Source organism: Halorubrum hochsteinianum (assembly GCF_023702125.1).
GTDB classification, from domain to species: domain Archaea; phylum Halobacteriota; class Halobacteria; order Halobacteriales; family Haloferacaceae; genus Halorubrum; species Halorubrum hochsteinianum.
Map to the genome: position 1 here is coordinate 1,719,116 of NZ_CP098415.1, position 55,585 is coordinate 1,774,700.

Genomic DNA, 55,585 nt, shown 5'->3' on the forward strand with positions numbered 1-55,585 from the left:
CGACGCGGCCGACGCGGTCGACCCCGACGCGACGAGCGCCCGGAACCGCCTCGCCGGACGGGTCCGAGCGATCGAGCCGGGCGAGACGGTGTCAGCGGTCCGGATCGCGGTGGACGGGGACGGCGACGAGGCGGACGTGGCGACTGGCGGTGACGAGGCGACTGGCGGTGACGAGGCGGACGAGGCGACTGGCGGTGACGAGGCGGACGAGGCGACTGGTGGCGACGACGCGGACGACGGTGCCGTGATGGCCGCGCTGATCACCGCCGAGAGCGTCGAGCGGCTCGGTCTCGCCGCCGGCGCTCCGGTCTCGATCCGATGGAAGGCGACGGCGACCCGACTGGTGCCGCAGACCGAGTGATTCCGGCTCCGCGGGGTCGCGTCGCCCCTCCGCCCGTGGCAACTCCTCCCGCGCAAGCGAACGGTTTTTGCGTCGACCGACGGGAGAGGTGGTATGGACGAGGACACCCCCGAGGGGGCCGCTCCGGGAGACCGGGGCGCAGCCCTCGCCGACGGCGGGACCGAGCGCGCGGACGAGCCGACCGAGGACGTCGCGCTCGACCCGTGGGGGTCGGCGTCGGTCGGCGACTACGCGGACCTCTTCGAGGAGTTCGGTATCGAGGCGTTCGACGACGTGGCCGACGGCGTGCCGGACCCGCACTACCTGATGCGTCGCGGCGTCATCTTCGGGCACCGCGAGTACGACGCGGTCGCGGAGGCGATGGCGAACGACGAGCCGTTCGCCGCGCTCTCCGGGTTCATGCCCACCGGCGACCCGCACATCGGCCACAAGCTCGTGTTCGACGAGATCATCTGGCATCAGGAGCAGGGCGGCGACGCGTTCGGGCTGATCGCCGACCTCGAAGCCCACTCGGCGCGGGGGATGTCGTGGGGCGAGATCGACGAGCACGCGCGCAACTACCTCCTGAGTCTCCTCGCGCTCGGCTTCGACGCCGACGAGGGGGAGATCTACCGCCAGTCCGACAACCGCGCGGTCCAGGACCTCGGGTTCGAACTCGGCTCGAAGGCGAACTTCTCGGAGTTCGAGGCGATCTACGGCTTCGACGGCGAGACGAACATCTCGCACATGCAGAGCGTCGTCACCCAGACGGCGGACATCCTCTACCCCCAGCTCGTCGACGAGCCGAAACCCACGGTCATTCCGGTCGGCCCCGATCAGGACCCCCACGTCCGGCTCACCCGCGATCTGGCGACCCGCGTGCGCTACTTCAAGGTGACCGAGGCGTTCGCCTCCTTCGAGCTGGACGACGACGAGCGACAGCTGGTGCGGGCAGCCTACGACGCGCTCGCGGCGGACGATGCGGCCGGCGGAACCGACGGCGACGGGGAGGGCGAGACCGACGTGCGCTGCGAGGACGCGGCCGAGTGGCTCGCGGACTACGAGCCGCCGGAGAGCGACCGCGAGAGCGTCGACCTCGCGGCCGCGAAGGCGTCCGCGCTCGACAAGCTCGAAGCCGGCGGGAAGGAGCCGCTCCGCCCCCGGGTGCGCTTCTTCGACCGCAACGCCACCGACGAGGCGTTCGAGGCGCTCATCGAGGCCGTCGAGGGCGAAAAGCGCGTGTTCGAGGGCCACGTCGACGCGTTCAACCTCACCCGCGACGAGGCCGAATCGGTCGCGCGGGAGGTCGAGATCGACCACGACGGGTTCGGCTTCCGGCAGCCCTCCTCGATCTACCACCGGTTCATGACCGGGCTCACGGGCGGGAAGATGTCCTCGTCGATCCCGGCGAGCCACATCTCGCTGCTCGACGACCCCGAGGACGGCTACGACAAGGTGAAGGCCGCCACGACGGGCGGCCGCGACACCGCCGAAGAGCAGCGCGAACTCGGCGGCGAGGCCGACGAGTGCCCGGTCTACGAGCTGTACGCCTACCTGCTGGCGGGCGACGACGACGAACTCACCAAAGAAGTCTACTCCGAGTGCGTCAACGGCGAGCGGCTCTGTGGCGGCTGTAAGGAGCAGGCCGCGGAGCTCATGCGCGAGTTCCTCGAAGATCATCAGGAGAAGCGCGCGGAGGCCGAGGAACTGCTCGCCGACCTCGACATCGACCTGGACTCGGACCGGCGCGGCACCGGCGGCGAGCACTGAGCCGACGCGAGCGAGACGCGCCGGTTACCGACTTTTTATCCCGCTGTGGCGCGCGCCTCCGAGGCCGCCCCGCGGCCGAGGAGCGTGCGCGAGGGAGTCGGTCGCCGGAGCGAAGCGACGGCGACCGACGAGGCTGGGGAGGCGTAAGGCTGTGGTTGCGGTGCTGTTGCGGGGCGGGACTCGAAGGGGCAGCCGGGAGGCGGACAGAGGCGACGTAAGCACCGCAGCGAGCAACGCGAGCGAGGAGCGCAACGAGCGTCTGTCCGCCTCCCGGCTGGGGCTTCGGTGGTCGTGTTCTCGGTAGCGACCGCATCGCACCGAGCGGTCAGAACTTCGCCGATATTCTCGTCGCCGCGGCCCCTCTCACACTACAGCTCCTCTTTCAGGTACACGCCGAGCAGACCGCCGAGCGCGCTCAACACGACGGTGTAGGCGACGCCGCCGGCCACGGCGATAGCACCGAGCACGAAGACGCCGCCGAACGCGAGGCCGAGTTCGAGCGGGATCGGAAAGAACCCCAAAAGCGGGAGGAGCACCAACCCGACCAGCAGGATGGCGGCGATCGGGATCGACGCGATGAACCCGGAGAGCGCGCCGACCCGAAGCCCGCCGTCGGTGTCGCCGCTACCGTCGTCGTTCAAGTAGCCGGCGACCGCCCCGCCGAGGAGCGGGCCGATACCGGTAACGGAGAGCAGGACCGACGCGACCGCGCCGACGACCGCGTTGAGGAGGGTGTTTTCGGTGTCCATACGGACTCGAACTCTCGGCGGCCGCATACGCTTTGCGGACGACGCCGCCCGGAAAACGACCGATAGCCGAACCCCCGTGCGTCCCGAGCCGATGGTTTATGAGGCGGGCGGTACCTGTCACGGGTATGAGCGAGGAGGAGGCCATCCACGTCGCGGACGTCAGCGAGGGGATCGGCGGCGACGCGACGGCGGACCCGGGCGCTCCGGTCGAACTCCCGGTCGTCGACGTGCTCACCGGCCGGTCGTTCATCACCGGGAAGAGCGGGTCCGGGAAGAGCAACACCGCGAGCGTCGTCATCGAGAACCTCCTCGACAACGGGTTCCCCGTGATGATCGTCGACACGGACGGGGAGTACTACGGCCTGAAAGAAGAGTACGAGATCCTCCACGCCGGTGCCGACGACGAGTGCGACATCGTCGTCTCGCCGGAACACGCCGAGAAGCTGGCGAACCTCGCCTTAGAGCAGAACGTCCCGATCATCTTAGACGTCTCCGGCTACCTCGAAGAGGACACGGCGAACGAACTCCTCTTAGAAGTGGTCAAACAGCTGTTCGCGAAGGAGAAGCGCATGAAGAAGCCGTTCCTGCTCGTCATCGAGGAGTGCCACGAGTACATCCCCGAGGGCGGCGGGATGGACGAGACGGGGAAGATGCTGATCAAGGTCGGCAAGCGCGGCCGGAAGCACGGCCTCGGCATCGTCGGGATCAGCCAGCGCCCGGCCGACGTGAAAAAGGACTTCATCACCCAGTGCGACTGGCTCTGCTGGCACCGGCTCACGTGGGACAACGACACGAAGGTGGTCGGGCGCATCCTCGGCTCGAAGTACGCCAGCGCGGTCGAGGACCTCGGCGACGGCGAGGCCTTTCTGATGACCGACTGGGACGAGTCGATCCGCCGGATCCAGTTCCACCGCAAGCAGACGTTCGACGCGGGCGCGACCCCCGGGCTCGACGACTTCGAGCGCCCGGAGCTGAAGTCGGTCTCCAGCGACCTCGTGGGCGAACTCCAGTCCATCTCCGACGAGCAGGAGCGCCGCGAGTCGGAGCTCGCCGACCTCCGGCAGGAGCTCGACAAGAAGGATCAGCGCATCCAGGAGCTGGAACGCGAACTGGAGGAGGCCCGCGACCTGAGCAACATGGCCGACCAGTTCGCACAGGCGCTGCTCGGGAAGGCCGAGGCCCCGTACCGCGGCGGCGGCGGGCGACCGCCGGCCGGCGGCGACCGCCTCGGGCCCGCTACCGCAGAAGATCAGGACTCCGAGGGCGGCGATGCCGGCGACCAGTCCGTGCTCAAGTCGTACGACGAGGCGGTCGCCGCGACCGAGGGGGGCGGAGAGACCGACGCGACCCCGACAGACGACGCCGAGACCGCGACCGAGTCGGCCGAATCGGCCGCCGACGGCGGTGCGGAAGTCGACCCGGACGCCGCTGGCTCCGCCCGCGCGGCCGCCGACTCCGCCCGCGCGACCGCCGAGTCGACGGCCTCGGGCTCGGCGGCCGTGGACGAGTCCGGCCCGCCGGACGACGTCGACCCCGTCACCCGCGACGACGTGGCCGAGAGCGCGCTCCGGTTCGACGACGCGATCGAACTCGGCACCCGCGAGGCCGTCATCGAGGAGCTCCGGTCGCGGATCGAGTCGCTCCCGGAGCTCTCCCGCGGGATGCTCCGCCACTACCGCCGCGAGGGCGCGAGCGACCCCGTGGCCGCCCACATCGACGCCGGCGGCGACGGCGACTCCGGGCACGCCTACAGCCGCCACCGGCCGATCCGGCGCGCGGGACTCATCCGCCACGCCGGCCGCGGTCACTACGCCTACGCGGTCCCGGACCTCGTCCGCGAGGCGTACGCGGACCGGCTCGACGAGGCGCAGGTCGACGAGGTCGTCCGCGCGGTCGAGACCGTCTTCGTCCCGCCCGCCGAGCTGAGCTACCCGTCGGACGCCGACCCGGACGACGTCGCCGGCCCGGAACCCGCGGACGACCTCCATCCGTCCGGCGAGCACGCCCGCGACGAGCGGACCGTCGCCGAGGACGGCGACGCGCTCGCGGCCGACGGCGACCCGACATCGGAGGACCCGCGCGCCGCGTCCGACGGGGAGGCCGGCGCGGACGGGGGCGAGTCGCCCGCCGACTCCGGGCTGAGCGACGCCGCGCGACGGTTCGCCGAGCGGTCGGAGCGCTGAGCCCCGTTTCCGGCGGCTGGTCGAGGTCGGCGGCGGCGAGCCTCTCGACGGGTCAGAACGGCAGCGAGAGGTACTCGCTCGGGACCGCGTTCCGCGCGGTCACCTGCGGGTCGACCACCTGACTGACCTCCAGTCCGCCGACGAGGCTCGAAAAGAGGTACGCGTCGGTGCGCGAGAGGCCGTGGTGGTGCGCCAGCAGGTCCAGCATGTCGCCGTTCGCCAGTTCGACGGCCTCCTCCAGCGTCTCGGCGCTGGCGAGGGTCTTCACCGCGTCGCCGGTGTCGACGACGGGTCGGTCCAGCGAGACGGTCGGGTCCTCGATCACGGAGAGCGTCGCGTCGACCTCGACCGCGATCTCCGCGCCGGTCCCGCACATCTCGCCGTCGGCCATCGCGGCCTTCGCGTCCCCCATCGCCAGCATCGCGCCCTCCTGAAACACCGGGAAGTAGACGGTCGTCCCGCCGGTCACGTCGGTCGTGTCGAGGTTGCCGCCGTGGTCGTCGGGGGTGAGCGTCGAGACCGTCTCCCCGCCCGTGGCGACGCCGATGGTCCCGATCACCGGCTCGATCGGCACGTCGATCCCCTCGAAGTCGATCCGGCCGCCGTCACCGTTCTCGGGGCCGCCGGCCTCACCGTCGACCGCGCCTCCACCCTCCACCTCGGTGACCCGCGTCGCGGGGTGGTCGATCTCCGGGTCGTCCTGAAGCAGACCGAATCCGGGTGCCGTGAGCACTCGGCCGCGGTCCTCGGCGACTCGGACGGCCTCGATGTCGACCGCGAGCACGTCGCCCGGACTCGCGCCCGCCACCGCGATCGGCCCGGTCGCGGCGTTGACCTCTTCGGGGATCGCGTCGAGAAGGTCGTCGTCGCTCTGGATCGCCCCGTTCAGGCTGTCGATCGTCTCGATCGTCACCGACTCGCCGTCGTCGGCCTCGTAGACCGGGTCCATCTCGGGGCCGAACTCGTAGACGTGTCCGTCGAGGTGTGAGACGCGTTCGCGTGGCATCGGGTCGGTATCTGCGCCGCACCCTAAAAAATCCGGGCGACTGACTCGACGCGACGAGAGCGTCGCGCTCCGAGGGTGTTACTCGTCGCTCTCGCCCGCGTCGCCGCCGTCCGCGCCGCCTTCGTCGTCCGCCTCGGTCTCGTCGTCGTCCGCCTCAGTCTCGTCGTCGTCCGCCTCGTCACCGCCCAGTCCGGCCGCCTCGAAGGCGGCCTCGACCTCGTCGACCGGGACCGTGCGGAAGCCGTCGGCCTCCGTCACGGTCGCGACTGCGAGGTCCGACGGCTCGAACTCGTCGTCGTGCGCGGCCAGCGCCGCGACGGCGAGTTCGATGCCGTCCTCCAAGGAGAGGTCGTCCGTCCACTCCTCTTCGAGGTGACCCTGGATGTCCTGCCGGCCGCCGCCGATGACGGTCGCCTTCCACTCGTTGGGCGTCCCCGAGGGGTCGGCCGCGAACAGGCGCGGCTCGCCGTCGTCGATGCCGCCGATGAGGAGGGCCGCGCCGTACGGTCGCGTGCCGCCGCGCTGGGTGTTCTCCTGGATGTGGTCCGTGACGAACTTCGTCAGCGTCTCGACGCCGACCGGCTCGCCGTAGCGGAGGCGGTTCCCCTGCGACTGGCGGCGCGCGAGGTCGATCAGCTGGCGGGCGTCGGCGACGTGGCCCGCGCTCGCGGTGCCGAGGTGGTCGTCGAGCTTGTGGAGCTTCTCGATGCTCTCGGCCTCCATCAGCGACGAGGAGGGCCGCGACATCGCGACGAAGACGACGCCGTCCGTCGTCCGGACGCCGACGCTCGGCGCGCCGCGAGAGACCGCCTCGCGGGCGTACTCGACCTGGTAGATCCGACCGTCCGGCGAGAACAGCGACGTGCCGCGGTCGTACGCCTGCTGATCGTTGTTGCCCATCATCGCCGATCACCCGCTCGCGCGGTGTCACGTTCGCTCATTACACCCACTTACGTCGCGCCGTTGAAAAAGGGTCCGTAACCGGTACGTCTCGGCCGCGTCCGGAACCGCGAGGTCGCCGCGGGGTTCGGTCGCCGACGGATATATCCACGCAGGTCGCTTAGGTCGCCTGACATTGACGCTCACACGAACCTCAGCCGCGCTGCTGGCCGCGTTGACGATCCTGTCGGCCGTCGGCGGGGCGTTCGCGGTCGGCGGCGCGGCGGCGGTACCGGACGCGCGGATCACCGTCGGCGAGGTCGGGGTCTCCCCGGGCGACCCGGCCGTCGGCGAGCGGACGGCGCTGAACGTCACCGTCTCGAACTCCGGCGGCAGCGACGCGGCGGCGAACGTGACCGAGGTCCGCGTCCGCGACGCCGACGGCGACGTGCTCGACAGCGTCTCCGGCGTCGGCGCGCTCTCGGCGGGCGACTCGCTCGACGCGACGCTGTGGACGACCTTCGAGGAGCCGGGCGAGAAGCGGCTCACCGTCGAGGCCGTCGCGAACCAGTCGACGACCGGCGAGTTCGTCACCGTCAGCCGCGACGCCGTGATCGAGGTGCGGCCGACCGAGGTGTCGCTCGACCTGCGGACCCGCGCGCTCGACCCCGAGGACCTCCAGAGCGACGACGGGAGCGAGAGCCCGGCGGCCGACCTCGGCGTCGGCGGCATTCAGGGCATCTTCGGCGGTGGCGGCGGACTCGACGCGAACGACGGCGGACAGGGCGAGGAGTCGCCCCCCGTCGCCGACTCGCCCGTCGCGGTGACCGTGGTCAACACCGGGACGACGACCGCAGACCGCGTCAGCCTCCGCGCCGTCGGGACCGCGGTCGAGGGCGGTGGCGACACCGGCGACGGAGACGACGCGGACGGCGACGCCGACGAGACGGTCGACGTCGGCCCGTTCGTCGTGGAGGACGTCGCGCCCGGCGAAGAGCGGCGGGTGATCGTCGACCTCGGGCCGCTCGACCGCCGCTCGGCGGTGACGGTCTCCGCGGCGTTCCGCGCCGACACGGACCAGCGGAACGACCGCGGGGCGGACCGGACCGCGGAGTCGACGGTGACGTACCCGGTCCGCGAGGCGACGCCGACCGTGACCGACGCGACGGTCCGCGAGGGCGCTGACGGCGCGGTCGTCGTCGACGCCAACCTCGGAAACGCCGGGTCGGGGGAGATGACGGGGGCGGTCGTCTCCGTCGGGGACGCGCCCGGCGTCGAGCCGACCCCCGCCGGCGGCGAGTACTTCGTCGGGTCGCTCTCCGGGAGCGACTTCGTCGGGGTCGAACTCGAAACGGCGGTGAACGCCTCCGTGGCGGACGAGATCCCCATCCGCGTCGCCTACACCGAGCGCGGCGTCCGGTACACGGAGACGCTGACGGTGGCGGCCCCCGAGCCGGACGACGAGAGCGACGGCGGCGGGACGCTCGGCCGGATCGGCGTCGGTGGCGTCGGGTCGGCGAGCGCGCTCGCCAGCGCGCTCGCGGTCGTCGGCCTCGCCGGTGCGGTCGGCGTCGCGGTCAGGAGCGGGCGCGTCGGCGGGTCGAGCGACCGGGGGCGCGACGGGCCGGCACCGTGAGCGGGAACGCCGCGGACGACGCCGGAGCCGACGACCCGGCCGTCGGTGACACTCCCGTCGGCGACCCACCGGTCCGCGACGACTACGGCGTCGCGCTCCGGGGCGTCGTCAAGCGCTACCCGAGCGGCGGCGGCGACCCGGTGGTCGCGCTCGACGAGGTCGACTTTGCGGTCCGACCGGGCGAGTTCGTCGCGGTGGTCGGCCCCAGCGGGTCCGGGAAGTCGACGCTACTGAACGTGCTGGGGCTGCTCGACGACCCCACCGCGGGCCGTCGCCTGCTCGACGGCACCGACGTGACGGACCTCTCGGTGGCCGAGCGCACTCGGGCGCGAAAGGAGTCGATCGGGTTCGTTTTTCAGGACTTCCACCTGCTGCCGACGCTGACCGCGGTCGAGAACGTCGCGATGCCGACCGCGTTCGACCCCGGGGAGGCGAGCGACCGCGCCGCGGACCTCCTCTCGCGGTTCGGGCTCGGCGACCGGCTCGACCACGAGCCGAGCGAGCTCTCCGGCGGCCAGAAGCAGCGCGTCGCCATCGCCCGCGCGCTGATCAACGAGCCGGCCGTGCTGCTCGCGGACGAGCCGACGGGGAACCTCGACACGGAGACCGGCGAGTCGATCCTCGCCGAGTTCGAGCGCGTGAACGCCGAGGGGGTCGCCGTCGTCGCGGTCACGCACGACCCGCTCGTCGAGCGGTACGCCGACCGCGTCGTCGACCTCACCGACGGGGTGATGACCGGCGGGCTGCCGGGAGACGGCGCGTCTTCGTCCAGCGACCCCACGGCCGCCCGAGGTGACCGATGAGCGACCGGAGCGCCGACGGACTCGCCGGCTGGCTCCGCGGGTGGGGTCCCGCGGTGTCGATGGCGTCGCGGAACCTCCGCCGGAACCGGGTGCGGACCGCGCTGGCCGTGCTGGGCGTCTGTATCGGCGTCCTCGCGGTCGCGGCGCTCGGCATCTTCGGGAACGTGCTGGCGCTCGGGGCCGACGACGCCATCGGCGACATCGGGACGCAGGTCGTCGTCTCGCCGAACGCGGACGCCGGCGTCGAGTCGCTGTCGAACGCGGACGTCGCGTCGATCCGGCGCGCGGTCGACGGGGCCGCCGGCGGCGGGGCGGCCGTCGTCCCGCTGTACTCCGACAGCGCCACCGTCGCGCGGCAGGGCGACCAGACGTTCGCGACGGTGTACGGGGTCGAGGAGCCGGCGCTCGCGTACGAGGCCGCCGAGGGGAGGTTGCCGGAGCGCCACCGTCAGGGGGCGATCCTCGGCGCGGGCATCGCCGAGGACCTCGGGGCCGGGGCGGGCGACACCGTGGAGATCGCCGGCTCGCAGGTGCGGGTGATCGCGGTGCTGGTCGAGAGCCAGACGTTCAGCCCGGTGGCCCCCGACGACGCGGTCTACCTCCCGGAGTCGGCGTTCTCGGCCGACGGCTACGCGCAAGCGCTTGTCATCTCCGACTCCGGCGAGGCGGCTCGCGTCGCGGCCGACGCGATCCGCGAGGAGGTGAACGCGCGCGAAGAGCGCGTGGAGCTGTTCGAACTGGCCGCCCTCGTCGACGAGATAAACGAGTTCTTCGGCCTGCTCTCGACGTTCCTGCTCGGGCTCGGTGCCATCTCCCTCGTCGTCGCCGGGGTCTCCATCCTCAACGTGATGTTGATGAGCACCGTCGAGCGCAGACAGGAGATCGGGGTGATGCGCGCGGTCGGCGTCGCCCGCCGCGACGTGTTGCGCGTCCTCCTCGCCGAGGCCGGCCTGATCGGCGCGGTCGGGGCCGCGGCGGGCACGCTGCTCACCGTCCTGCTCGTCGCCGGCCTCGTGGTCGCGGCCGAGGAGGTCGACGCCGCGCTCGCGCTCGACCCGACGAACGGCTACTACCTCCTCCTGGCGCTCGTCTTCGGCGTCGGCGTCGGGATCGTCAGCGGCGCGTACCCCGCGTGGAAGGCCGCCAACGAGCGGCCGGTCGAAGCGCTGCGGAGTTGAACGCGGGAGGGATCGGGGAACTCCGAGGCGTTCACCGAGGCCGAGGGGTCGGTGGCGAGCGGACCCGACGGGAGACCCCGCCGAACGCTTCTCAGGCGGACGCGAGATCGAACGAGACGGCCGGTCGCTGAAGCGTGCGAGCCAATCGAGCCCGTCCCTCATGCGCGCCGCCCCGGCGGGAGACGGTACGCGGTAGCAGGGACAGTCGGTCGAAGGCCCGTAGCGACGATTCAGTCGTTTCCGTCGTTCCCGTTCTCGCTACCGTTGCCACCGTCGCCGGCCCCGTTCGGGTTCGCCGACGTCGTCTCCGCGGGGCACAGGATAACGTCCTCGGCCTTCGACTCGTAGACGCCTACTTCCTCGTGCTGGGTGAAGAAGGACACCAGCACGACCGCGTCTTGGTAGTCGCGGTCCGCTCCCTCGTTAAACTCGAAGAGGTACACCGCCTGGTTGTCGTCGAGCGTCACCTCGCCGTCATCGATGTACGGCTCGACGTACGCCGCCGCGGACTGCTGTCCCTCGCCGCTGCTGAACGACGGTGCCTCGTCGCCGTCGCGGTAGACGCGGACGTTGTCGGAGTTCTCGGTGCTGGAGACGTGCGTCCACGTGTATCCGACGAACTCACAATCAAATCCGAACACGTTACAGTCGTACTCGGGCCGTGCGCCCGCCGCCTGGACCTCGACATCCGTCTCCGGATCCTGTCTAGAGATGCCGTACGATCCGACTACCTCGTCGGTGTCGTTCTGTGCCGTCCACGCATGGACGCGCTCGCCGCCGAGATGGACGCTGACGTTCACCGGCGGGTCGGCCGTCTCGGACGACCACCCCGTCCCAACGAACTTTACGTTCGCCGTGTAGTCGGTCGTCGCCTCCACCCGGCTCCCGTCGATGACGAACCCACCGCGCTCGACCGGAATCGTACGCGAAGAGAGGATGTACCCCCCGCCGCCACCGTTATGGGTTAGATCCACGGACACCTCGCCGGTGTCCGCGTCACAGACCGCCGACTCGTCGAGTTCCACATCCAGTTGCTCGCCGGCGGCCCACGTTCCGTCCGCGAACGCCCCCGCGTCAAACTCCGACAACGGGACCCGAGTCCGACTTTCGCCCTCTCCGATTACGACAGAGAGCGCGTCGACGTCGACGGACTCGCCACCCCGGTGAACGAACTCCAGCGTGTGCCGCGTCTCGTTTCCGCCGATCTCCACCTCGATGGACTGTTCGCTCGCGACGAACGGAGGCGGCGACTCTAGCGTGTCGCCGAAGCCGAGGACCAGTACCGTCGTCGTCGCCGCGAGCGCGACGACGATGGCGAACATGAGAACCGCTCCGACGACCGGTGAGATCCCGCGATCATCGAAGCGAGAGGACATAACGTGACTGTCACGTATATAATTCAAAACTCTTCTGGAAAAATTATCGAATTTGATACAATCCAGATCCGTTCACCCGCGGTTCGTCGCATACCCCGTACACGAGCCGGAAGCCGCGGTATCGACGCACGCACACCACCGGTGGTGTCGTCCGTTCGGTGGCCGCGTGGTCCGTGGTGGGCGGATATCGATTCATCGCTCGTCACGCGGCCGCGCGACGCGCCACCAGTCGGACCGCGATGCCGACCGCATAGCCGACGGCCCCGAGCGCGACCGCGAGCGGCAGGCCGAACTCGACGACCGACTCCAGCCCGCCCATCAGTTCGGCCCGGGCCGACCCGTGCGCGAATCCAAGCATCCGCGGGTAGGTGTACCGGGAGCCGCCCGTCCACTCGCCGGTGAGGAGCCCCACCAGCGGCGGAAACGTGTATCCCCAGACGGCGATCAGACCGAGCGACCCGACAGTCGACGCGAGGCCCGCTCCGAAAAACCCGGCGGCGACGGCGATCGCCGGCGCGATCACGAGCCAGCCGAAGAAGGCGTAGAGGCCGACGCTCGCTCCCGCGAGGAACGCGACCGACGCGACCGCGAGCAGGACCCCGACCGACAGTAGGAGGAGCCGGCGCGGACGGCGGTCGCCGAGGACGTGTCGGCGGAGCCGACCGCTACTGGACCGATCGCTGTCCGCGAGATCGCCGTCGAGACTGTCGCTACCGAGTCGGTCGTTGTCGGGCGAGTCGCCGGGAGGGCTCACGTCGTGTGGCCCGATGCCCGGGAAAATACGTCTTGTGCCGACTGCGAGTCCGTTCGACCGCTCAGACGCCGCGGCCCTGGAGCTGCTCTTCCTCCTCCATGTCCTCGTTGGACTGCCCTTTCATCCCCTTGCCCGTGCCGCTGGCGATCCGGGCGAGCTCCTCGGGGTCGTCCCAGTTGTTAACGGCCTCCACGATGGCGTTGCCCATCGCCGCGGGGTCCTCCGCCCCGAAGATGCCGGAGCCGACGAAGATGCCGTCGCAGCCGTGGTACATCATCAGCGCGGCGTCGGCGGGCGTCGCGATGCCGCCGGCCGCGAAGTTGACGACCGGGAGCCGCTCGGCCTCGGCGGTCTCGTGGACCAGGTCGCGGGGCGCGCCGTGTTCGCGGGCCCACTTCTCGCGCTCTTCGTGGTTGAGACCGGTGAGCGTCCGGATCTGATTTTTGATGGTGCGCTGGTGTTTGACGGCCTGGTTCACGTCGCCCGTGCCGGCCTCGCCCTTCGTCCGGATCATCGCCGCGCCCTCGTGGATGCGCCGGAGCGCCTCGGGGAGGTTCCGGGCCCCGCAGACGAACGGCGAGGTGAAGTCGCGCTTGTCGGTGTGGTACTCGTCGTCGGCGGGCGTGAGCACCTCCGACTCGTCGATCATGTCGACGCCGAGCGCCTCCAGGATCTCCGCCTCCTTGCGGTGGCCGATCCGCGATTTCCCCATCACCGGAATGGAGACCTCGTCGATGATCTCGGGGACGCGCTCGGGGTCGGGCATCCGCGCGACGCCGCCGCGCTTGCGGATGTCGGCCGGCACGTGTTCGAGCACCATCACGGCGACCGCGCCCGCGTCCTCCGCGATCCGGGCCTGTTCGCGGTTGACGACGTCCATGATGACGCCGCCCTTCTGCATCTGCGCGAAGCCGCGCTTGACAAGCTCGGTCCCGCGCTTCAGCTCCTCTAAGTCCGTGGCCTCTGGCATGAATACTGGTAGGGTCGCCGGCCACTTAACGGGTCGCTTTCGGGGGGATGGACGGTCAAGAGCGCCGCTCGCGCCCGAACCCGTTCGGGGGGTCGCCGCTCGCTCGGAACCACCGCAACGGCGAAGTCCCCGCCCGTCCGAGTGACGGTCGTGACTACCGGAGCGATCCTCGCCGGCGGGCGCTCGACGCGCTTCGGCGACGCGGACAAGTCCGTCGCACGGATCGCCGGCGTGCCGATGGTCCGCCGGGTCGCCGACCGGCTCGCGGGGACCGACGACCCGGTTCCGCCCGGGGCCGACCGCGCCAGCGGCGGCGACGCGGTCGTCGACGAACTCGCCGTCAACTGCCGCCCCGACCAGCGGGATGCGATCGCCGAGGCGCTGTCCGGCGTTCCGCTCCCCGTCCGCTGGGCGATCGACGAGGAACCGGACCTCGGGCCGCTGGCCGGAATCGGGAACGCCTGCCGGGCCGCGACCGAGCCGTACGCCGCCGTCGTCGCCTGCGACATGCCGTTCGTCGACCCCGCCTTCCTCGCGGCGATGCGCGAGACGGTCGCGGAGTCGGGGGCCGAGGCGGCCGTCCCGCGGCTCGAAGACCGCTGGTATCAGACGACGCAGGCGGTGTACGCGGCCGAGTCGGCGGCGGAGGCCTGTCAGCGTGCGCTCGACCGCGGCGACCGCAAGGTGCTCGCGCTGGTGGACCAGGTGGACGCCGTCGTCGTCGACGACGAGGCGATCCGGTCGCTGACGGCCGAACTGACGTTCACGAACGTCAACACGCGGCCGGAGCTTGACGAGGCGGAGCGGGCGGTCGCTGCCGCGGCCGACGCCGCCTGAACCGGAGAGAAGTGGGGCCGCCGGCCGCGGCGTCAGTCGGTCAGCGTCTCGTACGCCTCGTTGAGCCGCTTGAACTCCTCCTCGTCGCCGTCCTCGCCGTCCGGGTGGAGCCGCTTCGCGCGCTCGCGGTACGTCCGGCGCACCGTCTCCCCGTCGGCCGTGCGGTCGAGGCCGAGCGTCTCGTACGCCTCGCGCTCCGTCATCCGGTCGGTCGACGGCGCGCGATCTCGGGGACCCCTCGCCCCGGAGCCGCGGGGACCGCCCGGACCGCGAGCGCCGCGCCGACTCCCGCCCGGCCCCGCACCCGGGCCGCGACCCCCGTCGGCAGCGCCGGCGGCGCGGTACGCGCGCTCCCGGTTGGCCTCGGCGCGGGCGCGCTGTCTGGCGCGCTCGCGCTCCGTCGGCCCCGCCTGCTCGGCGGACCGCCGGGCCTGATCGCGGAGGCGGCCGCTGGCGTGGTACCAGAGGAAGTACGAGACGGCACCGAACGGCACCGCGAGCGCCAACGCGATCGGGTGGAGCACGATCCCGGCGATCACGAGGAGCGCCGTCATGCCGACGAACGTCCCGGCGAGCCCCACGACGATCGTTCGGTTCGTCACGGCCGCATTCGGGGTCGCAGAACCGTAAGGCTCTCGCCGACGGACTGCCCTGCGGGCCGGCGTCGCCTCCGCACCGTTTATGACCGCGGCCGCCCGGGTACGGGGTATGGAACCGGCGGACCGAGAGACGGTGACGGGGCTGCCGCCCGGAATCGCGGCCGCCCGCGAGGAGCTCACGCCGATGCTCTCGCAGTACGCCGACCTCTGTGCCGCCCACGGGGACGCCCTCGTCCTGTTTCAGGTCGGCGACTTCTACGAGGCGTTCTGCGAGGCGGCCGAGGCGGTCGCGCGGGTCTGCGAGGTGACGCTGACCGAGCGGTCCGACTCCACCGGCGACTACCCGATGGCCGGGATCCCCATCGACAACGCGGCCCCCTACCTCGAATCGCTGCTCGACGCGGGCTACCGCGTCGCGCTCGGCGATCAGGTCGAGGACGCGGAGCAGGCCTCCGGGCTCGTCGACCGCGCGGTCACCGAGGTGATCACGCCCGGGACCGTCGTCGAGGACGACCTCCTGGAGGCCGGCACGACGAACTACGTCGCGGCCGTGACCGAGTCCGACGGCGTCGTCGGCCTCGCCGCCGTCGACGTCTCGACCGGCGAGTGCCTCGTCACGTCGGGCGATCGGGACGCGGTCGCGGGCGAGCTCGACCGGATCGCGCCGGCAGAACTCATCGCGGGACCGGCCGCGCCGGCGTTCGAGCCGAGCGACGCGGAGCGCGGCTGGGAGACCCACGAGTACGACGCCGACGCCTTCGACCGCCGGACCGCGGCCGAGCGGCTGGAGCCGTACCTCCCGGCACCCGAGCGCCGCTTCGACGCGGACGCTGAACTGCGGGCGGCGGGCGCGGTGCTCGCGTACGCCGAGTACACGCAGGGCGACGACGGCCCGCTCTCGTACGTGACGCGGATTCGGCGGTACGACCCCCGCGACCGCCTCCGGCTCGACGCTGCCGCCCAGCGGAGCCTCGAGCTGTTCGAGAACCGCGGGCTGGGGGCGAGCGACACCCTGTTCGACGCGCTCGACGAGACGAACTGCGCGCTCGGCCGGCGCTGTCTGGAGCGCTGGCTCCGGCGGCCCCTCGTCGACGCCGACGCGATCCGGGGCCGCCACGACGCGGTCGGCGAACTCGCCGACCGGAGCCTCGCCCGCGAGGGGGTCGCCGACGCGCTCGCGACCGCCTACGACCTCGAACGCCTCGTGAGCCGGGTCTCGCGGGGGCGGGCCGACGCCCGCGACCTGCGCTCGCTCGGCCGGACGCTCGCGATCGTGCCGGAGCTGAAGGCGACGCTCGCGGGGGCGGACGGCGAGGTGGGCGTGGACGGTGAGCGGGTGGCGGACGGCGGGTCCGAGGCCGAGGGAGACGACGACGCCGAGTACCCCCGAACGGACCGCCTCAGCGACCTCCGCGACCGCCTCGACGAGCTGTCCGGGGTCCGCGAGCTGATCGACGACGCGATCGCGACCGACCCCCCACAGGAGATCACCGAGGGCGGCGTAATCTGTGAGGGGTTCGACGACGACCTCGACGACCTCCGGGCCACCGAGCGCGAGGGCCGCCGGTGGGTCGCGGACCTCGAAGCGAGCGAGCGCGAGCGCACCGGGATCGACTCGCTGTCGGTCGGGCACAACCAGGTCCACGGCTACTACATCGAGGTGACCGACGCCAACGCCGACCGCGTCCCCGACGACTACCGCCGCCGACAGACCCTGAAGAACAGCGAGCGGTACGTCACGCCGGAGCTGAAGGAGCGCGAGGAGGCCATCGTCGGGGCCGCGGAGCGCGCGGACGCCTTGGAGTACGAGCTGTTCGTCGACGTCCGCGAGCGCGTCGCGAGCGAGACCGAGCGGATTCAGGAACTCGCGGACGCGCTCGCCGAACTCGACGCGCTCGCCTCGCTGGCGACGGTCGCGGTCGAACACGACTACGTCCGCCCCGAACTGCGGGGCGGTTCCGGGGCAGACGCAGACGCCGGGATCGCGATCGAAGGCGGTAGACACCCCGTCGTCGAGCGGACGGAGGAGTCGTTCGTCCCGAACGACGCGGACCTGCCGCGCGGCTCGGTCGCCGTGATCACGGGGCCGAACATGAGCGGGAAGTCGACGTACATGCGGTCGGTCGCGCTCGCGGTCGTCCTGGCCCAGACGGGGTCGTTCGTCCCCGCGCAGGCCGCCTCTCTGCCCGTCTTCGACCGCGTGTTCACCCGCGTTGGAGCCTCCGACGACATCGCCGGCGGCCAGTCGACGTTCATGCGCGAGATGAGCGAGCTGACGGAGATCCTCCACGACGCCGGGCCCGACTCGCTCGTCCTCCTGGACGAGGTCGGGCGGGGGACGGCCACCACCGACGGCCGCGCCATCGCCCGCGCGGCCGCCGAGTTCCTCCACGACGAACTGGGCGCGACCGCGCTGTTCGCCACCCACTACCACGAGCTCACGGACCTCGCGGACGAGCGCGAGCGCGTCTTCAACCTCCATTTCACCGCCACCCGCGAGGACGGCGACGTGACGTTCCTCCACCGGGTCGTCCCAGGAGCCTCCTCGTCGTCGTACGGCGTCGAGGTCGCGGAGCTCGCCGGTGTCCCCGGCCCGGTCGTCGACCGCGCCCGGGACCTCGTCGCCGCCGAGGAGGGCGACCGGCGGGGGGAGCCGGATGTGGTCGGGGTCGGGACCGGGGCCGGCGACCCGGCCGTCGACGGGGCTTCGAGTCGGGGGCCTTCGAATCAGGAACCGCCGGACGAGGAGGACGAGGACGGGACCGACGACGGCGGGGACGGAACGGACGACACCGACGCGTCGCTGCGCGAGTTCCTCGCCGAGGAGTCCGCGGACGACCCGGGAGACGGCGAAGGCGGGCCGAGCGGCCGGAACGGCCGGGAGTCGGCCGGGAGTCGGGCGGACGCCCCGGGCGACGCGGACCGGGCGGTCGCGCCCGACGCCGCCAGCGAGGTCGTGGCGGCGCTCCGCGACCTCGACCTCGCGCGGATGACGCCGATAGAGGCGCTGAACGCCCTCCACGACCTCCAGTCGCGAGCCGACGATGACGGGTGACCGGGACGGCGGGCGCGGGGTTTCCGGCGGCGACCGTGCCGACCGTGCCGGCGACGACGACCGCGCCGCCGACGACCGCGCCGCAGACGACGCGGACGGGAGCGACGCCGACGACCGCGTCCGCCGGCTCGACCGGGAGACGGTGGACCGGATCGCCGCCGGCGAGGTGGTGACGCGGCCGGCGCGGGTCGTCGGCGAACTCGTCGACAACGCGCTCGACGCCGGCGCGTCCCGGGTCGAGATCGCCGTCGACGGCGACGGCACCGACCGGATCCGCGTCGCGGATGACGGCCGGGGGATGACGCGGGCCGACGCGGCCCGCGCCGTCGAGCGCCACGCGACGAGCAAGCTACCGCCCGACGGCGACCCGGTCGGCGTCGAGTCGCTCGGCTTCCGCGGCGAGGCGCTCGCGGCGGTCGCCGAGGCCGCTCGGCTCGAACTCGTGACGAGTCCGGGCGACGGGGTCGGCACGCGGGTCGTCGTCGACGGGACGGCGGAGGCCGCCGGGAACCCGCAAGGGCCGGACCCCGCGGTCGAACCGGCGGGTCGCGCCCAAGGGACCACGGTCGTCGTCGAGGACCTGTTCGCGACGCGGCCGGCCCGCCGGGAGTCGCTGGCGGGCGCGAACGCCGAGTTCGCGCGGATCTCCTCGCTGGTCGCGGACTACGCGCTGGCGAACCCCTCGGTCGCGTTCTCGCTCGAACACGACGGCTCGACGACGCTGACGACGCCCGGCACCGACCGGACCGACGCCCTGCTCGGCGTGTACGACCGCGACACCGCGAGCCGGTCGACGGCCGTCTCCGCCAGCGTCGAGATCGGCGGGGAGTCGGCCGGCGGTGGACCGGAGCCCGTCGACGTCGCCGTCTCGGGCGCGCTGGCGTACCCGTCGGTCACCCGGGCGACGCGAGACCACGTCCGCGTCTCGGTCAACGGCCGGCCGGTCCGGAACGACCGGCTCGCGGCCGCGGTCCGCGAGGGGTACGGCCGCCTCCTCCCGGACGGTCGCGAGCCGGTCGCGGCGGTCGACGTGTCGCTCCCGCCCGGCCGCGTCGACCCGAACGTCCACCCGGCGAAGCGGGAGGTGGGGCTCCGCGACGCCGACGCGGTCGCGGACGCGGTGGCGTCCGTCGTCGCGGACGCGCTCACCGGCGCGGACCTCCGGCGCTCCGCGGGCGTGGCCACCGACCTCGAATCGGCGCTCGACCCGGTCGGCGACGAGGACGGCTCGCGGGCGGGCGCGTTCGCGGACGCCGAGCCGATCGGCGCGTTCCGCGACCTGTACGTCCTCGTCGAGTCCGGCGACGACCTGCTCGTGATCGACGGGCACGCCGCCCACGAGCGCGTGAACTACGAGCGGCTCGCCCGCGCGTTCGACGGCGAGCCGGTGCCGACCGCCGCGCTCGACCCGCCGGCGACCGTCTCGCTGTCGACCGACGAGGCGGCGGCCGCGCGGGCCCACGCCGACGACCTCGCCGCGCTCGGCTTCGAGACCGAGGCGTTCGGCGGCGGGACCCGCCGGTTGCGGACGGTCCCCGCGCCGTTCGGCCGGACCGCGGACGCGGACGCCTTCCGCGACGCGCTCGCGGCGCTGTCCGGGTCGGCCGGCGGCCGAGGCGCGTCGGGAGACGCGCGCGACGCCCTGCTCGCGGATCTGGCCTGTCACCCCTCGCTGAAGCGGGGGGACTTCGAGGACCTCGACGACGCCGACCTCCGGGACCTCCTCGACCGCCTCGGAGAGTGCGACCGCCCGTACGCCTGCCCGCACGGCCGTCCCACCGTCCTCTCCGTCGACGCGGCGACGTTCGCGGCCGGGTTCGGCCGGAACCGGTGACTCGGGGGTGAGCCCGCGGTGGCTCGGCGGCGGCCCGTCCGGGGTCGCTGCCGCGGTCCGAGACGAGTCCGGCACGCCGGATCCCACCGGATCTGACCGCTATTGAGAGGTATGGTCCGCTCATAGCAGCGTTCATTTAATCTCTGGTAGAGGGGAATCTCGTGGGACACCGCCCACGAGACGGACGGATCGGGTCACGGGACCCGCGAACGAACGCGACCGGAACCACGAGACAGAACGGATGGACTCTGACACCGCGCGATCGACGGCATCGCCGGTCGCCGCGTCGAGTCGACGCTCCTTCGTCGGCGGCGTCGGCGCGGCGACCGGACTGGGATCGGTCTTCGAACGACTGGCGAGTCACCACGGCCCGGGAGGGAACGGCCCGGGGAACGGCGGTCCGGAGAGCGGCGGCCCGCCCCCGTCCGGCGAGACCTACCACGTGTACCGCTCGAACGGCAAGTACCGGGTCGCGAGCGGCGGAAGGGGCGGCGTCGAGTTCACCGTCAGGGCAGACGGAAACGCCGAGGAGGCGTTCCAGTACGCCTTCGACGAGGTCCCCGAGGACGGCGGGACGGTCGTCGCCGACACGGACGAGTTCACGTTCGGCGGTCCCGCGGAGATGGGCGACGCGACGCTGTTGACCGGCGGCTCCGGCACCCGGTTCGTCGCGTCCGCGACGGGGTCGCGGGTCGGGTTCACCGAGCGCGAACTCGACGTCGGCCACGACCTGATCCGGGTCCGCGGCGACGACGCCGCGGTGACCGGAATCGAGTTCGACGCGAACGGCACCCGCCTCGACAACCACGCGATACAGGCGGCGGGCTGCGACGGACTGCTGATCGCCGACAACCGGACGGTGAACGGGTTCCAGATGGCGCTGTCGTTCGCCGACTGCGAGAACGTCGTCGTCCGCGACAACGAGGTGATAGACCCCAACTGGTACGGGATCACCAGCCGCGGGGCCCGCGACGACCTCGACCTCCGGCGCTCGCGAGACGTGCTGATACGGGGCAACCGCGTCAGCGACGTGACGTTCAACAACATCGCCCCGTACAACGCCGCGAACTTCGGCGTCGTCGGCAACGTCTGCTACCGCGGCGGCCACAGCCTCATCGCCTGCTCGCCGTCTCAGCAGGGGACGATCGTCGGGAACGTCTGCCGCGACCTCGAACTGGAGCCGATCGCTGCCGACCCCGGCGGGGAGGCCGGCCTCGAGATCGAGTACAAGGAGACGCACCTGAGCGACGAGGTGGCCGGGACGACGGACGAGACCTCCCTCGACGTCACGGTCGCGAACAACCACGTCGAGAACTGCGGCGTCGGCTTCATCTCCCGGACCGTCCCCGTCGACGAGAGCGACGAGGAGGAGTACCGGCGGACGAAGCGCCCGTACAGCTTCACCGTCACCGGGAACGCGATCAACGACTGCGACACCGGGGTCCTCGTCCGGTCGGGCGCGGACGGCGTCGTCGCGACGAACGCGCTCCGGGCCAACGACACGCAGATCGACGTCAGGGAGTCGCCGTTCGCGGAGAACGTGCGGACGGACCTGAACGTCACGCGCGACGCCTGAACCGGTGGCTCTCGACCGCGGGACCCCCACCGCGCTCGGTCGTGATCCCGACCGGTATCTATTAACACGATGAGACCGGGGGTACTCGTATGGGAGAGCGGACCGAAGTGACGCGGGGGTCGCTGCCGCGGGAGCGGTCAGCGGGCCGCTTCTCGGCTCCTGACGGGCTGCGAGACCTCGTCCAGCGGCTGCTCACGTGGCTTCGGGAGCGACGCGGGGCGACGCTGGAGGGCGTCTCGACGGCGACGACGATGCGGAACGTCGTCGACGCGGAGGCGCTCGCGGAGGAGACGCCGGCGAAGTGGAGCGTCCTCCACGACGTGGTCACCTACGGCGCGGACTCGCTCACGGACGTGCTCGTGTTCCGACACGGGCCGACCAGACAGGACCTCGTGGTGATGCCCGAGCGCAACACCAGGCCGGAAGGGGAGATCAGCTTCTATCACGCCGACCGGACGAAGGGCGCGCGCCACCTGCTGTCCATCGGCGCGGACTCGCTCACTGCGGCGCTCAGCTACGTATTGGACCGCATCGAACAGTTCGAGCGGCTGTTCACCGGACGCGGCGCACAGCTTCCGAGCGGCTACACCGGTCCCTCCGACCGATAGCGAGGGCGGTCGGGTCGGCGGGTATTTTCAGGCCGGCCGGTCGCCCGACCGCCCGTCGGCCTCCTCGTCGATCCGCTCAACGCGCTCGACCGTCTCCGCTTCTTCCGCCGTCTCGGGCGGGTACGAGACCGTCAGCTGCGGGTACGGGATCGAGATGCCGGCGTCGGCGAAGCGGTCTTGGATCCGCTCGACCGCAATCGCCTTCGACCGCCACCGCGCCTGCGGCGTCGGCGGATCGATCCAGAAGCGGAGGTCGAGCAGGATCGCCGAGTCGCCGAACCCGGACGGGATCGCGTACGGCTGCGGGTTGTTGGCGATGGGGTCGATCCCGTCGAGGACCTCCTCGGCGATCTCCGCCGCCTCGTCGGGGTTGTCGTCGTAGCCGATCCCGACCTCCATGTGGATCCGGAGCCGGCCCTCGCGGCTCCGGTTCGTGATCGCCTGATTGGCGACGAGGTCGTTGGGCACCACGACGTACTCCCCGTCGAAGTTGCGCATGTGGGTGTTCATGATCGTGATGTCCGTGACGAACCCCTCCTCGTTGCCGATCTCCACCCAGTCGCCGATCTCGAAGGGGCGGGCGAACATCAGGACGAAGCCGGCGATGAGCGACCCCAGCGTCTGCCGGGCCGCCATCCCGAGGACGATCCCGAGGAAGCCGGCTCCGACCAAGAGTCCGCCGAGGTTCACGCCCCAGATGCCGAGCACCGTTATCCCGGCGAGGATCAGCAGGCCGACCTGCGCGAGCCGGGTGAGGAGCTGTTCCTGATGCGCCGTGATCCGGTCGCTGTCGGCCGACATGTCGGCGACGTACGACTCCAGCGCGTCGCTGGCGACGTACGCCCCGCCGAGCAGCAGCGCCGAGACGAGCACCTGTCCCCCGACCCTGACGGCGTTCTCGGCGACCGGCAGGGCCGCGACCACGACGTCGAAGCGCCCCCACACCGTCAGGACGGCGACGGCGGCGAGCGCGAACAGCCCGAGCTGCGAGAGGCCGACCGCCATCCGCAGGAGGAACGACCCGGGAACGCCCTCGCGGAGCGTCTCGATCGCCCCGGCGGCGGAGCCGTCCATTCGCCCGTCGAGGAGCCGCTCGATCCACCCCGAGACCGTCCGCTCTCCGGCGCGCACGGCCTTGGGAAGCAGCAGCCAGCCGACCGCGAGCGTCACGAGGGCGATACCGGCGGTGACCGCTAGCCGCCCCCCCGTGGTCGAGATATCGCTCAACACCGCACCGACCCGCGTGCCCAGTCCGCCTATCACGGTCGTGAGTTCGTCGCCGGCCGGATAACGCGTTCGACGCGAGTCTCAACGACGAGAATCGTGCCGGGCCCTTCGGCGCGGCGCGGTGCGGCGGCGACTCCCCCGGTCACCGGCCCCGCCGAAGCTCCTCGATAAGCTGCTCGATGAGGGTCGACTGCCGGTCGAGCCGCTCGGACTGCGCCTCGACGGTCCGCCGCAGCGCGGCGACCTCGCTCGCGAGGTCCGCGTCCTCGACGCCGGCGCTCTCGAACGGCGACCCGTCGAACGCGTCGTCGTCCGGGACCGCGTCGTCGTCCGGGACCGCGTCGCCGCCGACCGCTCCGGCCTCGGAGACGGGGTCGGCGGTCGCGGGGTCGTCGACCGCCGACGCGGCGTCGTCTCCCGGCTCCCGCTCGAGTTCCTCGGCGACGGACGCGGCCGTCGTCCCCTCCGCGTCGCCGGCGTCCGGTTCGGTGGCGTCGCCGGTGGCCGCGCCGTCGACGGTCGCGTCCGCGGCGAGCGGGTCCGCGTCCAGCGGGTCCCCGTCGAGCGGGTCGTCGTCGCCCGCTCCGGACGGTCCCGTGGTCGTCGAGTCGGCGGCGGACGGGTCGGGCCCGGACGGATCCGTGGCCGACGCCTCTCCGGGGTCGGCCTCCGCGGCGTCCGCCCCGGCGTCTACGGCCGGCTCCGACCGGGACGCGGGGTCGGCGGCCCCGGACGCCTCGCCGGGGCCCGCCTCCGGTCCGTTGCTCTCCGCCTCCGCGTCGGCGACGGGGGACGCCGAGAGCGGGTCCGGTCCCTCGCCGAAGTCGGTCGTGCCGCTCGGGTCGGCGTCCGTCGCCGACTCTTCCCCCTCGGCGGCGACGCGGAACTCCTCTAGGCTGTCGACGCCGTGGAACGAACACACCGCGTCGGCGAGCGTCTCTCGGACCGCCCGGGCGGACTCGTTCGGTGCCTTGAACCGCTCCGAGCGCCCGCCGTGCGCGAGGACGACTGCCGTGGCGACGGTCCCCTCCTCGAAGTCGAGGCCGGTGAGGTCCGCGTAGTGGAACTCCTCGAACTCGGAGTCCCAGACCGCCGACCCGACGTGTTTGACCAGCCGCTCGCTGGTGACGATCAGCGTGAGCTCGGAGAAGCGGAAGGTGCGCAGGACGGTCTCGCCCGCGCCCGTGACGCCGCTCTCCGAGAGGACGCCGGCGAGGATCGGATGGAGGACGTCGTCGACGCGCTTCGCGGGGACCGAGAGGGTCTCGTCGCCGTCGAGACCGTACCCGAGGGTGATCTTCGCCTTGCGGCGGCCCGTCGAGACCTCGATGCGCTCGACGTCGTGGCCGTACTCGTCGACGGACTCGTCGGACAGGAGTCCGTCACCGCGGTAGACGAGGGTCCGGGTGGGCGTGACCGCGAGTCGATCGCCGCCGCCCAGCGGCACCTCGGCGACGACGCTCTCGTCGCCGACGGTCCCCGCGAGCAGTTCGGGAAGGCTCATACGCCCGGGATGCGCCGCGCCCGGCATAAATCCGCTGGGTCGGCGGCGAACGCGACCGGACGTGGCCGCGATCCCGTCGGCGACCGCGGGTCGAATTTGACCTGCCGATCCCCCGACGCGTCGCCCGCGGCGATCTGCGATCGGTTCACAACCTTCCGACGGATGGGAAGGTTAAAGAGTCTCATCGCGGTACGAAAGAGTAAGGCCGGGTGGCTTAGCTGGACATAGCGCCGCACTCATAGGGTTCAGAGATTCGGTGCGGTGACGCCTTGGAAGCGTCCGCGTCCTTCCCGTGGCTCCGCCGAGCCTCGGACCTGGGACATGCGGAGATCGTGGGTTCGGAGCCCACCCCGGCCATATCTCGCTTCGCCATCGCGGCGGTCAAGGAACTTTTCGAGCGACGGATCCGTCCGCAGAACGACCGCGTCGGCGTCGGTTCAGACTCCGGGCAGCTCCGAGAGGACGGTTCCGAGAAGAGTCAGACAGGCGGCACCGATCAACAGCAAGAGGCCGCCCCCGGGAACGGTGAACTCCTCCGGATCGGTCCGCACCGATTCGTAGCCGGCGGTGGCGACCAACACGACTCCGCCTACCGCCGCGAGTAGCACCCCGACGCCGTGGTCGCCGGCAGCGAGCGATCGGATCGCCGGCATTCCGGTCGACAGCCCGATCACCGCGAGCGCGCCGCTGAAAACGTACAGTCGTTCCATGACCGTGTGTCAGACCCGTCGAGTCACCGCGAACGCTCCGCGCTCACACCGGTCCGACTCCGGACGGCTTCGACGGTTCGTTCGTTCGTTTGCCCGCACTCGGCCGGTCGACGACTCGTCGCGGTTGGTCATACGAAGAGGATCGGCTACTGGCAAGTAAACGTCATGTCCGATCCGCCGCCCAGTTTTCTGGTCCAGCCCGCCTCTCGGTCCAGTCCGCCTCTCGGTTCAGCCCGCTTCCCGGCCCTGCCCGCTTCTCGGTCCGCCGGGCGGCCGAACGACCTCACACCGGAAGCGCTCCGCCGGCGACGAGCGCGACCGCGGCGGCGACGCCGCCGAGTCCGAGGAGCGCGTAGTTTGCGACCGGGTTCGCGGCCGTGACCAGATCGAGCGTGTACTCGGTGTCTCTCACGGGCGCGTACGGCCGGATCCCCATCGGCGTGAGCGCGTCGGCGAGGAGGTGCGAAGCGATCGTTCCCGCGCCGAACAGGAACCCGACGCCGCCGAATAGGAGGGCGTCGCCGATGCCGGTCTGAACCCCGAGCGCTAACCCGGGGACCTCGAACGCGGCCCCGACGAGCAGCGCGAACCAGACGGTGTGGGTGATCCCCCGGTGTTTCACGAGCGGGACGCGCACGTCGAGGTCCGGCACCGTCGCCATCGACGCCACGGCGAGCGCGCCGACCGCCCCGGTCTCGGCCGAGACGAGCGCGGCGACGAGAAAGCCGAACGGCGCGTAGAGGAGGAGCGACACCCCGACGTGGCCGTTGCGGTACATGTGATCGACTGGGTTCCCGCTGCGTAAGTCCGTTACGTCGGATTCCCGTCGCAACTTCTGGTCGAAACGACTACGGCCTCCCGCCGTGACCGTCCGCTATGACGCTGACCGCCCGCGACCTGATGGAATCGGACGTGAAGACGGTGTCGCCGGACGACGATGTCGCCGAGGTGTTCAAGCGGTTCGCCCGCTACGAGTTCAGCGGGTTCCCCGTCGTCGACGACGACGAGCGGGTGGTCGGCGTGATCACCGAGTCCGACCTCGTGGACCTGTTCGAGCCCGAAGACGAGACGCTGTGGATCCCCATCGGCCTCCCGCCGTTCGTGGACACCCTCTCGTATCAGGTGAAGCGGCCGTGGGCCGACCTCGATCTCGGCGTCGACATGGTCCGCAACGCCGACCGCCCGATCTCCGAGGTGATGAGCGCGGACGTGGCGACGGTGACGCCCGACGCGAGCGTCGACGCCGTGCTGGACCTCCTCGTCGGAGACGACCCCGACATCAACCGCGTCCCCGTGGTCGACGACGAGGGACGGATCGTCGGTATCATCGCGCGACAGGACGTGATACGCGCGTTCCGCGACAAGCGACTGGACTGAGGGGACGAATTCGGCTCCGACGGGTTGGTCGCCCGATTCCGCGTGAGCGACGCTAACCCGATGGTGAACACCGCCGAAGCCCCAGCCGGGAGGGCAGCGCACGCTCGGTGCGGTCCTCGCTCGTTCGCGTTGCTCACTCGCTGCGGTCCTGCCGTCGCCTGCGCTGCCCTCCCGGCTGCCCCTTCGATTCCCGCCCGGCACAGCACCGCACCTCACACCCCCCCAGCCTCGCGGTTCGCGCCCTCCGGGCGCTCACCGCGTCCCTCGCGCGTGCTCCTCGCGGCCGCCTTCGGCGGCACGCTCGGAGGCACGCGCCACCGCCCGAGACGTGGTTTCGTCCCGATCAGTAGTCGGGACGCGGCTCGGCGGCCGGGCGTCGAACGGACAGCCTCTTATACACCGACCGACAGGAACGGACGGATATGCTGATAGCCGGAACCGTCGTCGCCGACTCCGACACCGTCGTCCCCGACGGCGCTGTCGTCGTCGAGGGGAACACGATCGCCGCGGTCGGCGAGGAGAGCGCCCTCCGCGAGCGCTACCCCGACCACGAGCGCCGCGAGTTCGACATCGTCGCGCCGGGGCTCGTCGGCGGCCACGTTCACTCCGTCCAGTCGCTGGGGCGCGGGATCGCCGACGACGCCGCCCTGCTGGACTGGCTGTTCGACGCCGTGTTACCGATGGAGGCGGCGATGGACGCCGAGGCGACCCGGGCGGCCGCGGAGCTGGGCTACTTGGAGTGTCTCGAATCGGGGACGACGACCGTCGTCGATCACCTCTCGGTGAACCACGCCGCGGAGGCGTTCGAGGCCGCGATCGACACCGGGATCCGGGCCCGGCTCGGCAAGGTGCTGATGGACCGCGACTCGCCGGACGGGCTCTTAGAGGAGACCGACGCGGCGCTCGCCGAGAGCGAGGCCCTCATCCGGGAGTACCACGGCGCGGCGGACGGCCGCGTCCGGTACGCGGTCACGCCGCGGTTCGCCGTCACCTGTACCGAGGCGTGCCTGCGCGGCTGCCGCGAGCTGGTCGACCGGTACGACGGCGTGACGATCCACACCCACGCGAGCGAGAACGAGGACGAGATCGAGACGGTGGAGGCCGACACGGGGAAGCGGAACGTGCTCTGGCTCGACGAGGTCGGGCTGACGGGCCCGGACGTGACGCTCGCGCACTGCGTCCACACGGACGAGCGCGAGCGCGAGGTGCTCGCCGAGACGGACACGGTCGTCACCCACTGCCCCTCCTCGAACATGAAACTCGCCTCGGGGATCGCCCCGGTTCAGGACTACCTCGACCGGGGGATCACGGTCGCGCTCGGCAACGACGGCCCGCCGTGTAACAACACGCTCGACCCCTTCACCGAGATGCGGCAGGCGAGCCTCCTCGGGAAGGTCGACGCCCGCGACCCCACGCGGCTCCCGGCCGCGACCGTGCTGGAGATGGCGACGGAGGGCGGCGCTCGCGCGGCCGGCTTCGACCGCCTCGGGACCCTCCGAGAGGGACAGCGCGCCGACGTGATCGGGATCACGACCGACCTGACCCGGGCGACGCCGCTCCACGATCCCCTCTCGCATCTGGTGTACGCCGCCCACGGCGACGACGTGGTCTTCACGATGGTCGACGGCGAGGTCCGCTACGCCGACGGCGAACACGTCGGCGTCGACGCCGCCGCGGTCCGCGAGCGCGCCGCTCGGCAGGCGGAGCGCGTCGTCGAGAAGGCGGGGATCGAGACGGCGACGCTCTGACCGACCCGGACTCGACGGACTCGGGACGAACGACCGCGAACGACGCGCAAAACGGGCTTGATCCGCGTGAAATCGGACAGAGGAACTCGATTTTATACCCGTGTGGAGCCCCTTCGGTGAGTCACCATGACGGACCGACCGCGGACGACAGGCGGCGACCGCACGCAGGACGACTCGACCGACCGCTTCCGGCGACGCGAGTTCGTGGCCCTCGGTGCCGGCGCGAGCGCGACGCTGCTCGCGGGCTGTGCCGGAGCGGACGAAACCGCTCCGTCCGACGGTTCGGACGGCTCCGACGGCTCCGAGACGCTCACCGGCAACTTCCGGCTGCTCATCAGCGACGCGCCCGCCGACATCGGCGACTTCGACGAACTGAACGTCACCCTCTCGGAGGCCCGGATCTTCGAGTCGCAGGACGACGCGGAGGACGATGACGAAAATGAGGGGGACGACGAAGGGGATGCGGAGGACGACGAGACCGAAGACGACGAAGACGTCGGGGGCAACGAGTCCGATCCGACCGGTAATGAGACCGAGACGGGGGGCGACTCGCCGAACGGGACCGAGGAGGCGGACGAGGACGACGAGGAGGAAGCCGACGGTGACGGAGACGAGGAGGAAGGAGGCGACGAGGAGGAAGCAGACGGTGACGGAGACGAGGCGGGCGACCGCGGCTACGCGGTCGTCGACCTCGACGGCGCGACCGTCGACCTCACGCAGGTGATCGAGGACGACGCGATCGCCGTGTTCGACGGTGAGCTCCCGGCGGGAAGCTACGAGAAGATCGAACTCGACGTCTCCGACGTTCAGGGGATCGTCGACGGGAACGAGGTCGAGGTGAAGCTCCCGAGCGAGAAGCTCCAGATCACGAACGGCTTCGAGGTCACCCCCGACGAGCCGGTCAGTTTCGTCTTCGACATCAACGTCGTCAAGCGCGGGCCGAACAACGGCTACATCCTCAGGCCCGTGATCTCGGGCAGCGGCGTCGCGGGGCGGGACGTCGAGGTCAACGAGATCGACGAGGAGGACGACGAGGACGAAGAATCAGAGCAGGACGAGGAATCCGAAGAGGACGACCCCGAGGAAGACGACGCTACCGGCGGAAACCAGACCGACGACGGCGGAAACCAGACCGACGACGGCGGAAACCAGACCGACGACGGCGGAAACCAGACCGACGACGGCGGAAACCAGACCGCGAGCGGGAACTGACTACGAGGATGTCTCGGCCGACGAGGCGATCCGCGACGGGCACTTCGCCCACCGCAGCGCCGCGTCGTCGTTGTTGAACGCCTCCGTGTCGACTCCTTCGACGTCGATGGTCCGCTTGAGGTACCGGCGCTTGGAGCGCTGGCCGACGACGGCGAAGCGGTCGACGCCGCGGGCGACGGCGATCTGCGCGGACTCGCGGAGCGCCCGCCGCCCGGCGTCCGAACACGCCCGGCTCGTCCGCACGACGATCACGACGGCCTCGACCGCGTCGGAGGTGGCCGCCTCCCGCCACCGATCGAGCAGCGCCTCGCCGTCCGCGGGGCTCAGTCCAGTCCCGTGAGGGAACTCGACGACGAGGACGCCGTCCTCGACCCGCAGCAGCCAGCGCTCGCTCGGTTCCATGCCCTTCGATATCATACTCTTGATTATAAAACCGCGGCTCGGAATATCACTACTGATATCTGGGGTTAGACACGCTGACTCCGCGAACAGAGCGTATAGCCTCCGAATACGGGTTCTCCCGCGACCGTTCACGAGCCCGCCGAGTCCCGTTTTCGCCCGAGAGATTCGGAACCGACGATCGGTTCGCGGACGTGTCGCCTCTGCGGTACGTCGACCAGACCGACCGCGACGGGCGAACGGGGCTACCGTTGGTCGGGGTCGGCGTCGCCTCCGCTCTCGCCGTCGAGCGCGTCGACGACCGCGGTCGCGAGCGCCTCGAACGACGCCTCGTCGGGGACGACGTCGACTTCGACGCCGTTCTCGGCGGCCGTCTCGGCGGTCGGCGGACCGATCGCCCCGACGACCGCGTCCGTCAGTCCGGCGCGCGCCTCGTCGCCGACGCCGCGGTCGGCGGCCGCCGCGAGGAAGTTCTCGACCGTCAGCGAAGAGGTGAACGCGACCGCGTCGAGATCGCCGGCCGCCGCCGACTCCGCCGAGCCGCCGGCGTCCGCCGGCCGAGAGAGCCGGTACAACACGGTCTCGGTCACGTCAGCGCCGGCCTCGCGGAGCCCGTCGAGCAGCACGTCGCTCCCGTGATCGGAGCGGGCGACGACGACGCGCTCGCCCGCGACGCGCCCTTCGAGCGCCGCGACGAGCCCGGCGGAGGTGTACTCCTCGGGAACCACGTCGACGGTCCAGCCGGCCTCGCGGGCGGCCGCCGCCGTCGCCGGCCCGATGGCGGCGAAGTCGGCGTCGCCGGGGTTCCAGCCCGCCTCGGCGGCCAGTTCGACCCCGGTCTTGCTCGTGAGGACGACGAGCGGCGCGTCGGCCGGGACGGCCCCCGTCGGCTCGACTTCGAGCATCGGGTCCGCGACCGGCTCCGCGCCGAGCGACCGGAGCAGTTCGACCGCCGACTCGATCCGCTCGTCGTCGGGGCGGAAGACGGCCACGCGCGGCCCGCGATCTCCGCCGCTGCTCACGCCCCGTCACCCCCGCCGGTCGGTGTATCGTCTCCGTCGTCCGCCGCGCCTTCTGCCCCACTCGCCGACCGGACCGGCGCGGAGCCGGCGTTTTCGAGGAACGTCACGACGCGGTCGCGGGTCGCGGCCACGTCGCCGATCACGGTGATCGCGGGCGGCTCGATCCCCGCCTCGTCGCGGGCGTTGACGATGGTGTCGAGCGTGCCGGTCGCGACCCGCATGTCGGGCCAGGTGGCGCGCTCGACGAGGGCGACCGGCGTGTCGCCGTCGAGGCCGGCGTCGCGGAGCTCGGCGGTGTACGCCGGCAGCTTGCCGACGCCCATCAGCACGACGATGGTTCCCCCGGTCGCCGCGAGCGCGTCCCAGTCCACGGCGGACTCGTCCTTCGTCGGGTCCTCGTGGCCCGTGACGAAGGAGACGGAGGAGGCGTGATCGCGGTGCGTGACGGGGATCCCGGCGACCGCCGGCCCGGCGATGGCGGAGGTGACGCCGGGGACGACCTCGAAGGGGACCCCCGCCTCGGCGAGGTGTTCGGCCTCCTCGCCGCCCCGACCGAAGACGAACGGGTCGCCGCCCTTCAGCCGGACGACGCGGTTCCCTTCCTCGGCCAGTTCGACCATGCGCCGGTTCGTGTACTCCTGCGGCGTCCACTCGCCGCCGGCGCGCTTCCCCACGTCCTCGCGTTTCGCCTCGGGGATCTCGCTGAGGATCTCGGGGCCGGGGAGCTTGTCGTGGAGGACCACGTCGGCCGACTCGATCAGCCGCTTCGCCTTCACCGTCAGCAGGTCCGGGTCCCCCGGCCCGGAGCCGACGAGGAAGACGGTGCCGACCGCGTCGTCGCGGCCGCGGGTCGGCGGCTCGTCGCCGCCGGCCCCCGGTCCGGTTCCCGCGCCGCTGTCGCCCTCACTCATCGCTCTCCGCCCCCGCCTCTTCACGCGCCTCGGCGATCAGGTCGTCCGCGCCGCGGTCCGCGAGGTCGGCGGCGAACTCCGCGGCGGCCGTCGCGTGCGAGCGGATCGGGAGGTCGTGGGTGTCGACCACCTCCTCGGTCCCGTCCGTCGAGAGAATTCGCGCCCGGACGTGGACGTGCTCGCCCTTGACGAGCGCGGAGACGCCGATCGGCGCGACGCAGCCGCCGTTGAGTTCGCCGAGGATCGTCCGCTCGACGGTGACGGCCACGCGGGTCCGCGGGTGGTCGACCGCCTCGCGCACCGCCTCGATCACGTCGGGGTCGCTCGCGGTGACCGCGATCGCGCCCTGCCCCGCCGCGGGGACGAACTCCTCGCGCGGGAGCCGCGTCGTCTCCACCTCGTGGAAGAGGTTCGAGCGACGGAGGCCGGCCTCCGCGAGGACGAGCGCGTCGTACTCCGTCTCGACCTTCCGCTCCATCGCGGCGCGTTCGAGGTCCGACAGCGAGTCGAACCACTCCTCGACGCTCTCGTCGAACTCCTCGTCCGACTCCTCGCCGTCGTCGTCTCCGTCGCCTTCGTCCGCCTCGCCCCCGGACTCCTCGCCCTCCGCCGTCTCCGCGGCGATCTCGCCGGCGGCGATCAGCCGTCGCTCGTGTTCCGCCTGGAGGCCCGGCGCGAGCAGCTTCTCCAGTCGGGTGTCGACGTTACCGCGGATCGGTTCGACCGTGAGGTCCGGCCGGGCCGCCCGGATCTGCGCGCCGCGGCGGAGCGAGCCGGTGCCGACGACGGCCCCCGAGGGGAGGTCCTCGATGCCGAGTCCGTCGGGGGTGACGACCACGTCCCCAGAGGGGGCGCGCTCGGGGACGGCCGCGACGACTAAGTCCTCCATCTCCTCGGTCGGGAGGTCCTTCAGCGAGTGGACGGCGAGGTCGGCGTCGCCGGCGAGCACCTCCTCGTCGAGGGCGCGCACGAACGCCCCCGTCTTCCCGAGGCGGTGGATCAGTTCGTCGGGGATCTGGTCGCCGCGCGTCTCCACCTGCCGGAGTTCGACGTCGCGGCGACGGCTCGACAGCGCCTCGCGGACGGTCTCGGCCTGTCGGAGGGCGAGATCCGACCCGCGGGTCGCGAGCCTGAGCGTTTCGGTCATACGCGGAGTGAGGTCCCCCGCGTTCAAAAGCGCACCAGTTCGGCCGCCTCGGTGTCGGCGTCACGGGAATTCCGTGGCAACTCCCGCCACGGTCACGACCCCTTTATCAGTCCGCCCGTAACGTCGGGACGAGATGGCACGCGCGAGCGTCGGGGCGCGGCTCCACTTCGGCTTCTGTAACCTCAGCCTCTCGCACGAGCGGCTCTACGGCGCGCTCGGGGTCGGGCTCGCGGAGCCGCGGGTCGTCGTCGACGCGGAGTCCGACTTGGCGGTCGGCGTGACGGTCGAAGCGGCGGCCGCGGAGCCGTCCGAGTCCGCCAGCGCCGTGCGAGAGGACGTCCGCGGGTACGCGACCGCCGCGACCGACCTGCTCGGCGTCGACGGCGCGCGGGTCGCGGTCCGCGAGTCGCTCCCGCGGCACGCCGGACTCGGCAGCGGGACCCGGCTCGCGGCGGCGACGCTCGCGGCGGTCGCGACCGCCCACGGCGAGCCGGCCCGGGTACGCGAGCGCGCCCCGGCGCTCGGCCGCGGCGGGCGCTCCGGCGTCGGCGTCGCGACGTTCGAGGAGGGCGGGTTCGTCCTCGACGCCGGCCACCCGACCGCGCGCTTCACCACCGACCGCCCGGCGGACGGCGAGTGGACCGTCCCGCCGGTGGCGGCCCGCCACGCCGTCCCCGACGACTGGCGGTTCCTTCTCGTCGAGCCGGACGCGGACGCCGGCCGGAGCGGGGCGGTCGAGGACGACGCGATGCGGACCGCGGTCGAGCGCGCCGACCCGGGGATCGCCGACCGGATCGGCGGGATCGTCACCCGGCGCGTCCTCCCGTCGATCGCGACGGGGAACGCGGAGGCGTTCGGCGCGGCTGTCGCCGAGGTCGGCCGGCTCAACGGCGCGTGGTACGCCGACGAGCAGGGGGGCGTCTACCGGCCGCCGGTGGGCGAGGTCGTCGCGTCGCTGTCGGGAGCCTCGGCGGTGTTCGGCGCGGGCCAGTCCTCGTGGGGACCGACGGTGTACGGCGTCACCGACGCGGCCCACGCCGACGCCGCGGCCGAAGCCGGCGAGCGCGCGCTCGACGCGGCCGGCGTCGGGGGGTCGGTGTCGGTGTTCCGGGCGACGAACGAGGGCGCGAGGGTCGCCGACGACGGCGCGCGGATCACCGACGGGAGCGGGGCGGACCCGCGATCGACCGACTCGGAGAGGGGTAACACTAAGCCCCGCGACGACGGGGCGTAAACCATGGCACGTCTTCCGTTCGGGGTCGCGCGTCTCGACTCCATCCTCGGCGGCGGCGCGCCCCCGGGGAGCGTCGTCCTGCTCGCGGGCGAGGCGGGGGCCGGCGCTCGGGAGTTCGCGTACACCAGCGCGGCGATGAACGCCTTGGCGCGCGCCGACGAGGAGCTGTTCGACCTGTACTACGGGGACATCGACGCGGACGCGTCCGTCCCCGAGTCGGTCCACTACATCTCCTTCACGGCCGATACCGGCGCTATCACCCGGGAGATGGGGTACACGATGGCCGACGAGATCGTCGACGCGGCGGTCTCGGAGATCGAGTTCCGCGACCTCTCGCCCGAGTACTTCCAGCTGTCGCCGGTGCCGCGCGACTGGTACGAGACGGCGACCGCCTCGATCACTGAACTCGGCGAGCGCGGCGAGTACGAGGACGTGCTCACCGCGTTCGGCGACTACCTCTCCGAGCACGGGCGGGGGAGCCTCGTCTGTATCGACTCCGTCACCGACCTCGTCTCGATGGTCTCCGACGACACCGACTGGAGCGACGTGGCGATGGTGATGAAGGGGCTGAAGAAGGCGGCCTACGAGTGGGACGCCCTGGTCCTCGTGTTGGTGAACGCCGACGCGCTCCGCGACCGCGAGTTCGGCACGCTGATGGACGCCGCCGGCGGCACCCTCCAGTTCTCGTGGGAGAGCGGCGGCTCCCAGCGCGCCCGGACCATGTTCGTCCGCGAGTTCCGCGGCGTGCTCTCCCGGTTGGAGGCCGAGAACATCGTCCGCTTCGAGACCGAGATCCACGAGGGCGGGTTCGACATCAGCGACGTGCGCAAGATCCGGTAGCGAACGCCGCCCCGTCGGCCGATTCGAACCGTCCTCTCGCTCCCCGCGCCGAGTATCGATCCGGAGAACGCCGCGGCAGGTTACTTAACCCTCGCGGCGCAACAGCACGTAGATGACGGAGGACCCGCGATGAGCGACCCCGACCCGGCGGCGGCCGCCCTCGACGCCGCCGCGGAGGACGCCGACGTGAGCCGCGAGGAGCTCCTCAAGCGCGCGCTCGTCGCCCTCGCGGACTCCGAGGGGATCGACGTCCCGGACGCCGAGGAGGTGGCGGCGCTCGAGGCGCGCCTCGACGACCTCGACGCGGACCTCGACGCGAAGGTGGCCGACCTCCGCGAGCGGTTCGTCGACCTCTACCGCGAGGTGGAGTCGCTCGAAGCCGGTTCGGACGCGGACGGCGACGGCGACGCGGCGGACGCGGACCGACTCGACGAACTCGCCGACGAACTGGAGGCGACCGCCGCCCGGCTGGACCGCTTCGACGCGGCGATCGCCGACTCGGCCACCTCGGAGCGCGTCGACGCCCTCGACGAGCGGATCGACGCCCTCGACCAGCGGATCGACGACTTGGACGCCGTCCGCGAGCGGATCGACGCCCTCGACGGTCGGATCGACGGTGTCGACGGCCGGACCGACGACCTTGACGCTCGGATCGACGGCCTCGACGACCGCGTGGCGAGCGTCGAGTCCGAGGTGGCCGGCATCTCCGCCGACGACCTGTCCGATATCGGCGACAAGCTCTCGCGGGTCGCGAACGCCGTCGTCAAGGTCAAACGCCGGCTCGACGCCGCGGAGCGCGACCGCGCCGACCGCGAGCGGCTGGACGCGCTGACGCGGACGGCGAACCGGCACGGCGTGCGGACCGCCGACTGCGACCACTGCGGCGGGGGCGTGGAGCTCGGCCTGCTGTCGACGCCGGAGTGCCCCCACTGCGGGCGTCGCTTCGAGGACTTGGAGCCGAACACCGGATTCCTCGGCACGTCGCGGCTCCTCGTCGCCGACCGCCCCGCCATCGACGGCGACGTCGCGGACGGCGACCCCGACGGGACGAGCCGGTCGACCGACGGGGCGAACGCCGCCGCGAGCGACGGCGGACCCGACGGGGACCGCCGATGAGCGGCGAGCGTTCGGACGACGACTCCGAGGCCGACGCCGGGGAGCGTCCCGACCGCGACCCCTTCGACGACGACCTCCTCGAAGACGATCGCCTCGACGACGACGGTCCCGACGACGACCCCTTCGCGGCGCTCGGCGACGAGGGCGTCGACGACGCGGGCCTCGACGCGTCCTCGCGCGCGAACGCAGAATCGGACGCGGACCCGGGCGCGCCGGCGGACGACCCGTTCGACGAACTGGACGCCGACTCGGGCGACGCGGCCGGTGAGGGGGACCCCTTCGAGTCGATGGACGTCGGGGACGTCGGTGAGGAGGACGTGTGGGAGGCGCTCGACGAGGAGGCCCCGGTCGGTGGCGACGCGACCGAGTTCGACGCCGGGGTCGCGGGCGGCGACGAGACCGCCGACGCGGCGACGCGGTCCGTCGGTTCGGGGCCGGGAGCCGCGACGGCCGGCGACGAGCGCGTGATCGACAAGCGGAGCTACTGCCAGCAGTGTCCGCACTTCTCCGAACCGCCGGAGACGGCGTGTACCCACGAGGGGACCGAGATCGTCGAGTCGGTCGACTTCTCCCGGTTCCGGGTCCGGAACTGTCCGATCGCCGACGCGGACGACCCCGCCTTCGACGGGGAGTAGCGAGCCCGCCGGACGTAACTCGAAACGGTTTCTTCGGAGACGCCGAGTGACCCCGGCCGATTTCTGAACACGTTCAAGCCCGCTCGTCCGATAAGGCGGATATCACGTGACAGCATCCGCTTCCGAGGGGCGTCGGTCAGTCGCGTTCGGACCCGGGGCCGTCACCGGCGCGATAGGGGATTCGATTACCGTCATCCCGCTCGTCGTCGCGCTGGCGCTCCTGACCGATGTCTCGCTGCCGCACGCGCTGGTCGCGTTCGGCGTCTTCCAGGTCGTCTGGGGGCTCCGGTACGGCCTGCCGGTGTCGGTAGAGCCGATGAAGGCGCTGGCCGCGCTCGCCATCGCCGGCGCGCTCACCTACGCCGAACTCGCGCTCGCGGGGCTGATCCTCGGGATACTGCTGCTCGCGATCGGTCTCACGGGGACGCTCGCGTCCGTCGAGCGGTGGATCGGCGAGCCGGTGATCCGCGGGGTCCAGTTCGCGGTGGGGCTCGTCCTCTTGGAGACGGGGATCGGACTCGCCGTCGACGACCCGGCGGTGGCGCTCGTCGGCGTCGCCATCGCCGCCGCGCTCGCGCTCGCGGGCCACGGGAAGGCGAGCGCGCTGGCGGTCGCGCTCGTCGGGGTCGCGACCGCGCTCGTCGTCGCCGGCGTGCCGACCCCCCGCCTCCCCGGCGCGCCGCCGACGCCCGCGTTCGGCCCGGCGGTCACGCGCGCCACGCTCGACGGCGTGGTCGCGCAGCTGGCGATGACCATTGGGAACGCGGCTCTCGCGACGTCGCTCCTCTTCGCCGACCTGCTCGACGCCGAGGTGACGCCGGACGAGCTGTCGACGAGCATGGGGATCACGAACCTGATCGCGGTCCCGCTGGGCGGGATCCCGATGTGTCACGGCTGCGACGGCGTGGCCGGCAAGCACGCGTTCGGCGCGCGTACCGGCGGCGCGAACCTCGTGCTGGGTGCCGGCTACCTTGTCGCCGCCCTCTTCGCCACGCCCGCGCTGATCGCCGCCTTCCCGCTGGCGATGCTGGGCGCGCTGCTCGCCATCGTCGCCGTCTCGCTCGCGCGAAACGTCACCGATTCCGGGAACCGTGCGCTCTCGGTCGGCATCGGGCTGCTCGCGATAGCGACGAACCTCGGCGTCGCGTTCGTCGCCGGCATCGTCGTTCACCTCGCGTGGGAACAGATGACATAATCGAGATTCCGCGGTGGCGCGTGCCTGCGAGCGCGCCGCCGAAGGCGGCCGCCAGGAGCACGCGCGAGGGAGTCGCGAACGCCCGCAGGGCGTGAGCGACGAGGCTGGGGAGGCGTGAGGTGCGGTTGCTGTGCTGGGCGGGACTCGAAGGGGCAGCCGCGAGAACGAAGACGCGCGACGCAAGGACCGCAGGAGCGAACGGAGTGAGCGACGAGGACCGCAGCGAGCGCATCGAGTTCTCGCGGCTGGGGCTTCGGCGGTCGTGCCGTCGGTAACGACCGTCTCGTACCGATCGCCCGCGACTTCGACGGTCGTCACCGTGACCTCAACGTTCCGCCGTCGAAAGCCCCCGACAGTCATCGGACCTAAACCGCTCGCACCCGTGTCTCCTCAGTATATGCAGTTCTGTGACGACTGCGGCTCGATGATGGTCTCTCGCGACGGGGAGATGGTGTGTCAGAACGACGACTGCGGCGGCACCGCCGAGCGTGACGAGGGGCTCGCCGCCGAGTTCGAGTCGACCACCGAACAGACCGGCGACGAGGTGATCGAGACGGAGGAGGGCGCGAACTTCGAGGGGAAACCCACCGCGAACGACGTCGTCTGCGACGAGTGCGGCCACGGCGAGGCGTGGTACACGATCAAACAGACCGGCGCGGCCGACGAGCCGCCGACGCGCTTCTTTAAATGCAAGGAGTGCGGCCACCGCTGGCGGGGATACAACTGACCGCGATGGCGGCATCCGAGCGACCGGCTCGCCGGTGGCCGCGCACGCTGCGCGCCCTCGCCGTCCTCGCGGCGACGCTCCCCGCCGCCTTCCTCGTCGGTCGCGCGCTCGGGTTCTGGCGGGCGCGGCTCGCGCTCGGCAGGCTGCTCGCGCTGCTGCCCGACGAGGGCGCTCCCGACCACGTTCAGGTGCTCCCGCCGCCGGACGACGAGTTCGCGGGGACGCTGCCGACGACGCCGGCCGAGACCCGCGAGCGACTCCCCGAGCAGGGATTCTCCGAGCTCGTCCGGGCGTACTTCCACGCGTACGACCGCGACGGCGAAACGGTCCACGAGGTCGGCAGCTTCGTCCACCGGCCCGAGGGACTCACCGGCGACTGGCAGGTCCACGTTCGCCTCTTTCCCGCCCCCGACGGCTCGACGGAGGTGTGGGCCCACTGGGAGCGGAACCCGTACGTGGCACCGCTCGCGCACCTGCGAATGGAGGGGTACGACCCCGCCCGCGGCGAGCGGATGGCCGCCGAACTGATCGACGACCTGCGGTGAACGCTCTCAGGCGTCCCGCAGCCGCGGCGCGAGGAACGCCGCGACGGCCTCCCCAACGCGCCCCGCCCGCCCGACGAAGAAGTGGTCCGACTCGAACCCCTCCGTCTCGATCCCCAGTTCCCCCGCGCGCTCGACGACGGGCTCCCAGTCGGCGGTCGAGTCCCGCGTCGCGTACAGCACTCGGACTGGCACCCCCAGTTCGGCGAGGCCGTCGAGCGCCGCGACCGCGTCGACGTCGGGGTTCAGGCGCGCGGTCGGGGCGAGCGCGCAGACGCCCGCGAGGTCGGGCCGGGACGCGGCCGCGACGAGCGCGACCGTGCCGCCGAACGAGAAGCCGAACAGCCCGACGCGGTCGTAGCGCTCTACGGCCCACGAGACCGCCGCGTCCGCGTCGGTGCTCTCGCCGTACCCCTCGTCCCAGTCGCCGTAGTCGAACCGGAGGCAGTCGACCCCGCGGTCGGTCAGGGCGTCGCTCGCGGCCACCAGCCGCTCGTCGCCGCGGTGGCCGCGCTGCTGGGGATGGGGCGGGCAGGCGACGACGGCCGCGTCGGCGCGGGAGCCGTCGCTCGCGGCGGTGTCGAGGGTCGCGCGCACGTCGCGGCCGCCGGGGATCAGGACGGTGTCGCTCACGAATCTCGAAGGGTCCGCCGCCCGGTCAGGGAACCTGCGTCACGCGGTCGACGTCGTCGAGGGCGGCGAGGTCGGCCGCGAGCGCCTCCTGATCGACGTTCGCCTCGTAGTAGAACACGATGTCGAACGCCCCGTCCCGCAGCAGCTGTTGACACTCCCAGACGAACTCCTCGTCGTCGAGGGTGAGCCCCTGGAACTGGTTCGACGAGAAGTCCGTGTCGTCGTTTCCGGCCTCGATGTACGTCTCGCCTTTCCCCGCGTGGTCGGCGATGACCTCGTTGGCGGCGACCGTCAGCTCGTGCATCTCCAGGTCCTGCTGGCCGTCGAGGGTCGTGTGGACGATACAGCCCACCAGCTCGATGTCGCCCGGCTCCAAGAGGGCCTTCGTACGGGTGTACAGGTCCGAATCGACGGTCTCGCTCATGACTCTCCCTTCCGGCTCCCGTAATAAACGGGTGACGGTTCCCGCGGCGGACCGACCCCCGGACCCGACCCCCTCAGCGACGCAGCGAGACGACGACACCCCCGTCCGCCGTCTCGGTCTCGACCAGTCCGTCGTCGACCAAGTCGTCGACGAGCCCGCGCAGCCACTCGCGGCCGTGTTCGCCGTCCGGGGCGTAGTCCACGCGGATCCGGTGGCCGAGCGCGTCCAGCTCCATCCCGTCGCGCTCGCCGAGCAGCCGCACGATCCGCCCGCGGAACTGCCGCCGGCTCCCCTCGAAGCTCGGCTGTTCGGGCACGTCCGGCGCGGTGAAGTCGCCGGTCTGATACGCGTGACACCACTCGCGCCACGGGCAACCGGCCTCGTCGCAGCGAGGGGACTTCCCGCAGGCGACGCCGCCGAGTTCCATGACCGCGTTGTTCCACACCCGCGACTCGCCCGCCGGCATGAGCTCCGAGGCGGCCCGCTCGAACGCGTCGTCGTCGTCCGGCACGTCGAACGCGCGGTGAAGGGAGAAATCTATTATATCGGCGTCTGTTATATCAGCGATTCCTCTATGACAAGAGGCACGACGAAATCTTAACGCGCTTCAGTAAGCTCTATACTCATTCGTAGTCGTTGGCACTGTCCCACTTGAATGTCAAATATTAAACTTATAGAGGTCTCTTCGGAATTGATCCTCTATATCCTCGTATCGCGCATGGATGTACGAATCAATGGCTTCTCTCGTAGATTTAAGCTCGCCACCGCTTTGTAGGTCTCCCCGGAGGTACTTGAGCCGATCCCGCTGCCATCTTTTTTCGATGCGGAACCAGGTTGTGAATCGGTGCCGACCGTAATGGGAACTCACGCCCCTGTATTCTTCTGTCGGCCCGTATTTGGGTCGGAAGTACTTCTTCCACACATCGTTGATATTCGTATGGTCCATCTTCCTCGCTCCTGATTTCGACAAGAACAACCAAGGGCGATCATTGTCCGGTCTACAGAGCAAGTACTCAATGAGCACTCGACGGAGCTCCTCATCAAGCGGCAGAACACGGGGGCGTTTTGACTTGTTCATATCACGGGTGTGCGGAATGTAGATTGCGTTTGGCCGTCCACTGAGAACGGGATCCGTCCCGAGTGTATCGTAATGATCCTGTAACTCTGAATTCGTGAGATGGATCTCGCTTAATTTGATGTTCGAGACTTCCGATGCGCGAAGGCCGAGCTTGATCTGGATGATTATCAGAGCACGATCCCGGATGTGTTTCACCTCTGTATTGATGAACTCTCTCAGGTCGTCAAGCGGTATTGGGTAGAAATCCTTAGGATCATCCTCACTCAGATTCAGCTTGTCTTTGCCGGACTCGAACGGGCTGTAGTTTTCAGGATGCGGAAACGACGGTTCATTCTGAAAATAGCTATACGCTTGATCTAATGTCGATAGCTTTGCTGCGACAGTACCGTCACTGTTGTGTCGCTCATTCAGATAGTATTTGCCGAACTCCTTCACATGTTCTGTCGTTGGCACCACCGGATGACGGTCATATCTGGACCACATGAAATTGCACCACTGATCCACCCGACGTTCGATAGCGACTATCGTGCGATCAACGTAGTCGCTGTCATAGACTGCTTCATCTAACCAAAGCTGGAACGGGTCTGACTCGATCGCTTTGAATGGCTGTGTTGAATCGCCATACGGCGGCAGGGTAGGTCGCTAAATCAAAGGCGTTGAAGCGGGAAGATTCGGTTGCCTATGACACAAATCTCCCGCTTCATCGGGGAGGTTGTGCCGGTTGCTCAAAGAGTTACTGGCGATGGAGGCGAATCCGCCGCCCCGGAAGGCGGCGGCGGATTCGCCGACTACGCACTCGTTTCCCTCCACTGTCTGCGAATTTACCTCGATACATCGTACCGCATGACGATCGGCCTGCTCAAAGAGATGCCACAAATAACCGGGGAGATCGGCCTTAGCGCGGCCGATCTCCCTGCGCCGTCCACGTTGTGTAAGGCGTTCGACCGGATCAGTATGAGTGTTTGTCGAGTGCTGCTGCGCCAGTCGGCGCAGCTGCACGATCTCTCCGAACACGCCGCGATCGACGCCACATTCTACGACCGCTCACCAGCCAGCCGCCACTACTGCCAGCGAATCAGCTACCGCGTTCAAAAGCTGAAAGTCACGAAACTCGTCGATACAGCGTCGCAAGCTGTCCTTGACGTTCACTGCTCGACGAACCGAGAAGGAAGTGACGCAGATCTCGCTGAGCAGATCGCCCGCCGGAACGCGGGCGATCTGCGGTCTCTTGCGGCCGATAAGGGCTACGACAAGAAATCGCTCCGCGAAGGATTACGCGATCTTGGGATCAGACCGCTGATCAAGCACCGCATCTTCGCGCCGTACGACCACGCACACAACGCCAGAATCGACGATAATCGCTACAATCAGCGCTCTATGACCGAAACCGTGAACTCGGCTGTGAAGCGCTCGCTCGGCTTCGCCGTGCGAGCGCGGTCCTGGTTCCGTGAGTTCCGCGAGATCGCTCTGATGTGTATGGTCTACAACATCAAGCGCTTCGTCAAACAGTGAATCTCTACGCCTTACAGCGATTCAACACAGCCCTTTAGAGATGCCTCGATGCGGCAAGAGCCACCGTCGCGCCGCGAACCTACTGTAGCAGGTTCGCTGGCGCGACGCTCCGAGACGAACGTCTTGGTGGAGAACATCGCTCATCGGGTGACGCGGTCGCGTCACCCTTGCCTGCTGTGACATCCAACTCCAACTGAGAACTCACCACCAATCCTCTACCCAAGAGCGCTAGTACGTTTACGCCGCACTGGTTCCGTTCCTTCTTCAACACGAATATACATCCCAGAAGTGGACACCACGAGCAGTCAGTGCTGCCTACGGTGGTGAAGTACATCCGAGGCGACGTGGGGACAGCAACAGATAGCAAGAGAAGAGACATCATGGACGTGTATAAATAGGACTAGGAGAATCAAGTTGCCGACGCGTATACAAAAGAACATCAACCACCTCGGCATCTATGACTGACAATATTCGGGACGACTGGCCGACACCCGGCCCAAACGAGCCTGTCCCGGCGTGGAACGAGTACGAGCAGCTGCGCGAGGCCGTCCACAACTATCTCGATCACCAGCCAGACGACCCGACGTGGGACGACATCTGGCGGGCACTCGGGGCAATCATGGGCGAGTACCAGCGGGATGCATTCGCCGGGGCGTTCGGCCTCGACGAGCCTGCCGAGACAGCCTGCATCCGCCGCCTCATCACAGGCGAGGCCGAATGCCTCCATTCCCCACTCGAAGCCGACAGCGACCCGTCTGGGCCGCCTCATAAGCCACCTGCCAGCGACCACGCGACACTTTGGCTCGATAACGGCGAGCCTGCGGTCTACTCGATGCACGTGTATCCGGGCAATATCGAACGGTTCGACGCCGACGATCCGCCCTACAACCTCTGGTTCAACATCTTCGAGTTTGCTGCTGAGTGGGGACTTGAGGTGTCGGTTCTCCCTAAATCGTGGTACAACCTTGGATCAACAGTCCACGTCGTCTTCTACCCACCAGAGCGGCACCGTTGAGTTCTAAGAGCCATCTATAGCCGCTGCTCGGCGCTACTGAACTCTCGTCAAAGCAATAGTGCTACTCGTTGACGTCGACGACGGTTGCCTCTTCAGTCGGCGCGATATCGAACTCGGCAGCGCCGCGCTCGATCTCTTCGGGCGTCGTCCCCTCAGCATCGGCAAGCAGCTCGGTGAGCTCCTCGTCCGAGATCGTGTCGGCGTCGATCGGGGCTTCGCGGCTCATAATTAACATCTAGCTGCCGGGAAGTGATATTTGTGACTGTCGGAACCTCTTGACTTCGCTCTTAACCAACACAGTAGACCGATATTGCCCATCTATTGGTTAAGATTCGCCGCGTTCCCACCAGTCGTCGACGGCCTGTTCGTCGATGTTGACGCTGAAGGTAATGCCGCAACTACAGTGGACACCGATCTGGTTCGCGGTCGTCGTCATGTGTTCTTTCGAGACCCCGCACCCGGGACAGTCGACGGCGAACGTGGCCATACAGATGCTTGGTTGCGAGGGGTGAAAACGGTGGAGTTCCACACGTCAGGATAGTTCATCATATCCGGATGCCCGGACCGATAACAACATGCTATCGGCTGTAGCTCGACCTATCATACAGACGATCGCGGATCGCTACGTTGGCCGGCTCGACGCAGTCGCCGTGAGTTGCTCGCCAATCTCTGTGACGATGTTCGTGGAAATGTCGAACGTGAATTCGATCCGGTCTGGATATAAATATCAGTACCTTAATAAATAGTAGGGTTAATCTCTATCGACTCTATAAAAACATCGTTTAAACTGAGGGAAGACTCTATGACATTTTAAATCGGATAGAGATAGACGACCGTTCTAACTGTTCCAAAGAGATTGATGATTTCGGTGTCTTCTACTTCTTGAGAGAGTTAATTCTAGTAGAAACGATCTAATGTTGATTGCTCGTCTTCTGGGTGTTGCTCGTCGTCCTGAGGTGTATTTAACCCTTCATCAGCGAGTGGGCGGCCCTCCCAAGGCCAACGATCATCAAATAGATTGACCTGTTTTGTGTCTGTCTCATCTTGCGAGCGGGGGTTCTGGCTCATTTGTGAGTTTAGCTGCGGCTAGTCAGTTGTCTCTCAGCCCCTTTCGACGCCTCGTGGCTTGTACGTAGGGTCTGGAAGCGTTACAGCAAAACCGCGAGTGCGATGGATTATAAATAGGTGGGCGCAAGGAAATCAGACTGAGATTGCCTTGCCTGCGGATCTTTCACTCTCGTGACGGTCGTCTGACACGCTCTCTTTCGCTATCCGATTGAGAATTTCACTGGCTCCTCCCGTAATTTGGAGGGTGTTTCTGTAGAGTCGATAGAGAATTGTCCGCTTACTGTATTCAGCGTATCATGAATGAGCCATGTGCGAAGCAGTAGGATGAGAACAGATACAAGACGACAGTGATTGCGATAATAGCTTAAGCCTCCTAGTGAGCGTCTGACTTAATCTTAAGGTTAGGGATATTCTTAGGGATAACCGTATCATGGCAGATCAATTCACGGCGGCACTCGATGACGCCGAAGAAGCCCACGCTCGGTATGCTGAGCAGTTAGGGCTCATCGAGGACCGCACACCGTTCGCGGCGGAATCACTCCCTGACACGCGGATCGCCGTCCGGGTTAACGACGACCTTCTCCAAGAGGTGGCCTCGCACATCCTCACCCGAGCTGGCCACGTCTCGGTGATCGACAAGCGAGGCGCTGGGAAGACGCACTTCCGAGAGCTCGTGTACGACGCGCTGAGCGAGGGACCACGCAGCGACGAGTTCGCCATCGCCCGCATCCGCGAGGTCGAGAGTATCACCACACGCCGGCTCTACACGCGGCTGCTCGATGAACTCGATGCGTACGATGAGTTGAATATCCCCGAGACCTACCCGCGGGCGACCGACGAGGTCCGACAGGTCGTCGAGGACGTCGCCGAGCAGTTGGAGGCGGCGGATCTCACGTGTATCGTCCAGGTGGATCAGCTCGAGGACGCGGCGCGGAACACGCGTACCTTTGAGCAGCTGCTCGCCGGGCTCCAGAGTATCGGCGATCTCGGCGAAACTGGACCCGCGTTCATCCTCTTCCTGTTCGGGACACCCGACGCCGGTGACCGACTCGACGAGCTGCGGGAGACGTTGTCGTCGCGGCTGGTCGCCAAGGACCGGTCGCTCGAACGCTTCGAGTTCGCCGAGACTGAGGAGCTGATCGCCCGGTGGCTGGCGTGGGCCCGCGACGAGGAGTACACCGACGGCTATCTCTCCGATCCGTACACGGCCTCGGCGATCCGGACGATCGTTGAGCGCTCGGATGGGACGCCACGATCAGTTCGCCAAGAGTGCTACCACGCCTATCGTGCCGGTGCCCAACAGTTCGCCGCCGGCGACGGCGTCGAGATCACTGACAAGACAATCGAGACGTACGCCTAAGCTTAAGCTTAAGGTTAAATCTATGAGCGATAACCCAATGACGGACGCATTTGACGCAGCGGAAGACGAACAGGACGAGACGAACGAGGGCGACACCGGAGACGACTTCGACGTCGAACAGTACTTCGACGCGCTGAACAGCGACAGCGCTCCGAAAGATAAGACAGTCGGCGTCGCGGTGACGACCGAGACACACGCGTTCTACCACGAACTTCAGAACGCCGATGAGGTCGAGGTGAACCCAGCCCAGTCAATTCGGGATCATTTGGAGAAGCTGGCTCACCGCCACCCGAAGGTCTTCGAGCGGGCGATGCGGAAGCTCGAGATTGAGCGTGAATTTTGAAGGAGACTATTCGACTACTGGCTTTGAACCAGCGTTGAATCTCCGAAATCGTCCAAAGAACCGGTTCGGTATGATGTACAGTAGTGAGAGATAGATTCTGACCGGGGGTAAGAGTATGAATTCGTCTGTTGTGATTTGGCCCCAACGATAAAGTTTAAATTCGTTGGGGCTGTATCCCAACATAGGAGAACGATGCCAGCAACGGTCGTGTACCGGGAAGAAGATGAGAAATCCGACGGGAGTCGGTACGAGATGGTCGCATGGCAGGTCCCGGTGACTGAGGACTTCCCGCAGGGACTGAAGTACAGCTTCCAGTACATGGACGCTGACGGCGACACGCTCCTGCGGTACGACAACTCACCGTACCACCTAGACGTCGGCCGGCATCATCGACACCCACCCGATGGCGAAATCACCAAACTGGAGTTCACGGGTCTCTCCGACCTGATCGACGAGTTCCAGAATGAGGTAAACGAGATCTATGAGCAACGAACCCACTGACACCGAACCCACGCACGACGAGTTTACGCCCGACCCGGATGAGGTTGAGTACCCTTCGACCCTCCGCATCACGTCGCTTCCAGCGGAGCAGGCGCAGGCTGCGGCAATTGAACGCGCCGAACAGTGGGAAGACGGCGAGGAGGTGCCGCACGTCGTCAACTTTGAGGACCGAGCTCGGCTCCGCCAGCTACTCACCGACCGACGGATGGAGCTGCTCGAAGTGGTGATGGATCATCCGCCCGAAAGTATTCGAGCGTTGGCCGACCGCCTCGAGCGCGACGTCCACGACGTCCACGACGATCTACACCTCTTAGCCGAGTACGAAATCATCCACTTCGAAGAGGACGGTCGCGCAAAGAAGCCGTACGTCCCCTACGACACGGTCCGGCTTGAGGTTGAGTTTGGCCTGCCGCGTGGCGAGGGGTCAGGATCGGCCGCATCCGCGTAATCGGTTTTAATGCTTCTGTTGAAATCTTCAGAGGATGATATGTTCTTGTGGTCGTGCTGAATATAGAGGGTAAGTTCAGCAGAGGTCGGTGTTCGTTTCAACGGATCAACGGTGAGCCGATTCGTTAGAACGAACGGGCGTTTCTATCGCTGACACGGAGGGGCAAGCACGCCCACAACTCGAAGACCAATCGGTGTACAGAACCAGACAGTGAATTGAATCGGTCAGAGCCGACACCAGGCCTGCTTCCCTGGCGGTGTTTCGAACCAGTTGAGCCCGAGCGGTTGAGGATACCAGACTCTCAGACCATCAGCATCTTATATCCAACTATAGAATACCATGTATGGTTGGTTGGCTCGATATCTTGATTACTTCATTTGTGCTGCAGCTTCTTGCTCTTCCCGGTGAAAAAGGACAGATAGTGATCGCTGCACTCGCCACGAAGTACGACCCGTACGTGGTCGTGGCCGGCGCAGCAACCGCATTCGGTGGCTGGACAGTTCTGGAAATTCTGCTCGGGAATGCGCTGAAAGGCGCACTCCCCGAAGCGTTCCTCGACGGCCTCACTGCGGCGTTGTTCTTCATCTTCGCTGCGTGGGTCCTCTATACATCACAGTTAGACTTCGAGGACGACACGAGTGACGAGCAACCGATTACCGATGGGAGTTCAGGGGTTGTTGATGACGCAGTTGATGTCGTTCCATCTCGCTTCGCGGGGTTTGTTCCGTCATTTTCGTTGATGGTGTTCGGCGAGTTCGGGGATAAAACACAACTGATCACGATCGGCCTCGCAGTCCAGTATGGCGCTCATCCGGCTATTTGGTTGGGAGAGATGCTTGCCATCATTCCTGTGAGCTTGGTGACGGCGCTGTTTTTCTCGCGCAGTTCGGCCTACATCAACACGAAGTGGGTGCGGTACGTCTCGGCGAGCTTGTTCGCGCTATTTGGGCTCGATATCATGGCGAAATACCTCCTCGGCTTTCACTTCCTCCCATTTTAACGGCGGATGAGAGAGACGGCTGCCCCGGTTCATTTCCTGATGTGAATAAAGTTCACAGACGAAACCGTTAATCCAGTGGTGACCCTGACTTTCGCGGCTTGATGACCAAATCAACAGCCGTCGAGATTTAACGACACGTCTGCCACTCCCCCATGCCCGACTCGCGCTCTGTATTCAGCACACTGTTTATATCAAATTCAGATGATTTCAACAGAGATACTTAATCTTAAGATTAGCCCTAACCTTAGGTACGAACGTGTCATTGCCGACCCGTTCACGGCGGCGCTCGATGCGACCGAAGGAGCCCACAGTTGGTGTGCCAGGAGTACTACCACACCTATGGCACTAGCGCCCAACAGTTCGCCGCCGGCGACGGCGTCGAGCTCACTGACGAGACAACCGGGACGCACATCTAAGGTTAAGATTAAGATCAAACCTATGTTTGACGGCCTAATAAGGGTGTATTTGACATGGCGGGAGACAAACGGGCCAGGACGAACGAGAACGATATCGGTAACGACTTCGACATCGGCCGGTACCTCGATGCGTTCGACAGCGCAGCAAAAATAAGATAGTCGGCGTTGAGGTGAACCGAGACACATGCGTTCTATCACGAACTCTAGAGCGCAGATGAGGCCGAAGTGATCCCAGTCCAGTCGGTTCGAGATCACATAGAGAAACTGTTCAACTGTCACCCGGGGGTCTTCGGGCGGTCGATGCGGAAACTTGAGATCGAGCGTGAATTCTGACGCTGTGTTGTAGGGACTTAACCAACATTCAGACGGAACTGCGCCCAGTGGGCTCTGTTGAAATCCTCAGAGAGTTACATGTTTGTCTTGGCTCTGTTGAAATCCTCAGAGAGTTACATGTTCGTCCTGTGATTCCATGAGATGAAGACCCTCCCGAAGTCACAGATTCTCCGTTTTACTGAGAAGGCGATCCACCTAGCACGCCGAGCAGTATCTCGATACTCCTCGAAGTTTTCTAAACACCGCTACACACTCCCCCAGCACGTTGTTCTGTTGTGTCTCAAAGTTAGGAAGAACACGACCTATCGTGGTTTACTCGACGAATTGATCGAGATGCCACGCATTCGTCGAGCTCTTGGATTAGCTGAACTACCTACGCCATCAACGCTCTGTAAGGCGTTCAATCGGCTTGATATGGCTGTATGGCGTGTTATATTGACTCTCTCAGCGACGTTCCTTCCGACGAGTGGAATCGTTGGAGTTGATGCGTCAGGGTTCGACCGGAGTCACGCCTCTAAACACTACACGAAACGTGCTGAACTCACGATTCAGCAGCTCAAGGTGACGCTGCTGGTCGATGCGAAGGTGAACGCAATTCTCGATCTACACGTGACGACAACTCGAAAACACGATAGCCAGATCGCTCCGTCGTTGATCAAGCGTAACCCCGAGTGTATCGATATTCTGCTCGGTGACAAAGGCTACGACGATCAGAAAATCAGACGGCTCGCCCGGCAACACGAGGTTCGGCCACTGATTAAGCATCGTGAGTTCACATCGCTCCACAAGGCATGGAACGCTCGCTTAGACGCTGACCTCTACGGACAACGGAGCCAATCTGAGACCGCGAACTCAACGCTCAAACGAAAATACGGTGTTCGTCCGCTCACGACGCTGGTGGAAGCAGTTCCGCGAACTCACCATCGCCTGTCTCTGTCACAATATCGACCGATCACTCTGAGCGGTCAAGACAGGTGAGGCACGGATGGCTCGCCACAAGGGCTTTACTCCAGAATTATACAATCATTGAACATGAACCGAAGGTGGTTCGCTACTTGCTTCTGTTCAGTATTAATCCCTCTATCGGGGTGTACCACCGATGAGGAGTCAACTGGGAATCCGGACCAGATGTCAGAAGACCCGCCGGAATGGTTGAGTGGCACAGTTGATTGTGTACCAGTATACGGTGTTCTTGAGTTGTCTGAAGTTCGTGATTCCGTGAAAAATTCAGCAGAAACACTTGATTACAGTGAATTTTCAAACACATCTCAAATGATAATCGATTTTGCAATCAACAATCAAGCAGCAAAAACATGCTCAAGTAAGGGTGGTAGTGAATTTCAAGTACTTCAAGGAAGGATAACTGATCTCATACCCGCAGAAGATCGGAATAACTTACCGAACAGTATTGCGATTCAAGTTAAATCAAACTACTATTACATAACCGAAATGAGATCATTCGATGCGATACTTATCTAGTAGTCTATTTGCTCAGATTATTTGAGACCATGCGCAAGCGTGATCTTACGTTTAATTGAACTGGACACCCCGGAAGTATCGCCCGCAGTTCGTTCAGCATGCACTCTTCAGCGACCAGCTGTTTCATCCTATTTTGTGTCTGATGAATAGGATTTCAACAAAGCCGTCCAGTGTTAATTAGTAGCGATACTCACCGCAGTCAAATCGTCTCGAAGTGGTCGTACTCGCGTTCGGTCGTGAGAAGTGAGGCGTGGCGGAGACGATTTCGGACATCGTAGAGCGTGTTTCCCTCTTCGATCCGCAGCATCCGCCAGGCAACGCTGTGGCGAAGTGTGTGTGCGGAGACATCCTCGGGTCGGCCTCGTCCCGAGAAGCAGTAGGGACGGACACCAGCGCGACGAGCGGCTCGCTGGACGACGTCGTTGATTCCCTTGCCGGTCATCCGACCGGCCTTCTGGCTGGGCACCAGAGCGGGATCGTCGTCGACTCGAGCCTCGAGGAACTCTCGAAGCGTCGTGATGGTCTTCAGGGAGTTGTCCCGATCGAGCTCGAAGGTCACAGGCGGCGGGGTGCTGTCGTTGGGGTAGTCCTTCTGGACTGACGTTGGGAGCCGAAGCAGACCATCGTTGAGGTCAACCATCTCGCGGTCCACGTGGGCGAGCTCGCCGCGACGGAGCCCAGTGTCGTAGAGAAGGGTGGTGATCGCGTCGTCACGCCGGGGGTGCCGTCCCTCACGAGCCGCGTCGCGCATCGCCTCGACTTGTTCGGGCTTCACCCAGTGCTTCTCATCACCCATCTGTGGACTGTGCCTCTCTGGGAGCGGTCTAAAAATGTTCAATTCTATTGGTAGATTCGAACGCTTCTATAGTCGATCAGCCTCAACCCGCTACCGTCTGGTGGTTTTGTCTCGTGGAAGGTGGTCCTCAAGGTGCCAACCCCAGGGGTAGCATGCCGATCAGAGCGGGCAAAACGCGATCTGATAAACTTGTGAATGCTATATCTTCTCTCTGGGGCCGCTTCGATCCTAAGAGAATTAATCTTAAGATTAATCTTAGGAATAGGCCGGTGGTTTCTCCGGGAGGAGTAGCTGCGAGCTGAGTATCAGGGCGCGTCGCTGTTTTGTGGTCACCAGCCAGTGGCCATGTCCCAGAGGAGGGCGACGTCGACGACACCGAGGATAACCCCAGCCAGTAGCCACGCATCAAGTAACGATGTGAGGTCAAAGATCGGGCCAGAAACTGCGAGCTCGAAGGCCGACACCAAACTCGTCACCTCAAAGAAGAGCACCCCGAAGATGGCCCAGAGCACAGTCGCACCAGCGGCGATGAGAAGCTTGCTCTCGCTCATCTTTGACGCCCTAGCGACACCCAGCTACTGTCCATCGTACCAGGGCGGCGCACCGAACGCGTCGGCGTAGCAGTCCGGGTGACACGGTCGCTTCCGGTTGTCCGGCCATGCCCTGTCGAGCGGGACCTGCTCACCACAGAGGCCACACTCGGCGGTGTGGCCTGCCTGTCGGGCATCGGGAGAGAGATTCCGCGCCTCGATGTAGAGTTCGTGGAGCGCCCACGGCGTGAGGCGAACGGCGACACGCTCGGCCGGCTCGGGATCGCCGTCCGATGTCGTGGCCGAGAGCGTGAGCACCCAGTTGTCGCCCGGCTCGCCATCGGTCGCCGGTCCCAAGGCGATCGTCCCTGCGAGGTCGTCGTCGACGTAGTACCAGTCTGCGTCCCGGTCGACGTGGTAGTGACCATCGGGGCGCGGATCCTCGGGATCGACGTCGTCGCCCATCGTGTGTCCTCGCTGGGTCAGGCGTTTGCCTTCCGCCCCTGTCCCGACCCGGTCGTGAGCGGGATGTCGGCGTCGATTTCGTCGTACCACACGACCGGCCGCTTCGCCTGGCCATCCTCTTCGAGTTCGACGAGGCCGTAGTCAGCCAGCTCGTTCACGTTCTCGAGAACCTCTGGCGGGTTCCGGTCAACGAGGCGCGCGAGCTCGCGGATACTCCCCGGCTCGTGTTCGACGATCGCCTCCAAGAGCTCGAGGTTGGTCGAGCGGAAGACGCGACCGAACGTTTCGAGGTTCTCGATCGACAGCGTCGGCTCGCTGGGGTCGACGTCCTCGCCGGCGTCGATCGCTTCGAGACGCTCTTCGAGGCCGCTACGGTCGGCAGACTTGATCTGAACGTGGAGTGTCTGGGTCATGGGTGGTGGGGTGTGGGGTCGTGGGTTGGAATTAGTCGCGGGTCTGTACGTCGGTCACCGTGCTCGAACGGACTACCAGTCGTCGCGCTTCTCTTCTGGGAGCGCCGCCCGCCAGGCGCGGAAGATCTCCGCGAGGCCAGGGTAGTCAATCTCGAATGTCTCGCCCCCGAGGTGGAGCTCGTGGACGCCGTGGTGGTTGTCGAACCGGATGATTGGGTCGTCCGCACCGGCTTCGCCGTAGTGGTAGGCGTACTTGATCCCGTCCTCGAATCGCTCCGATGTCGGGACTGAGAGCACACGCACCCGCGCCACGGTGCCGTCGGCGTAGGCTTCAATCTCGTCTTCGAGTACGGTGACATCATCGCTCATCCACACACGTGTCGACGTACCCTGGTCCGATAAGTGTTAGGGAAAACCCTAACAAGAGCAAAGGAACAGATAGCGCCCACAATGGCAACACCGAGCGATCATTCTGTCAGCTGTGAGGCTACACCCAGATGTGGCTGATGCGGTACTACTCGTCGCCGAGGTCGTTATCGACAGAGACTTGCGGGACATTTGAAGCGACAAAAGTTAATCTTAATCTTAACTATAGCATTAATCTGAAATACTCTGTATACGAGGTCTAGCGACGCTAAGCAGAGTTCACACGAGAAGAGCGTGAAATACTAGAGTCAAACAGTCCGAACGCAGGGATTCGATCAGCTGTCGTGATCAATGTACTCGGCTTCCCATTCAGTTCGAGCTTCAATCTCTCTAGAGCCTCGGCGAGTAGTGGTGTACTCGTTGGTCCGGCGGTCGCGCTGGCTCTTCTCGATAAGTCCCTTCTCAACGAGCGTATCGAGATTTGGATAGAGCCGGCCATGATGGATCTCCTTTTCGTAGTAGTCCTCGAGCTCGTCTTTGATCGCGAGTCCGTGGGGGTTATCGAGTCCGGAAACTACGTAAAGCAGATCGCGCTGAAAGCCAGTGAGGTCATACATGTCGCAATTTGCTCATTCGAGTTTTGAAATACTATTGATCTGGTCCTGTATGGAGCCAAGGGATTCATCACTCTCGCCGTGGGTCACCAACTGGTATTTCACCATATTCTGGACAAGAGACCCATCCCTGTCCGAATGCCCCACCCATCCCTTGGTCCGGGCTCCATTCGTGTTCATCCCCACAATGTGGACAATCTACTAGCGGAGGGTCAATCTCAACTGCCTCTTGCTGGATGAAATGATTTCCTTGGTAAGAGTCACAGTGCTGACAGACGTTTCCCCAGACTTTCTTGCCGAGAGTATTGCTGTAGACCCGCTCAACAGGGGTTTCGTAATTCGCTAATATATCTCCGAGAGGCGTATCAAGATGATCTCCTCGTGGCCAGACCACAGGCGTTTGCTCGCCACACTGCCAGCATTCTGTTTCCCACGACAGCAACTTCTGGCGATCAACTGGGAGATCGTCTGGGAGCATGATGATTAAATCCTACTCTGATTGACTATTTGATTCTTTGTCTCTGGATGTGTTAGATTCCGTGTTTCGCCTACCGATACGCCCCGCTCCGCACCCAAATCGCCCCCTTGCTCTCCCGATTCTACATGTTCTGTTGTAGGTTTAAGCAGTAGAAACTACTATTCACCTCGACTATCATCCCGAGCGAGAAGGCACGAAGCGTGTCTGGCTCAACCAGACCGACGTGAACGACGAGGCTGAACCTCTAATTGATGAAGCGCAGTCCGGATAAAGAGAGTCTTCTTTCGACTCGGCAGACAGGCCGGCCTCCGGCGTGAGGAGACCGCGAGCGTCACGACGGAAATAGGACGGGTTCGGCTCACAGATACGCTCAGAAGCACCGAGGAGGATGGGACCCCCGGTACCATGCCGTCCCTATGGGATGGAGCTACCACCCATAGAAGACGTGAGAGGCAGATTGTATTGATGTTTCGGAAGGTGGTAAGCTGTCCTTCGCGGTGGGCCTTCGACGTGATCGCCACAGCTACCGTTACAGATTCAAATACAGTTACAGACTCTATTAGTTGTTACAGATCTTAATACATATTACTATTCTATCAAATGAAGATCTCAAC

General features: G+C 67.5%; 55 protein-coding genes, 1 tRNA gene and 2 pseudogenes (1 of these 58 only partly in view). 31 read left to right on the forward strand and 27 right to left on the reverse strand.

The annotated features are described in order from the left end of the window. Both NAF06_RS08615 and NAF06_RS08620 read left to right on the forward strand, forming a co-directional pair. Window positions 1–361, forward strand: the 3' end of a protein-coding gene (locus NAF06_RS08615; protein ID WP_008584282.1) for a TOBE domain-containing protein. Its footprint begins 524 nt before the window's first position; 361 of the gene's 885 nt are visible here — the last part of the coding sequence; its start codon lies off the left edge, out of view; its stop codon occupies window positions 359–361. 93 nt (window positions 362–454) lie between these two features. Then, complete coding sequence (locus NAF06_RS08620; RefSeq protein ID WP_008584280.1) at window positions 455–2,110, forward strand: tryptophan--tRNA ligase; 1,656 nt, start codon at window positions 455–457, stop codon at window positions 2,108–2,110. Between the two features lie 368 nt (window positions 2,111–2,478). On the opposite strand, the gene NAF06_RS08625 is transcribed toward NAF06_RS08620, so the two are convergent. Continuing rightward, window positions 2,479–2,859 (reverse strand): DUF5518 domain-containing protein, encoded by a 381-nt coding sequence (locus NAF06_RS08625; RefSeq protein WP_008584278.1) that lies wholly within the window; start codon window positions 2,857–2,859, stop codon window positions 2,479–2,481. Between the two features lie 125 nt (window positions 2,860–2,984). Between NAF06_RS08625 and NAF06_RS08630 the strand changes: the two genes are divergently transcribed. Further along, on the forward strand, window positions 2,985–5,042 hold the full coding sequence (locus tag NAF06_RS08630; RefSeq protein ID WP_008584275.1) for an ATP-binding protein: 2,058 nt from the start codon (window positions 2,985–2,987) through the stop codon (window positions 5,040–5,042). Between the two features lie 52 nt (window positions 5,043–5,094). Here NAF06_RS08630 and NAF06_RS08635 read toward each other — a convergent pair whose 3' ends face one another. Then, window positions 5,095–6,048, reverse strand: a complete 954-nt coding sequence (locus NAF06_RS08635; RefSeq protein ID WP_008584273.1) for an acetamidase/formamidase family protein — start codon at window positions 6,046–6,048, stop codon at window positions 5,095–5,097. Between the two features lie 78 nt (window positions 6,049–6,126). Continuing rightward, the gene (gene psmA, locus NAF06_RS08640) at window positions 6,127–6,948 is read right to left on the reverse strand and encodes an archaeal proteasome endopeptidase complex subunit alpha (protein WP_049908801.1); all 822 of its coding nucleotides are present in this window, start codon (window positions 6,946–6,948) and stop codon (window positions 6,127–6,129) included. 169 nt (window positions 6,949–7,117) lie between these two features. Here psmA and NAF06_RS08645 point away from each other — a divergent pair, with 169 nt between their 5' ends. The 3 genes from NAF06_RS08645 to NAF06_RS08655 are packed head-to-tail and all read left to right on the forward strand — an operon-like array spanning window position 7,118 to window position 10,544. After that, on the forward strand, window positions 7,118–8,563 hold the full coding sequence (locus NAF06_RS08645) for a CARDB domain-containing protein (protein WP_192813809.1): 1,446 nt from the start codon (window positions 7,118–7,120) through the stop codon (window positions 8,561–8,563). Then, complete coding sequence (locus NAF06_RS08650) at window positions 8,560–9,366, forward strand: ABC transporter ATP-binding protein (protein ID WP_008584268.1); 807 nt, start codon at window positions 8,560–8,562, stop codon at window positions 9,364–9,366. The genes NAF06_RS08645 and NAF06_RS08650 overlap by 4 nt, the downstream gene beginning before the upstream one ends. Then, window positions 9,363–10,544, forward strand: coding sequence for an ABC transporter permease (locus tag NAF06_RS08655; protein WP_008584266.1), 1,182 nt, complete (start codon window positions 9,363–9,365; stop codon window positions 10,542–10,544). Before NAF06_RS08650 ends, NAF06_RS08655 begins: the two co-directional genes overlap by 4 nt. Window positions 10,545–10,774: 230 nt before the next feature. Here NAF06_RS08655 and NAF06_RS08660 read toward each other — a convergent pair whose 3' ends face one another. The 3 genes from NAF06_RS08660 to pdxS all read right to left on the reverse strand — a co-directional run bounded on the left by NAF06_RS08660 (window position 10,775) and on the right by pdxS (window position 13,644). Continuing rightward, the gene (locus NAF06_RS08660) at window positions 10,775–11,920 is read right to left on the reverse strand and encodes a type IV pilin domain-containing protein (protein WP_080507153.1); all 1,146 of its coding nucleotides are present in this window, start codon (window positions 11,918–11,920) and stop codon (window positions 10,775–10,777) included. A gap of 202 nt (window positions 11,921–12,122) precedes the next feature. Further along, window positions 12,123–12,674, reverse strand: coding sequence for a hypothetical protein (locus NAF06_RS08665; protein ID WP_008584262.1), 552 nt, complete (start codon window positions 12,672–12,674; stop codon window positions 12,123–12,125). Between the two features lie 61 nt (window positions 12,675–12,735). Next, window positions 12,736–13,644, reverse strand: a complete 909-nt coding sequence (gene pdxS, locus NAF06_RS08670) for a pyridoxal 5'-phosphate synthase lyase subunit PdxS (RefSeq protein WP_008584260.1) — start codon at window positions 13,642–13,644, stop codon at window positions 12,736–12,738. 150 nt (window positions 13,645–13,794) lie between these two features. Here pdxS and NAF06_RS08675 point away from each other — a divergent pair, with 150 nt between their 5' ends. After that, window positions 13,795–14,481, forward strand: a complete 687-nt coding sequence (locus tag NAF06_RS08675) for a molybdenum cofactor guanylyltransferase (protein WP_049908798.1) — start codon at window positions 13,795–13,797, stop codon at window positions 14,479–14,481. 32 nt (window positions 14,482–14,513) lie between these two features. Here NAF06_RS08675 and NAF06_RS08680 read toward each other — a convergent pair whose 3' ends face one another. Beyond that, window positions 14,514–15,083, reverse strand: a complete 570-nt coding sequence (locus tag NAF06_RS08680; RefSeq protein ID WP_008584256.1) for a J domain-containing protein — start codon at window positions 15,081–15,083, stop codon at window positions 14,514–14,516. A gap of 106 nt (window positions 15,084–15,189) precedes the next feature. Here NAF06_RS08680 and mutS point away from each other — a divergent pair, with 106 nt between their 5' ends. The 4 genes from mutS to NAF06_RS08700 all read left to right on the forward strand — a co-directional run bounded on the left by mutS (window position 15,190) and on the right by NAF06_RS08700 (window position 22,153). Further along, window positions 15,190–18,135 carry a DNA mismatch repair protein MutS gene (gene mutS, locus NAF06_RS08685; protein WP_008584253.1) on the forward strand — a complete coding sequence of 982 codons (2,946 nt, stop codon included), beginning with the start codon at window positions 15,190–15,192 and terminating at the stop codon, window positions 18,133–18,135. Beyond that, on the forward strand, window positions 18,125–19,969 hold the full coding sequence (mutL, locus tag NAF06_RS08690; RefSeq protein WP_008584251.1) for a DNA mismatch repair endonuclease MutL: 1,845 nt from the start codon (window positions 18,125–18,127) through the stop codon (window positions 19,967–19,969). The genes mutS and mutL overlap by 11 nt, the downstream gene beginning before the upstream one ends. Before the next feature lie 241 nt (window positions 19,970–20,210). Further along, window positions 20,211–21,545, forward strand: coding sequence for a right-handed parallel beta-helix repeat-containing protein (locus NAF06_RS08695; protein WP_008584249.1), 1,335 nt, complete (start codon window positions 20,211–20,213; stop codon window positions 21,543–21,545). An 89-nt stretch (window positions 21,546–21,634) separates the two neighbouring features. Continuing rightward, a complete protein-coding gene (locus tag NAF06_RS08700) occupies window positions 21,635–22,153 on the forward strand; it encodes a hypothetical protein (protein ID WP_008584247.1) in 519 nt (172 codons plus the stop codon). A 27-nt stretch (window positions 22,154–22,180) separates the two neighbouring features. Here NAF06_RS08700 and NAF06_RS08705 read toward each other — a convergent pair whose 3' ends face one another. Both NAF06_RS08705 and NAF06_RS08710 read right to left on the reverse strand, forming a co-directional pair. Continuing rightward, window positions 22,181–23,416, reverse strand: coding sequence for a mechanosensitive ion channel family protein (locus tag NAF06_RS08705; protein WP_192813808.1), 1,236 nt, complete (start codon window positions 23,414–23,416; stop codon window positions 22,181–22,183). A gap of 106 nt (window positions 23,417–23,522) precedes the next feature. Further along, on the reverse strand, window positions 23,523–24,884 hold the full coding sequence (locus NAF06_RS08710; RefSeq protein ID WP_008584243.1) for a DUF7115 domain-containing protein: 1,362 nt from the start codon (window positions 24,882–24,884) through the stop codon (window positions 23,523–23,525). A 203-nt stretch (window positions 24,885–25,087) separates the two neighbouring features. Here NAF06_RS08710 and NAF06_RS08715 point away from each other — a divergent pair. Next, window positions 25,088–25,241, forward strand: a tRNA-Met gene (locus NAF06_RS08715). 80 nt (window positions 25,242–25,321) lie between these two features. On the opposite strand, the gene NAF06_RS08720 is transcribed toward NAF06_RS08715, so the two are convergent. Together NAF06_RS08720 and NAF06_RS08725 are read right to left on the reverse strand one after the other, a co-directional pair. After that, window positions 25,322–25,594 (reverse strand): hypothetical protein, encoded by a 273-nt coding sequence (locus NAF06_RS08720; protein WP_008584241.1) that lies wholly within the window; start codon window positions 25,592–25,594, stop codon window positions 25,322–25,324. A gap of 283 nt (window positions 25,595–25,877) precedes the next feature. Continuing rightward, on the reverse strand, window positions 25,878–26,372 hold the full coding sequence (locus NAF06_RS08725) for a metal-dependent hydrolase (RefSeq protein ID WP_008584238.1): 495 nt from the start codon (window positions 26,370–26,372) through the stop codon (window positions 25,878–25,880). Between the two features lie 98 nt (window positions 26,373–26,470). Between NAF06_RS08725 and NAF06_RS08730 the strand changes: the two genes are divergently transcribed. The 3 genes from NAF06_RS08730 to NAF06_RS08740 all read left to right on the forward strand — a co-directional run bounded on the left by NAF06_RS08730 (window position 26,471) and on the right by NAF06_RS08740 (window position 29,931). Continuing rightward, a complete protein-coding gene (locus NAF06_RS08730) occupies window positions 26,471–26,971 on the forward strand; it encodes a CBS domain-containing protein (protein WP_008584236.1) in 501 nt (166 codons plus the stop codon). Between the two features lie 422 nt (window positions 26,972–27,393). Next, window positions 27,394–28,719 carry a 5'-deoxyadenosine deaminase gene (locus NAF06_RS08735; protein ID WP_008584233.1) on the forward strand — a complete coding sequence of 442 codons (1,326 nt, stop codon included), beginning with the start codon at window positions 27,394–27,396 and terminating at the stop codon, window positions 28,717–28,719. Between the two features lie 126 nt (window positions 28,720–28,845). After that, on the forward strand, window positions 28,846–29,931 hold the full coding sequence (locus NAF06_RS08740) for a DUF4382 domain-containing protein (protein WP_008584231.1): 1,086 nt from the start codon (window positions 28,846–28,848) through the stop codon (window positions 29,929–29,931). Here NAF06_RS08740 and NAF06_RS08745 read toward each other — a convergent pair whose 3' ends face one another. The 4 genes from NAF06_RS08745 to hemC all read right to left on the reverse strand — a co-directional run bounded on the left by NAF06_RS08745 (window position 29,932) and on the right by hemC (window position 33,410). Beyond that, window positions 29,932–30,333, reverse strand: a complete 402-nt coding sequence (locus NAF06_RS08745) for a hypothetical protein (RefSeq protein ID WP_008584229.1) — start codon at window positions 30,331–30,333, stop codon at window positions 29,932–29,934. A gap of 242 nt (window positions 30,334–30,575) precedes the next feature. Further along, window positions 30,576–31,352: a uroporphyrinogen-III synthase gene (locus NAF06_RS08750; RefSeq protein WP_049908788.1), complete on the reverse strand. Its 777-nt coding sequence runs from the start codon at window positions 31,350–31,352 to the stop codon at window positions 30,576–30,578. Further along, on the reverse strand, window positions 31,349–32,263 hold the full coding sequence (gene cobA / locus NAF06_RS08755; protein ID WP_008584225.1) for a uroporphyrinogen-III C-methyltransferase: 915 nt from the start codon (window positions 32,261–32,263) through the stop codon (window positions 31,349–31,351). Before cobA ends, NAF06_RS08750 begins: the two co-directional genes overlap by 4 nt. Next, entirely contained in the window at window positions 32,256–33,410 is a 1,155-nt protein-coding gene (hemC, locus tag NAF06_RS08760; protein WP_008584223.1) for a hydroxymethylbilane synthase, read from the reverse strand. Before hemC ends, cobA begins: the two co-directional genes overlap by 8 nt. Window positions 33,411–33,543: 133 nt before the next feature. Between hemC and NAF06_RS08765 the strand changes: the two genes are divergently transcribed. From NAF06_RS08765 to NAF06_RS08795, 7 genes are all read left to right on the forward strand, one after another. Then, window positions 33,544–34,644, forward strand: coding sequence for a beta-ribofuranosylaminobenzene 5'-phosphate synthase family protein (locus NAF06_RS08765; RefSeq protein ID WP_008584221.1), 1,101 nt, complete (start codon window positions 33,544–33,546; stop codon window positions 34,642–34,644). Window positions 34,645–34,647: 3 nt separating this feature from the next. Then, a complete protein-coding gene (locus tag NAF06_RS08770) occupies window positions 34,648–35,484 on the forward strand; it encodes an RAD55 family ATPase (protein WP_008584220.1) in 837 nt (278 codons plus the stop codon). Between the two features lie 129 nt (window positions 35,485–35,613). Continuing rightward, on the forward strand, window positions 35,614–36,600 hold the full coding sequence (locus NAF06_RS08775; RefSeq protein ID WP_008584218.1) for a hypothetical protein: 987 nt from the start codon (window positions 35,614–35,616) through the stop codon (window positions 36,598–36,600). Then, window positions 36,597–37,235 carry a DUF8135 domain-containing protein gene (locus tag NAF06_RS08780; protein ID WP_008584216.1) on the forward strand — a complete coding sequence of 213 codons (639 nt, stop codon included), beginning with the start codon at window positions 36,597–36,599 and terminating at the stop codon, window positions 37,233–37,235. Before NAF06_RS08775 ends, NAF06_RS08780 begins: the two co-directional genes overlap by 4 nt. Window positions 37,236–37,341: 106 nt before the next feature. Further along, entirely contained in the window at window positions 37,342–38,430 is a 1,089-nt protein-coding gene (locus tag NAF06_RS08785; RefSeq protein WP_008584213.1) for a putative sulfate/molybdate transporter, read from the forward strand. 397 nt (window positions 38,431–38,827) lie between these two features. After that, window positions 38,828–39,157, forward strand: a complete 330-nt coding sequence (locus NAF06_RS08790; RefSeq protein ID WP_008584210.1) for a transcription factor S — start codon at window positions 38,828–38,830, stop codon at window positions 39,155–39,157. 5 nt (window positions 39,158–39,162) lie between these two features. Continuing rightward, on the forward strand, window positions 39,163–39,702 hold the full coding sequence (locus tag NAF06_RS08795) for a cupin domain-containing protein (RefSeq protein WP_006630497.1): 540 nt from the start codon (window positions 39,163–39,165) through the stop codon (window positions 39,700–39,702). A gap of 6 nt (window positions 39,703–39,708) precedes the next feature. Here NAF06_RS08795 and NAF06_RS08800 read toward each other — a convergent pair whose 3' ends face one another. From NAF06_RS08800 to NAF06_RS08815, 4 genes and pseudogenes are all read right to left on the reverse strand, one after another. Next, window positions 39,709–40,332: an alpha/beta hydrolase gene (locus tag NAF06_RS08800; RefSeq protein ID WP_008584206.1), complete on the reverse strand. Its 624-nt coding sequence runs from the start codon at window positions 40,330–40,332 to the stop codon at window positions 39,709–39,711. Between the two features lie 25 nt (window positions 40,333–40,357). Further along, entirely contained in the window at window positions 40,358–40,756 is a 399-nt protein-coding gene (locus NAF06_RS08805; protein ID WP_008584204.1) for a DUF5778 family protein, read from the reverse strand. Between the two features lie 73 nt (window positions 40,757–40,829). Continuing rightward, window positions 40,830–41,285: pseudogene (locus NAF06_RS08810) on the reverse strand (HhH-GPD family protein); the annotation flags it as partial. A gap of 129 nt (window positions 41,286–41,414) precedes the next feature. Next, window positions 41,415–42,287 carry a tyrosine-type recombinase/integrase gene (locus NAF06_RS08815; RefSeq protein ID WP_239638716.1) on the reverse strand — a complete coding sequence of 291 codons (873 nt, stop codon included), beginning with the start codon at window positions 42,285–42,287 and terminating at the stop codon, window positions 41,415–41,417. 228 nt (window positions 42,288–42,515) lie between these two features. Here NAF06_RS08815 and NAF06_RS08820 point away from each other — a divergent pair, with 228 nt between their 5' ends. Together NAF06_RS08820 and NAF06_RS08825 are read left to right on the forward strand one after the other, a co-directional pair. Further along, complete coding sequence (locus NAF06_RS08820) at window positions 42,516–43,346, forward strand: IS5 family transposase (protein ID WP_251106146.1); 831 nt, start codon at window positions 42,516–42,518, stop codon at window positions 43,344–43,346. Window positions 43,347–43,803: 457 nt separating this feature from the next. Further along, entirely contained in the window at window positions 43,804–44,361 is a 558-nt protein-coding gene (locus NAF06_RS08825; protein ID WP_008584176.1) for a hypothetical protein, read from the forward strand. A gap of 61 nt (window positions 44,362–44,422) precedes the next feature. Here the strand turns inward: NAF06_RS08825 and NAF06_RS08830 are convergent, their stop codons facing one another. Next, window positions 44,423–44,587, reverse strand: a complete 165-nt coding sequence (locus tag NAF06_RS08830) for a hypothetical protein (RefSeq protein ID WP_238992743.1) — start codon at window positions 44,585–44,587, stop codon at window positions 44,423–44,425. A gap of 99 nt (window positions 44,588–44,686) precedes the next feature. Continuing rightward, window positions 44,687–44,848, reverse strand: coding sequence for a hypothetical protein (locus tag NAF06_RS08835; RefSeq protein WP_159369398.1), 162 nt, complete (start codon window positions 44,846–44,848; stop codon window positions 44,687–44,689). 1,011 nt (window positions 44,849–45,859) lie between these two features. On the opposite strand from NAF06_RS08835, the gene NAF06_RS08840 reads away from it, so the two are divergent. From NAF06_RS08840 to NAF06_RS08870, 7 genes and pseudogenes are all read left to right on the forward strand, one after another. Then, window positions 45,860–46,789, forward strand: coding sequence for a hypothetical protein (locus NAF06_RS08840; protein ID WP_008584174.1), 930 nt, complete (start codon window positions 45,860–45,862; stop codon window positions 46,787–46,789). A 22-nt stretch (window positions 46,790–46,811) separates the two neighbouring features. Then, window positions 46,812–47,132, forward strand: a complete 321-nt coding sequence (locus tag NAF06_RS08845; protein ID WP_049908776.1) for a hypothetical protein — start codon at window positions 46,812–46,814, stop codon at window positions 47,130–47,132. Window positions 47,133–47,324: 192 nt separating this feature from the next. Beyond that, window positions 47,325–47,633, forward strand: a complete 309-nt coding sequence (locus tag NAF06_RS08850; protein WP_049908775.1) for a toxin-antitoxin system TumE family protein — start codon at window positions 47,325–47,327, stop codon at window positions 47,631–47,633. Next, the gene (locus tag NAF06_RS08855) at window positions 47,614–48,081 is read left to right on the forward strand and encodes an HVO_A0114 family putative DNA-binding protein (RefSeq protein WP_008584168.1); all 468 of its coding nucleotides are present in this window, start codon (window positions 47,614–47,616) and stop codon (window positions 48,079–48,081) included. Before NAF06_RS08850 ends, NAF06_RS08855 begins: the two co-directional genes overlap by 20 nt. 343 nt (window positions 48,082–48,424) lie before the next feature. Beyond that, on the forward strand, window positions 48,425–49,081 hold the full coding sequence (locus NAF06_RS08860; RefSeq protein ID WP_008584166.1) for a TMEM165/GDT1 family protein: 657 nt from the start codon (window positions 48,425–48,427) through the stop codon (window positions 49,079–49,081). 890 nt (window positions 49,082–49,971) lie between these two features. Then, window positions 49,972–50,791, forward strand: a pseudogene (locus tag NAF06_RS08865) (IS5 family transposase). Window positions 50,792–50,958: 167 nt separating this feature from the next. Further along, window positions 50,959–51,309 (forward strand): hypothetical protein, encoded by a 351-nt coding sequence (locus tag NAF06_RS08870; RefSeq protein ID WP_152418749.1) that lies wholly within the window; start codon window positions 50,959–50,961, stop codon window positions 51,307–51,309. A gap of 199 nt (window positions 51,310–51,508) precedes the next feature. Here the strand turns inward: NAF06_RS08870 and NAF06_RS08875 are convergent, their stop codons facing one another. The 6 genes from NAF06_RS08875 to NAF06_RS08900 form a co-directional block, all read right to left on the reverse strand. After that, entirely contained in the window at window positions 51,509–52,105 is a 597-nt protein-coding gene (locus NAF06_RS08875; RefSeq protein ID WP_008584162.1) for a tyrosine-type recombinase/integrase, read from the reverse strand. Window positions 52,106–52,434: 329 nt separating this feature from the next. Continuing rightward, the gene (locus NAF06_RS08880; protein ID WP_008584160.1) at window positions 52,435–52,656 is read right to left on the reverse strand and encodes a hypothetical protein; all 222 of its coding nucleotides are present in this window, start codon (window positions 52,654–52,656) and stop codon (window positions 52,435–52,437) included. A 24-nt stretch (window positions 52,657–52,680) separates the two neighbouring features. Beyond that, a complete protein-coding gene (locus NAF06_RS08885; RefSeq protein ID WP_008584158.1) occupies window positions 52,681–53,100 on the reverse strand; it encodes a DUF8161 domain-containing protein in 420 nt (139 codons plus the stop codon). Between the two features lie 17 nt (window positions 53,101–53,117). Further along, a complete protein-coding gene (locus tag NAF06_RS08890; protein ID WP_008584155.1) occupies window positions 53,118–53,513 on the reverse strand; it encodes an HVO_A0114 family putative DNA-binding protein in 396 nt (131 codons plus the stop codon). A 72-nt stretch (window positions 53,514–53,585) separates the two neighbouring features. After that, complete coding sequence (locus NAF06_RS08895; protein ID WP_008584153.1) at window positions 53,586–53,882, reverse strand: toxin-antitoxin system TumE family protein; 297 nt, start codon at window positions 53,880–53,882, stop codon at window positions 53,586–53,588. A 332-nt stretch (window positions 53,883–54,214) separates the two neighbouring features. After that, window positions 54,215–54,496: a helix-turn-helix transcriptional regulator gene (locus NAF06_RS08900; RefSeq protein WP_008584152.1), complete on the reverse strand. Its 282-nt coding sequence runs from the start codon at window positions 54,494–54,496 to the stop codon at window positions 54,215–54,217. Window positions 54,497–55,585: the final 1,089 nt, after the last annotated feature.

What these genes read in the sequence shown, in the direction of transcription:
- hemC (WP_008584223.1), bottom strand. Translation starts at nt 33,410, where the DNA reads ATGACCGAAACGCTCAGGCTCGCGACCCGCGGGTCGGATCTCGCCCTC.
- NAF06_RS08805 (WP_008584204.1), bottom strand. Translation starts at nt 40,756, where the DNA reads ATGAGCGAGACCGTCGATTCGGACCTGTACACCCGTACGAAGGCCCTC.
- pdxS (WP_008584260.1), bottom strand. Translation starts at nt 13,644, where the DNA reads ATGCCAGAGGCCACGGACTTAGAGGAGCTGAAGCGCGGGACCGAGCTT.
- NAF06_RS08825 (WP_008584176.1), top strand. Translation starts at nt 43,804, where the DNA reads ATGACTGACAATATTCGGGACGACTGGCCGACACCCGGCCCAAACGAG.
- NAF06_RS08700 (WP_008584247.1), top strand. Translation starts at nt 21,635, where the DNA reads ATGGGAGAGCGGACCGAAGTGACGCGGGGGTCGCTGCCGCGGGAGCGG.
- NAF06_RS08880 (WP_008584160.1), bottom strand. Translation starts at nt 52,656, where the DNA reads ATGAGCGAGAGCAAGCTTCTCATCGCCGCTGGTGCGACTGTGCTCTGG.
- NAF06_RS08725 (WP_008584238.1), bottom strand. Translation starts at nt 26,372, where the DNA reads ATGTACCGCAACGGCCACGTCGGGGTGTCGCTCCTCCTCTACGCGCCG.
- NAF06_RS08770 (WP_008584220.1), top strand. Translation starts at nt 34,648, where the DNA reads ATGGCACGTCTTCCGTTCGGGGTCGCGCGTCTCGACTCCATCCTCGGC.
- mutS (WP_008584253.1), top strand. Translation starts at nt 15,190, where the DNA reads ATGGAACCGGCGGACCGAGAGACGGTGACGGGGCTGCCGCCCGGAATC.
- NAF06_RS08620 (WP_008584280.1), top strand. Translation starts at nt 455, where the DNA reads ATGGACGAGGACACCCCCGAGGGGGCCGCTCCGGGAGACCGGGGCGCA.
- psmA (WP_049908801.1), bottom strand. Translation starts at nt 6,948, where the DNA reads ATGGGCAACAACGATCAGCAGGCGTACGACCGCGGCACGTCGCTGTTC.
- NAF06_RS08635 (WP_008584273.1), bottom strand. Translation starts at nt 6,048, where the DNA reads ATGCCACGCGAACGCGTCTCACACCTCGACGGACACGTCTACGAGTTC.
- NAF06_RS08875 (WP_008584162.1), bottom strand. Translation starts at nt 52,105, where the DNA reads ATGGGTGATGAGAAGCACTGGGTGAAGCCCGAACAAGTCGAGGCGATG.
- NAF06_RS08900 (WP_008584152.1), bottom strand. Translation starts at nt 54,496, where the DNA reads ATGTATGACCTCACTGGCTTTCAGCGCGATCTGCTTTACGTAGTTTCC.
- NAF06_RS08740 (WP_008584231.1), top strand. Translation starts at nt 28,846, where the DNA reads ATGACGGACCGACCGCGGACGACAGGCGGCGACCGCACGCAGGACGAC.
- NAF06_RS08790 (WP_008584210.1), top strand. Translation starts at nt 38,828, where the DNA reads ATGCAGTTCTGTGACGACTGCGGCTCGATGATGGTCTCTCGCGACGGG.
- NAF06_RS08890 (WP_008584155.1), bottom strand. Translation starts at nt 53,513, where the DNA reads ATGACCCAGACACTCCACGTTCAGATCAAGTCTGCCGACCGTAGCGGC.
- NAF06_RS08735 (WP_008584233.1), top strand. Translation starts at nt 27,394, where the DNA reads ATGCTGATAGCCGGAACCGTCGTCGCCGACTCCGACACCGTCGTCCCC.
- mutL (WP_008584251.1), top strand. Translation starts at nt 18,125, where the DNA reads ATGACGGGTGACCGGGACGGCGGGCGCGGGGTTTCCGGCGGCGACCGT.
- NAF06_RS08840 (WP_008584174.1), top strand. Translation starts at nt 45,860, where the DNA reads ATGGCAGATCAATTCACGGCGGCACTCGATGACGCCGAAGAAGCCCAC.
- NAF06_RS08695 (WP_008584249.1), top strand. Translation starts at nt 20,211, where the DNA reads ATGGACTCTGACACCGCGCGATCGACGGCATCGCCGGTCGCCGCGTCG.
- NAF06_RS08870 (WP_152418749.1), top strand. Translation starts at nt 50,959, where the DNA reads ATGTCAGAAGACCCGCCGGAATGGTTGAGTGGCACAGTTGATTGTGTA.
- NAF06_RS08745 (WP_008584229.1), bottom strand. Translation starts at nt 30,333, where the DNA reads ATGGAACCGAGCGAGCGCTGGCTGCTGCGGGTCGAGGACGGCGTCCTC.
- NAF06_RS08820 (WP_251106146.1), top strand. Translation starts at nt 42,516, where the DNA reads ATGACACAAATCTCCCGCTTCATCGGGGAGGTTGTGCCGGTTGCTCAA.
- NAF06_RS08765 (WP_008584221.1), top strand. Translation starts at nt 33,544, where the DNA reads ATGGCACGCGCGAGCGTCGGGGCGCGGCTCCACTTCGGCTTCTGTAAC.
- cobA (WP_008584225.1), bottom strand. Translation starts at nt 32,263, where the DNA reads ATGAGTGAGGGCGACAGCGGCGCGGGAACCGGACCGGGGGCCGGCGGC.
- NAF06_RS08855 (WP_008584168.1), top strand. Translation starts at nt 47,614, where the DNA reads ATGAGCAACGAACCCACTGACACCGAACCCACGCACGACGAGTTTACG.
- NAF06_RS08775 (WP_008584218.1), top strand. Translation starts at nt 35,614, where the DNA reads ATGAGCGACCCCGACCCGGCGGCGGCCGCCCTCGACGCCGCCGCGGAG.
- NAF06_RS08630 (WP_008584275.1), top strand. Translation starts at nt 2,985, where the DNA reads ATGAGCGAGGAGGAGGCCATCCACGTCGCGGACGTCAGCGAGGGGATC.
- NAF06_RS08795 (WP_006630497.1), top strand. Translation starts at nt 39,163, where the DNA reads ATGGCGGCATCCGAGCGACCGGCTCGCCGGTGGCCGCGCACGCTGCGC.
- NAF06_RS08730 (WP_008584236.1), top strand. Translation starts at nt 26,471, where the DNA reads ATGACGCTGACCGCCCGCGACCTGATGGAATCGGACGTGAAGACGGTG.
- NAF06_RS08895 (WP_008584153.1), bottom strand. Translation starts at nt 53,882, where the DNA reads ATGAGCGATGATGTCACCGTACTCGAAGACGAGATTGAAGCCTACGCC.
- NAF06_RS08835 (WP_159369398.1), bottom strand. Translation starts at nt 44,848, where the DNA reads ATGGCCACGTTCGCCGTCGACTGTCCCGGGTGCGGGGTCTCGAAAGAA.
- NAF06_RS08710 (WP_008584243.1), bottom strand. Translation starts at nt 24,884, where the DNA reads ATGAGCCTTCCCGAACTGCTCGCGGGGACCGTCGGCGACGAGAGCGTC.
- NAF06_RS08625 (WP_008584278.1), bottom strand. Translation starts at nt 2,859, where the DNA reads ATGGACACCGAAAACACCCTCCTCAACGCGGTCGTCGGCGCGGTCGCG.
- NAF06_RS08720 (WP_008584241.1), bottom strand. Translation starts at nt 25,594, where the DNA reads ATGGAACGACTGTACGTTTTCAGCGGCGCGCTCGCGGTGATCGGGCTG.
- NAF06_RS08850 (WP_049908775.1), top strand. Translation starts at nt 47,325, where the DNA reads ATGCCAGCAACGGTCGTGTACCGGGAAGAAGATGAGAAATCCGACGGG.
- NAF06_RS08780 (WP_008584216.1), top strand. Translation starts at nt 36,597, where the DNA reads ATGAGCGGCGAGCGTTCGGACGACGACTCCGAGGCCGACGCCGGGGAG.
- NAF06_RS08830 (WP_238992743.1), bottom strand. Translation starts at nt 44,587, where the DNA reads ATGAGCCGCGAAGCCCCGATCGACGCCGACACGATCTCGGACGAGGAG.
- NAF06_RS08845 (WP_049908776.1), top strand. Translation starts at nt 46,812, where the DNA reads ATGAGCGATAACCCAATGACGGACGCATTTGACGCAGCGGAAGACGAA.
- NAF06_RS08660 (WP_080507153.1), bottom strand. Translation starts at nt 11,920, where the DNA reads ATGTCCTCTCGCTTCGATGATCGCGGGATCTCACCGGTCGTCGGAGCG.
- NAF06_RS08860 (WP_008584166.1), top strand. Translation starts at nt 48,425, where the DNA reads ATGGTTGGTTGGCTCGATATCTTGATTACTTCATTTGTGCTGCAGCTT.
- NAF06_RS08885 (WP_008584158.1), bottom strand. Translation starts at nt 53,100, where the DNA reads ATGGGCGACGACGTCGATCCCGAGGATCCGCGCCCCGATGGTCACTAC.
- NAF06_RS08655 (WP_008584266.1), top strand. Translation starts at nt 9,363, where the DNA reads ATGAGCGACCGGAGCGCCGACGGACTCGCCGGCTGGCTCCGCGGGTGG.